This is a genomic window from Pseudomonas sp. GW456-12-1-14-TSB6, assembly GCF_059424205.1.
The window spans coordinates 1-45,090 of record NZ_JBWKZE010000043.1; the positions used below are offsets into that span (position 1 = coordinate 1).

Here is a 45,090-nt window from a genome sequence, read left to right on the forward strand (position 1 = left end):
GCGCAAGAAGTTGCGCAGTACTGCGCAACTTCTTGCGCACTTGGCTGGAGGCCTTTAAACACATGGCCTCCAGCGGAATCGGTGAGCATTTTTACGAAACAAGTGCGCAACTTCTTGCGCAGTATGGCCAATCGCCGCTTTTCACGCGGATCGGGCAATTGCAGTGAGGCATTCCTCAATCGAACGTTGCTGGGTTTCGGCATACAGGCCCAACTCATCAATGGTCGAACGCCCCAGGGCCAACTCGAACGCCTGTCGATTGGAATGCTCGCCATAGTGCGTCTGCGCCGCGTCCCCCAGGTTCGACTGAAAAATCCCTGCCGCACTGACTGGCAGGAAATCTTCGTACACCAGCGGTTCGGCTTTCACATAGCCGTCGCGTAATAACCCTTGCAGCGAAGCATCAGCGGGACGACTCGCCGCCAGCCCTTTGTCTGTCAGGAAATACCGAAAGTACGCCAGTTCCTGCTCGCGCATGCCCTCGAGGCTGTCAGGGAATTCGCTGAAGTGCCGGGCCATCAGCGAGTTGTAGCGTGAGGCGTTGGCTTCGTTGGGGAAATCGCCCAATTCATCGCGCGCCGCGTTCAGCAGGCGGTCGTACAGCGCACGGCCCTTGGGAGTCAGCGCTGCGCCACGTTGTTCGATTTCGCCGAAGCGGGCGCTGTGGCTGCCGCGGGTTTGCGTCTGGTCGGTGAAGGCAATCGGTTCGTCCAGCGCCTTGAAACTGGTCTGACGCAACAGGATCGGATGCTGCCGGCGCGGCGGGCCTTCGATCACCGCTTTGGGCGTGATGCCGTGCAGTGGCATCTGCGCCTGAACGATGTCGATGTCCAGTGTGCGCGGGGTCAGGTGGTTGATGTGCGGGCCCTTGAACGCGACGACATCGGCGATCAGGCGATGCTGGGCGCTGAGCGTCTGGTATTGCGCGGCGGTGACGGTGGCGCTGTGGTGCCAGCGAAAAGTCTCCAGCGCTTGCAGGACAAATTCCCCGGCCTCGGACTCATTCAGGCCGCCAGCAGATTCAGCCTGTTCGATCAGCCTTAGCGCCGATGGCGTAAAGATCGAACGCTTATCCAGCACCAATTGCGCGAAGGCCCGCAGCTCGGGGTCTTCAATCAATTCCAGTCGCAACAACGAAGTGAACACCCGGAACGGGCTGACCTGCAGCGCATCTTCATGCACCGCCCGGAACGCCGTGGAATGCACTGGCACCCCGGCAGGGGTCAGGTCGTAATAGCCCACCGGTTGCATGCCCATCACTGCGAACAAACGGGCGAGGGTGGCGAGTTCGGTGGCGGTGCCGACGCGGATGGCGCCGTGGCGCTCCATGTCCAGCCGTTCGATTTCGCCGGTGCGGTGCAGTTGACTGGCGACTTGCGGCTCGCGTGCCAGCACGTCGCGGTTGGTCTGTTCTACCAGTTCCATCAACGCGCCGTACAGCGGCACTTCTTGGCGGTACATGTCGGACATCGCTTTGGAGAAGCGCTGACGGATCAGGTCGGGGCTGACGAAAGGCTGCACGGTCATGAAAAAAATTCCTGGCACGGTCACGTAAAGGATGTCGGAAAAGATCGCAGCCTTCGCCGACGCGGGCAAACGAAGAATCCTACGAACTTCATTCTGCCAACGACTGACCGTTTACCTGTCCTGGCGCGAGTTTTCCCCCAGAAACTCCCGATACAGACGTGCCGTGTTCGACGGTTGTTCGACCATCGGCATATGGCCGACACCATCCCAGACATCGACCCGCAGATTGCTGATGCCTTTGCTCCACACCGGCACGCTGCTGACGTCGATCAGCCGGTCCTTGCGGCCCCAGAGCAACAGCGCCGGGCATTTGATGTCCGGCAGTTTCGGCTCCATCGGCGGGCTGGCGCGAAAATCCCGGAAGATCTCTTCCAGTTCGTCGCGGCATTGTTCGTAGCGCTGGGCGATCGCGTCGAGCACCAGACCGGGCACCCACGGTGGCGAGGCCATGGTCATAGCATAGAAGCGTCGGAATTCTTCCCGGGAATTGATCAGAAACGGATTGTGCCCACGGGCCAGATGACGCTCCATGTCGCTGGGCTCGGGCGCGGTGACGCCCGCCGGGTCGATCAGCGCCACCGAAGCGATGCGATCCGGGTAGGTGGCCGCCAGCCACGCGGCGATGTAGCCGCCCATGGAGTTGCCGATCACATGGACTTTCTCGACGCCGCAAACGTCGAGCAACTGGATCATGCGCTTGGCCTGCACCGGAATGTCGTAGCCACCGCCGGCCTTGAAGCCGGTTTCACCATGACCGGCGAGGTCCGGGATGATCACCCGATACTGCCCGACAAAATGCCGGGCGAAGCGCAGCCACAGGTTTTTTTCAGCGCTGTAGCCGTGCAGCATCAAAATGCTGCTCGACGCTTCATAAGGCCCGCCTTGCCAGGTCGACACGGTCATTTCGGCAATCGGCACTTCAATCTTGTGCAACCGGTACAGCCTGGCCTCCAGGGCCGCGCTCAGATCGTAGAGCCAGTGGCCGACCGCCGGGTAGCTCAACCAGCTCCAGGCCACGAAAACCGCGAGGGCGACAAACAGCAAAAGCATCGTGGGTCTTCCTTGTTCAAGACAGAATGTGGTCGGCCGGTTTCAGCGCCCGGGTCAACCGGTGATAGCTGAAACTGAAGCCGGGGAACATCGCGATCACATGACCGCTTTTGCTTTGATACCAACTGTGGCAGCCGCCAGTTTTCCAGACCGTGCGCTCCATCTCCCGGTGAATCATCTGAGTGTAGGTACGTTCTGCTTCGGGGCGAACCTCGATGCTGCGCAGACCATTGGCCTGCAAGGTGCGGATGCAGTCGAGGATGTAGTTCATCTGCGATTCGATGATGAACAGCGCCGAGGTGTGGCCGATACCGGTGTTCGGCCCGGTGACGATAAACAGGTTGGGGAAGTCCGGCAGACTGGTGCCGAGGTAAGCGCGTGGATATTGCGCCCAGACGTCGCGCAGTTGCACAGCGTTTTTTCCGCTGACCGGGTAGGAAATCACGCCGTCGGTGGCGTCGTAACCGGTCGACCAGACGATCAGATCGACGTCGATGTGCTGGCCATCGGTGGTGACGATGCCGGTTTCGTCGAGGCTGGCGATGCCTTGCTCGCGGCTGTGCAACGTGACGTTGGGCCGGGTCAGTGCCGGGTAGTAGGTGCTGGAGAGCAGCACCCGTTTGCAGCCGATGGTGAAGTCCGGTGTCAGTTTTTTCCGCAACTCGGGGTCAGTCACCTGGCGTTTGAGAAACTTCAGGGCGTGTCGCTGCACCATGTGAATCGCTGGTTTCGAGTATTTGAAAGCGATGACCCGGGTTTCGAATTGCCAGTAGATCATCCAGCGCAGCAGTTTGTAGGCCGGTTTCAGACCCAGCAGCCAGCGCTGGAATCGCCCGAACGTACGATCAGCCCGGGGCAGCACCCAATGCGCTGTGCGCTGAAACACATGCAATTGGGCGACCTTCGGTGCAATGGCCGGAATCACCTGTGCCGCACTGGCACCGCTGCCGACAATCGCCACGCGTTTACCGTGATAGTCGTAGCTGTGATCCCAATTGTTTGTATGAAAGGTCTTGCCCTGAAAGCGATCCTGGCCGGGAAAGTGTGGGATAACCGGCTGGCTCAGCGGCCCGGTGGCATTGATCAGGAACTGCGCATAAAAAATGCCTTTGGTTCCGGTGTATACGGCCCAGCGTTTGTCGTTGTCGTTCCATTCGACGCGCTCGACATTGGCCTCCAGTTCTACCCGATCACCGAGGCCGAAGCGCTCCACCACATGGTCGGTGTAGCGGTGCAGTTCGGCCTGTTCGGCGAACATCTGCGTCCAGCGGTAAGGCGCAAACGATAGGGAATACAGCGGCGACGGCACATCCACCGCCGCGCCGGGGTAGGTGTTCTGGCACCAGGTGCCGCCGAAGAAGTCGCGGCGCTCCAGCAAGCGAAAGTCGTCGATACCGGCCTTGAGCAGGTTGACCGCCGCGCACTGGCCGCCAAAACCGCTGCCGATGATCAACACTTGATAGGTCTGCATGGGCCTCCTTTTTAGAGTCTTTTTTCCATTTTCTTCCTTTCATGTATAGCCAATCATTTGCTCGCCGTGTGGTGCTGATGACGGGGTATTCGGCCCGCTGGCCGGTGATGGCTATTTGACGTTGCCCTGATAGACTCCCAATACATCGGGTCTGCGGTCTGCGCAGTGCCGTCGAGTGGTCGAGGCCCCTATGGGAAGAACGGGAGGAAAGGGACTTTCACTGGCCAGGAGGCTCTATACATCGCGAATCCTCGGGCTGGTTCTGGGGCTTTTGTGCGTGAGCGTCGCGATGTATCCACTCGATCCGCCGGCCTGGGTCTGGGCGGTGATGCTGTTCAACGGCCTGGTCTGGCCGCACCTCGCGTATCAATGGGCGCGCCGGGCGAAGGTTCCGTACCACGCCGAACACCGTAATTTGTTGATCGACGCCTTTCTCGGTGGCTTCTGGGTCGCCGCCATGCACTTCAATCCCTTGCCCAGTGCCACGACCATTTCGATGATGGCGATGAACAACGTCGCTATCGGTGGTGCTCGTTTTCTATTGGCCGGAGCGGCGGCGCAGTTGCTCGGCGTCGGCGTCGGGCTGGTGGTGTTTGCCCCCGCGCTCGTCCCGATGACCACGCCGGCACAGCTCTATGCCTGTCTGCCGTTGTTGATGCTGTATCCGCTGGCGCTGGGCTGGATCTGCTTTCGCCAGGCCTACACCCTCGGCTTGCATAAACGCGAATTGCTGGCCCTGAGCCGCACCGACAGCCTCACCGGTCTGCTCAATCACGGCGCCTGGAAGGATCAACTGGAAGTCGAATTCGAACGCTGCAAACGCCAGCAGACAGGTGCGGCGATTGCGCTGATCGACATCGACCACTTCAAGGCGATCAACGACACCTACGGCCACGTGGCCGGCGATATCGTCCTGCGCCAGCTGAGCAAGATGCTCAAGCAGAACCTGCGTATGGCCGATGTGGCGGGGCGCTACGGCGGTGACGAATTTTGCGTGATCCTGCCGGACTTGCCGCTGTTCAATGCGGTGCAGGCGATGGAAGCCTTGCGTGAGCGTTTTTCCTTTCTGGTGTACGAACAGAACCCGGCGCTGAAAGTCAGCCTGAGCATCGGTCTGGCGGCACTCGATCCGGCCCAAGGCGACGCGACGCGCTGGCTCGATGACGCCGACCAGGCGCTGTACGAAGCCAAGGCTGGCGGGCGTAACCGGGTGATTTGCTGCAGCGACGACAAGCCGCGGCGCGAGGTATTCGATTCGGTTTGAACGGATCGGGTGTCGCATCCGGGATGGAGCCTTGGGGCGATGTCAGGTACGGTTCAGTACCCGACACGAAACAAGGATTGATTCATGACGTTCAATTTCCGTCGTTCTCTGCTGGCCGGTCTGTCCCTCACTTTTGCAGCCTCCGGTGTCTTTGCCGAACCGCACAAACAAGTGCTGGCCGATGCCGAGCAATACAAGCCAGAAGCCCTGAAATTGCTCGAGCGCCTGGTCAATATCGACTCCGGTTCCGGCTATGAACCGGGGCTCAAGCAAGTCAGCGAAATCGCCATCGACGAGCTGAAAAAGCTCGGCGCCACCATCGAGCTGGTGCCCAATACGCCGGAAAAAACCAACCACGTGCTCGCCACGCTCAAAGGCACCGGCAAGGCGAAAATCCTGCTGATGGCGCACATGGACACGGTGTTCAAGGAAGGCTCCGCCGCCGAGCGACCGTTTCACATCAAGGACGGCCGCGCCTACGGGCCGGGTGTGATGGACGACAAGGGCGGGATCGTCGCCGGCATCTACGCGCTGAAAATTCTGAAGAACCTCGACTTCAAGGACTACGCGCAAATCACCTTCCTGCTCGATGCCAGCGAAGAAACCGGCTCGGACGTCGCCACCGACCTGATCAAGAAAACCGCCAAACTCCACGACGTCACCCTCAACCTTGAACCGGGCCGTCCGGCCGATGGTCTGGTGGTGTGGCGCAAGGGCAGCGCCACGGCGCTGGTCGAGGTCAAGGGCAAGGCGGCCCACGCCGGCGTCGCGCCGGAACTGGGGCGCAACGCGGCGATGGAGGCGGCGCATCAGATCCTGCAACTCGGCAAGCTCGGCGACGAGGCCAAGAAAACCACCATCAACTTCACCGTGCTCAAGGCCGGCGACCGCACCAACGTGATCCCGGATCAGGCCACGGCCAAGGCTGACGTACGGGCGGCGGTGCCGGAAGAATTTGACCGGATCGAGAAGGATCTGGCGCGGGTGTCGCAGGACAAGTTGATCCCCGATACCGAAGTGAAGACCTCGCTGCAACGCGGCTTGCCACCGATGCCGCAGACGGCGGAGTCGGATCGTTTGATGGCGATGGCGCAAGGGATTTACGGCGAAATCGGCCGCAAGTTGACCGAAGAAGGCAGCGGCGGGGCGGCGGATGCGAGCCTGTCGGCCGGGGTAGGGACGCCGACGCTGGATGGGTTCGGGATTGTTGGCGGCAACATTCATACGCCGGAGGAATACGCGGAGGTGGAGAGCGTGGCGCCGCGGATTTATCTGTTGTCGCGGATGATTATGGAGTTGGCGAAACGGTAACAGCCGCCTGATCGTTCCCACGCTCTGCGTGGGAATGCCTCAACGGACGCTCCGCGTTCGGCTCTGGAAGGGACGCAGAGCGTCCCGGGCTGCATTCCCACGCGGAGCGTGGGAACGATCGACGATCAGGTGCACCGTTTTGTGGTCGTGCGCGATCTGGCGGACACCTTTTCCAGTCTCGACCTCAAGGGCATTTCCGATTGTGATCTGACGCGCATTACCAGCGCAGTGCATCTTCTGATGCGGGAGGGCTGCGCCATTCTGAACGTGATTCAGACGCGGGCATTACAGCGGGAGGAAGGCTTCAAGACAGCGGTCTAGCGGTTTCGCGGCGGGCGCCATGCGAGTGGACTCGTGATGGCGTCGGGCCGCTCTGCCTCTTTGTAGCGTGGTGCGAGGTTACTCTTTGACGCTCATGTATTCCTTGGCCCAGAGGATGTATTCCTCAGGCTGGGTGTAGGTGTGGGTCAGTTCGGTGGCGCTCAGGTCGGAAGCCTGGGTGAAGATCTGGCGCTGTTCGCGAAGGCTGTCGTAAGTCGCTTTGATCGCCGCGAAGTAGGCACCGTGGCCGTCGATGGTCACGCGCACACCCAGTTCGGCCAAGCGTTTGTCGTCGCGCAGCGCCGGGTTGCCGTAGGTCACCAGCATCAGCGGGACGGTCAGGTGTTCGGCGATCTGCTCGAGCTGGTCGAAGTCCTGGATACCCACCATGCAGATACCGTCGGCACCGGCGGCCTGGTACTGCTTGGTGCGGCTGATGATTTCCTGGTTCGGCAGGATGCCGGCGTTGGTCCGGGCGATGATCGCCATTTCCGAATCGACCCGGGCTTCCAGTGCCGCGCGGATCTTGCCGACGCCTTCTGCGACGGTGATCAGGTCGGTGGATTTGCGGCCGAATTGTGCTGGCAGCAGGGTGTCTTCGATGGTCAGCGCGGCGACGCCGGCGCGTTCCAGTTCAACGATGGTGCGCATCACGTTGAGGGCGTTGCCGTAGCCGTGGTCGGCGTCGGCGATCACCGGTAATTGGGCGACGCGGCCGATGCGGGTGGCCTGCTCAGCGAATTCGCTGAGGGTGATCAGGGCAAAGTCCGGAGCGCCCAGCACCTGCAATGAGGCGACCGAGCCGCCGAGAATCCCTACTTCAAAACCCAGGTCAGCGGCGATGCGGGCAGACATCGGATCGAACACCGAGGCGGTGTGATAGCAGGTGTCGGAAGCCAGCAGCTGACGGAAGTTACGGCGCAAATCTTGATGAGAAAGCCTGGTCATACGAGTTCCACCAATACAAAGGAATGGAAAGGCTTGAGCAAAGGTGTCAACGCCGAAGGTGAAAAGGCTATCACGCCAATGGGTCAAGGATCATGACGAATTAACGAGGACGTTAACCAGGAAAAACCTGTTCAGGCGCTTTCTCTCCAGGAATCTGAGCTCAGGCCGCCACCGCCTGCTGCTGTCGATTGGGCAACGGCACCGCCCGCACCGAGTTGCCCGGTTGCAATTGCAGGCGTTTGGCGGTCAGGCGGTCGATCACCAGACTACTGCCGACCCGGCGTCCCGCCGCGACGGTGATGCGGCAGTTTTCCAGGCGCCGATTGTGGATCAGCCACAGCGGCGCCTGATCGTCCGGCGTGCCGATGCTCAGGGTCAGTTCCAGGCTGTCGCGCACCGTGCGGATGCTTCGGATCGGCGCCTCGATCACCGGGCCGCCGTCAAATATGTCGATATAGCCTTTATGGGCAAAACCCTCGGCCTGGAGGATTTTCAGCGCCGGCTCGGTGTTGGGGTGGGCCTGGCCGATCACGGCCTGGGCCTGTTCGGTGAGCAGGCAGGTGTACAGCGGCTGGCGCGGCATCAGTTCGGCGATGAAGGCCTTGTTGCCGAGCCCGGACAGATGGTCGGCGTGGCTGAAGTCCATCTGGAAGAAGTGCCGGCCCAGACTGTCCCAGAACGGCGAACGGCCTTGTTCGTCGGCACTGCCGCGCAGTTCGGCGATCATTTTTTCGCCGAACAGGTGCGGGAATTCGGCAACAAACAGCAAACGCCCCAGCGACAGCAGACGTCCATTGCTGCCGTGGCGCTGGTCGTGGCGCAGGAACAGCGAGCACAGTTCCGATTGGCCGGTCAGTTCATTGTTGAGGAACAGCGTCGGAATCTGCCGCTGAATACCCAGGTCCGGCGCCGAACTGACGGTCAGCCCGACCCGATAGTTGTACCACGGCTCGCGCAGGCCGACGGCCCCGGCCAGGGCGCTGACGCCGACCACGCGCTGTTCGTCGTCTTCAAGCACGAACAGGTAATCGGCATCGGCCCGCTCGACCTGCTCGGCGAACGCCCGTTGTGCCCAGCGCACCCGGTGGGCCAGGCGATCTTCGTTGGCGGGCAGGGTGGTGAACCCCGGCCCGGCCTGTTGCACCAGCGTCATCAACGCTGGCAGGTCGCTGACTTGAACCGGACGGACAATCATGCTGCAACTCCTTTTGCGCGCCTGCTCGGGCACTGTCGTTGGGTAGGGGCGCGATTCACAGGGCGATTACCCGGATCGTGTGGCCAGCGCTGACATTCAACGCCGCACTGATCGCCGGCGTAAGCGCCAAGGGCTGACCGGGCTGGAAATCCAGCTCGGCAACCACTGCCCGAAAGCCATGCAGAGCATCGTTGCTCACCAGATAGCGTCCGCGAGCATCGATCAGGGGTTCTTCCTCAACCGTAACTGTCTGGCTCTGCGCGATCGAACGGATGTTGGCGGTGCGTGCATACAAGGTCGGGCCGGCATCGAACAGGTCGATGTAGCTGTTGGTTTCAAAACCTTCGCGCTCGAGGATGTCGAAGGCTTCCTGGCCGTCCGGGTGAATGCGGCCGATGCAGTCCTGCGCCGCTTGCGGCAGCATTGGCACGTAGATCGGGTATTGCGGCATCAGCTCGGCGAGAAACGTACGGCTCTGCAAGCCGCACAGGCGTTCGGCCTCGACGTAGGGCAGGTCGAAGAAATGTTTGCCCAGCGCATCCCAGAACGGTGAATGCCCTTGCTCGTCGCTGTAACCGACGATTTCGGTGATCACCGCTTCGGCAAAACGTGGCGCGTGGGCGGCGATGAACAGCAGGCGTGCCCGCGACAGCAATTCGGAAAACGGCGTGCGCACCAGCGCCGCGTCGATGTGAAAACCGCGCAGTAGCGTATGCCCGCTCAGGTCGTGACACAGCGACAGCGCCGGCACGCCGTGCTCGATATTCAGCTCCCGCGAGGCGCTGGTGAAGTGGCGGTTGCGCAGGCTGTAGAACGGCTCGTTGAAACCTGCGGTGGCGAGAATTTCCGAACAGCCAACCAGTCGATGGCTGTCGATGTCTTCCAGCACGAAGAAGTAATTCTCCGGGCCTTGAGCCGCCGCATCGCTGTCGAACGAGGCGCAGGACGCGGCGATTTTTTCGCCCAGGCGTTCGCTGTCGTCCGGCAGGGATGTGACGCCCACCAGGCTGTCGCGCGCCAATTGTTGCAATTGAGGCAGGTCGTTTGGCTCGACTGGACGTAAGACCAGCATGGATGCACTCCTGTATCAAAAGGTTCGGCCCATTCGCCGAACCTGACTATCACTGTCGGTTTCCACGCGTTAAAGCGGCGGTCGCCTGATTTGTTGTCAGACGCCGCTCTTTTTCTTGTCAGCCATTGCTCGGGTCAGGCAGCGCGGTACTGGCGCCGAGCTTGTTCAGGAAGAACAGGTACACCAGACCCAGTGCGATCCAGATCAGGCCGAGTTTTTGTGCATCGACGCCCATGTTGTACATGATGGCCGCGACGATGATGAAGCCGATCACCGGGCAGATCAGGTGACGGATCACCTGGCCGGATTTCTGCCGGCGCCAGTAGTAATTGATCACGGTCAGGTGCAGCAGCATGAAGCCGCTCAGGGCGCCGAAGTTGACCAGCGAGGTCAGGGTGTCCACCGAATTGATGAACAGGTAGCAGATCACCAGCGACAGCACGGCCACCAGATAAATGCTCAGGTACGGCGTGTTGTGTTTCGGGTGCACCTTGGCCAGCACTTTCGGCAACTTGCCGTCGCGGGCCATGCCGAACAGCAGGCGCGAGACCGCCGCTTGCGAAGTGATTGCCACCGCCACGCCCCAGGCCAGGGCCGTGGCCACGCCGGTCAAGGTCGCGAGCCAGCTGCCGGCAGCGATTTCGGCGATTTCATAGAACGCAGTGTCGGCGGACTTGAAGCCCATGCCCGCTGCCAGATCGGTAGCGATCCAGGTTTGCGCGACGAAAATCACACCCATCACCACCAGCGTGATCAACGCCGCTTTGCCGACGCTGCGGCCCGGATCGCCCTTGATCTCTTCGGCGAGGGTGGAGATCGCATCGAAGCCGAGGAACGACAGCACCGCAATCGACACCGCTTGCATCAGCAGGGCGAAGTTGAAGGTTTCCGGGTGATACAGCGGCGCGAGGGTCAACTGGCCGTTGCCGCCACCGTTGTGCAGGGCGTTCCAGGCGTAGAACAGGAAAATCCCCAGTACCACCAGTTGCGCCAGCAGAAACAGGATGTTCATGCGAGCAGTGAAGGTGATGCCGCGCAGGTTGACGAAGGTCGCGCTGACCAGGAACGCCAGAATGAAGCCGACTTTCGGGATGTCCGGGTACAGATGGTTGAGCGCCATCGCCGCGTAGACGTAAAGCAGCGGCGGAATCAGCAGGTAATCGAGCAGCATCAGCCAGCCGGCGATGAAGCCGACGTGTTGATTCAGACCCCGTTGCGCGTAGGAATACACCGATCCGGCAATCGGAAAGGCTCGGGCCATGCTGCCGTAGCTGAGCGCGGTGAAAACCATCGCCACCATGCCGATGATGTACGCCAGAGGCACCATCCCCGGTGCCTCGGCGTTGACGTAGCCATACACGCCGAACGGGGCGATGGGGATCATGAAGATCATCCCGTACACCACCAGGTCGGTCAGTGTCAGGCTACGTTTCAACTCCTGTTTGTAGCCGAACTCTTCTATTTCCATGAAGCGCAACTCCTTGTCAGCCAATCGGTCGTTTTAGTTGTTATATCGGTCCGTCGTTTACAGCATCAGCAGTGGTTACAACATTTTTTACAGCAGTGGTGCCAGATAATTCGCCCAGCGAGAAACCGCTTCCGGGCTGCGCAGCAGGTCGTTGCGCACTTCGATCAACACCGAATCGAGGCCCCGGGCGTCGCCGTGCACCGGCACGGTCATGTCGCCCAGCGGGTCGATCCTGTACGGCTGGTTGCCGGCGACTTTCAGCGGATGTCGCTCCAGACCGTCGAGCATCCGTTGGGCATAGGCCCGGGCCTGACCGAACAGTACGCCGACTTCCAGCTCCCGCGGCTGGCCGTAATACACCGGGGTGAAACTGTGAATCCCTACCACCCGCACCGGTCGACCTTCGGCCAGACGTGCATCGATCAGTTGTTGCAGGCGCGTGTGAAACGGCTTGAACAGGCACTGGCGACGGTATTCGCGGGTGGCCTCGTCGAGCTCGCGGTTGCCCGGCACCTGGTAGATCTCGCTCTGCGCCGGGATGCTGTCGGGCGCATGCCGGGGGCGATTGAGGTCGATCAGCAGGCGCGAATAGTTGGCGCTCAACAGCGTGGCCCCCAATTGCTCCGACAGTTGCTCGGCCAGCGCCAGGGCTCCAATGTCCCAGGCGATGTGTTCGCGCGCGGCCGTGTCATCCAGGCCCAGGTTGTTCAGGGCCTCGGGGATGTAGCGGCTGGCGTGTTCGCACACCAGAATCAGCGGGTGCGTCGAATCTTCACGGCTCAGGTTGTAGACCGGTCGGGTGTACAACCCAAGCTCAACGGATTCAGTACAGGCGTGCATAGTGCTCACAAAGATCAGCGGGCGAGAGCTGTTCCGTCAGCGCCAGTTCCTCGGTTTTAAGGGCGAAAAAAGTATCGAGCAACGCGCTTGGCAGCGCTTCGACCAGCGCTTCACTGCGACGCAGGCAATCCAGTGCCTGGGCCAGGGAGGCGGGCAGGGCAACGATGCCCCGGGCCTTGCGTTGTTCGTCGTTGAGTGAATCGGGGATTTCATCGGTGATCGCGTTCAGCGCCAGACGCTGCTCGATGCCCAGGCGTCCGGCGATCAGCAGCGCAGCCATTGCCAGATGCGGTGAGGCGGTGGCGTCCATGGCGCGGAATTCCAGGTTGTATTGCTTCGCCACGGGCTTGTTGCCCACGCTCACGGTCGGGCAGATGCGCAGCGCCGCTTCGCGATTCTGCTGGCCCAGACAGGCGTAGGACGCGCTCCAGTGATGCGGTTGCAAACGCTCATACGACACCGGCGTCGGTGCAGTGAACGCGCACAGTGCCGGCAAGTAATGCAGCACACCCGCCGCCCAATGCTGGCCGAGGGTCGACAGGCCATTGCTGGTGCCGGCGTCGTAGAACATCGGCTGACCGGCCAGATCGAGCAGGCTGACGTGCAGGTGCACGCCATTGCACACCGCGTCGGCAGCGGTCTTCGGCGCAAAGCTCAGATCCAGGCCCATCTGCCGGGCGATTTCGCGGGTGATCTCGCGCACGTTGACCGCGCGATCGGCTGCCGCCACGCCGAGGGTCGGGCGGCAGGTGATTTCGTATTGGTGCTTGCCGTATTCGGGCAGGAACATTTCCGGCTCGACGCCACCGGCGCGCAACGCGCTGAGCAGCCAGCCGCCGAATTCGGCGCCCTGGCGCTGGGCTTCGAGCGAGAACGCCAGATGTTCGGCAAACCCGGCGTGCAGGTTGAATTCGTGTTCGAACGCGGCGTTGATCTGCAGGCCAAGCTCATCGCGGTAGCGCTCGACCTCGTTGCGCAACAGCGTGCGCGGGCACGCCGCCCATGGCCGGCCATCAGTCTCGCGGATGTCGGCGTGGATGAAATCCAGCGCCGGCGCTGCGGCGTCCGGGCCGTTGCCGACGGTGACGCGACTGGTCAGATCGGGAATCAGCCGCAGATCACCATAAGCGCCCCACGGACTGGTCGAAGCGATGATGTCCTGCGGCGTCAGCGCGCTGTTGGCCGGCACCCAGCCACAACCGGCGGCCTGATAGTGCTCCAGCTCATCGCTGGGAAACGAGCGGCCACGGGTGACGCCGATCAGGTCGGTGGTGACGATGGTGGTCATCGGCAACGGCGACAGGCGCTCGCTCATGGCTGCATCTCCTGCAACCGGCCGAGCACGGTGTCGGTGTCGGTGATCCAGCAGTAGCCCTTGATCGCGTTCAGGCAGGCGTCGTGACGTGCTTCGGTCCAGGTCGCGCAGGCGTCCGCCACCAGGGTGACGAGGTAGCCACGGTCGGCGGCGTCGCGCACGGCCATGTCCACGCATTGGTCGGTGACGATCCCGGCGATGATCAGGTGACGGGTTTGCAGATTGCGCAGCACGTAGTCGATGTTGGTCGAGTTGAAGACGCCGGAAGAGGTCTTCGGCAGCACGATTTCGTTTTCCACCGGGCTCAGTTCGGCGATCACCTGTGCCTGCGGGCTGCCCTTGGGCAGGTGCATGTCCGACAGTTTGTGATCCAGCGAGCGGTCACGGCCATCGGCGGTGAGGCTTTCGATCAGGGTGTGCAGCACGTTCTGCCGAGCGTCGCGGAAGGCCTTGAGCAGACGGACTTGATTGGGCACCACTTGCGAGCGCGTGCGGTTGAGGAAGTACGCGGCGTCCGGGCCTTCGAGGTGCGGGTCGAACTGCGGCTCGAGCCAGGCGCGCTGCATGTCCACCAGCAACAGGGCGGAGTGGTCGGTGACAAACGGCAGGTCCCGTGGCGAGCGATGGGGAAGGCTGAACATCCTTATTTATCCTCCAGCAAGTGGGTGTCGAAGTCGTTGCGCAGGGCATCGATGCCTTCCAGGCGATCGGCCAGGTCCGGGCTGCGCAGGGTCAGGCAGGCAATCAGCGCTTCAACCTGAGCCAGCGCCGGGACCATCGTGTCGAACGGCGAAGCCGACTCCACCGGGGCGCTGATGATCATGTCGGCCAGTTCGCGCAGCGGTGAGGCATAGATGTCGGTGAACAGCACGACGCGAGCGTTGTTGTTTTTCGCGGCGCTGGCCACGCGCAAGGCCTGGGTCTGGTAACGGCGATAGTCGAACACCAGCACCACATCCTGACGTTGCAGGTCGAACAGGCGGTCGGGCAGTTGCGCGTTGTCCTCCAGCGCAAAGCAACCGGGGCGCAGCAAGCGCAAATGATTGAGCAGGTAAGTCGCCATCAGACTGCTGAAGCGTCCACCGAAACAGTAGATCTGATGCCGGGTGTCGAGCAGCCAGTCGGCGAGAATGCGCACGTCTTCCGGCTGGGTCAGGGCCTGGGTTTCGGCCAGTAAATTGTGGCTGTGAGCCAGATAGTGACTCCAGGCGTCGTCCTTGTTCTGATGCGAGCGCGGCTGCAACAGGGTACGCGGCGAGCGCAGGCGATGGTCCATGTCGCTGAGCAGGGCGTCCTGGAAGTCGGCGTAACCACCGAAGCCGAGTTTTTTCACCAGCCGCACGATGGTCGGATCGCTGACGCCGGCATGTTCGGCCAGGCGCGCCATCGGGCCAAGTCCGTTGCGTGGATACTGATCGAGCAAGGCGCGAACGACTTTGCGCTCCGACGGCGTCAGGTCAAGGCCGGGGTCGGTGATCAGGTCTCTTAAAGGGGGCATCCGGGCTCCTGCTGGATGGGGTGTTGAATTCGCTTCACAATCCGTTAAAACAGTATTTATGTAACTGGCGCTACATGTCTAGCGAATTTTTCGGCGTTTAGACCAGGCCCCAAAATGGGGCGCAATGCCCGTAACGCAAGGGCTACACGGATGTCGATCAGTCTTGTAGTCCATTGCCCATCGTGGTGTCAGACATTGCCGCTTTCAAATGCTTAAGGCATCAATCGACTTGTCCGGAGCCTCCCGGTTTACGGCACAATTGCCGCTCTATCCGCGATTTCGCCGATGACCGTCCTGTCTTCCAGCCGAGTGACTCCCCGTGCAGACCACCCGTTTGACATTGATCTGCCATGCCAGAACCGTCGCACAAAAATTGGCGTGTTTTCCTACGAACGAACCTGTTGAAGAAACGGCGCTGGCGTCCTGCTCGCTGGCTTTGCGTTTCGACACAGCATCGCGTCTGATTTGCGGCCCGGAGCTGCGCACCCGCCAGACGGCGGCGTGGTTCGGCCATGATGCACGCATCGACGAGGCCCTGCGCGATTGCGACTGGGGACGCTGGCAGGGTCAGTCAATCAAGGAATTGCAACGAAACGAACCCGAGGCATTGCAAGCCTGGCTCGAGGATCCCCACGCCGCCCCCCATGGCGGTGAGTCGGTGGCGCAGTTGCGTGAGCGGGTCGCCGCGTGGCTGGTTGCACTGCAAACCATACCGGGGCACGTGGTGGCGGTTACCCATCCGTTCGTGATTCGTGCTGCCTTGATGCAGGTCGTGCAGGGTGAGGCGTTTCACAGCCTGGATGTCGAGCCGCTGGCGGCGGTCGATCTGCGATTTGCCGGGCGCTGGCGGCTACGCTTGTCCGGCATGAGCCTGGAAGGAGCAGAGTAATGAAGCGATTGCTGGTGATCGGCATCGGTGCCGGTAACCCGGACTACATCACGATGCAGGCGGTGAAGGCGCTGAATCGGGTGGACGTGTTTTTCCTGATGGACAAGGGCCAGAGCAAGGACAAGCTGATCGACCTGCGGCGAGAAATCTGCGAACGCTACATCACCGATCGTACCTACCGTTTCGCCGAAGCCCACAGCCCTGAGCGCGAGCGTGGCGATGTGGACTACAGCGCCAGCGTCGATGATCTGAACCGCGCCAAGCAGCAAACCTTCGAACGGCTGATCAATGACGAATTGTCTGACGGGCAGTGCGGCGGTTTTCTGGTGTGGGGCGACCCGGCGTTGTACGACAGCACCATTCGCATCCTGCAGGCGATTCTGGCCTCGGGGCGATGTGCGTTTGAATTCGAGGTCATTCCCGGCATCACCAGCGTTCAGGCCTTGGCGGCGCAACACAAGGTGCCGTTGAACACCATCGGCCGCTCGATTGAGATCACCACCGGCCGACGCCTGGCGGCGGGGCAGGTGAGTGACACGGACAGTCTGGTGGTGATGCTCGACGCGGAAGATTCCTACCACCAGGTGGCGGATCGGGAGACCGAGATTTACTGGGGCGCCTACCTCGGCACGCCGGATGAAATCCTTATCCATGGCAAGCTCAGCGACGTTGCCGATGAGATCGAGCGGGTGCGCAAAGCTGCGCGGGCCGAGCATGGCTGGATCATGGACACCTATCTGTTGCGCAAGCCTTGATCTCACGCCCAAAGCGCTCGCGATACACCGACGGCGGCACCCCGACCACGCTGCGAAACGCCACACGAAAGCTTTCCACCGAGCGATAACCGCAGCGCAAGGCGATCTGCTCGGTGTTCTGCGGCGTGCTTTCCAGCAATTCCCGGGCTCGGGCCAGACGTTCGTGTTGCAACCAGGCCTTGGGTGACTGGCCGCTGGCTTCGCTGAATTTGCGCAGGAAGGTGCGTTCGCTCATCGCCGCTTCGCTGGCCAGATCGCGCACTTCCAGCGGTTCGTGCAGGCGCTCGCGGGCCCACTGCATCACGCGCGACAGATCGCTGCGCGGCGTCGGGCTGACCGGCGTCGGAATGAATTGCGCCTGACCGCCGGTACGCTGTGGCGACATCACCAGCCGTCGCGCCACCGAGTTGGCGATCTGGGTGCCGAAGTCCCGCGCCACCAGATGCAGGCAGGCGTCGATCCCGGCTGCGCTGCCGGCCGAGGTAATCAATTGGCCGGAATCCACGTAAAGCACATCCGGATCGACATCGATGGCCGGAAAGCGCTCGGCCAGCTCCGAGGTGTAGCGCCAGTGAGTGGTGGCGCCGTGACCGTCGAGCAGGCCGCTGGCCGCCAGAACAAACACGCCTGAGCAGATCGACAGCAACCGGGCGCCGCGTGAATGGGCATCACGCAATGCTTCAAGCAAGGCTTCCGGCACCGGCGCATTTCGGTCGCGCCAGCCGGGAATGATGATGGTCCGCGCATCCGCCAACAATTCCAGACCACCGTCCGCCAGCACCTGAATCCCGCCCATCGCGCGCATCGGCCCTTGATCGACCGCCGCAATGCAGTGCGCGTACCAAGGGAAATCGAACTCCGGCCGGGCCAGGCCGAAGATCTCCACGGCGATGCCGAACTCGAATGTGCAGAGGCCGTCGTAGGCCAGAATCGCGACCAATCCAGGTGAATCAGGCATTTGGCGGAAAATTCCCGGTGAGTGTCTTGTGCGCCACTGTAGCGGCAAGCGGCGCCTCGATAAAGTCTGTTCATCCCCACCGACAACGGAGTGATTCAACATGCCCAGCCTGGTTCGCGAGATTCCTGCAGCGCCTTCGGCCATTGCCCTGATGCATTTCAGCAACCGTCTGACCTTCGAAACCGATTGTTCCGATGTCTTCAGCAGCCAGCAGGCCGGCGAAGTCGACTTTGTGCTGGTGGACGTGCGCGGGCCGCTGGCCTTCGAGCGTGGACATGTGCCAGGGGCGATCAACATTCCCGGGCGTTTGCTGACGGCGGAAGGGCTGGTGGACTACCCAAAAAACACGCTTTTCGTGGTTTATTGCGCCGGCCCTCACTGCAATGGTGCCAATAAGGCCGCGGTGAAGCTGGCGGCGTTGGGCTATCCGGTCAAAGAGATGATCGGCGGGGTGACCGGGTGGCTGGATGAAGGCTTTCAGTTGAGTGTCGCGACACCACGCGTCGCCACCGCGCCGATCGCCTGCGATTGCTGATAGCCGGAGGGTTGCCGCTTCGGCGGCACTTTTGTCGGCTTTGTCCTACAACCCTCGCACCGCTCCGGCGCACACTTTTCCCACGTGATGGCACTCGCCGATTTTCTGTAAGTATTTGTCGCTTAAAAACAATTTGCCCCGTGCGCGCCGCCATAGACTGCCGGCCACTTCGGTTTTTTTGCGCTGTACAGCCCAAGGCCGAACCTGACAATCGAAAGCTGCCAATAAAAGCCTCCGCACACGGGAGTAATAAATGAAAAAGCTGGTTATGTTCGGTGCCCTGGCACTGTCGATGTTGTCCCTGACCGCCGTGGCCGAAGACGCCAAGCCGATCCGTATCGGTATCGAAGCCGGTTACCCGCCATTCTCGATGAAAACCCCTGACGGCAAACTGGCCGGTTTCGACGTGGACATCGGCGACGCGCTGTGTGAGCAGATGAAAGTCAAATGCACCTGGGTCGAGCAGGAGTTCGACGGCCTGATCCCGGCGTTGAAAGTGAAGAAGATCGACGCGATCCTGTCCTCGATGACCATCACTGACGACCGCAAGAAAAACGTCGATTTCACCATCAAGTACTACCACACCCCGGCGCGCTTCGTGATGAAGGCCGGTTCCGGCGTGAAAGACCCGCTGGTCGAGCTCAAAGGCAAGAAAGTCGGCGTGCTGCGTGCCAGTACCCACGACCGTTACGCCACCGAAGTGCTGGTGCCGGCCGGGATCGAGCTGGTGCGTTACGGCTCGCAGCAGGAAGCCAACCTGGACATGGTGTCCGGTCGTATCGACGCGATGCTGGCCGACTCGGTCAACCTGAGCGACGGTTTCCTGAAAACCGACGCCGGCAAAGGCTTCGAATTCGTCGGCCCGACCTACGAAGACGCCAAGTACTTCGGCGGTGGCGCCGGTATTGCGGTGCGTAAAGGCGATACCGAGCTGGCGGAGAAATTCAACGCCGCCATCAACGAAATCCGCGCCAACGGCAAGTACAAGCAAGTGCAGGACAAGTACTTCGACTTTGACGTGTACGGCCATTAATACGCCGTAGAAAAAAGTGGCCCCGTTGACGCGGTGGCCACTTTTTTTTCGCCCGTGATTTATCCTGTCAGCACATTTTCAATGCAGTCATTGCCCCGGCAACGACCACAGAATTCCCGGAGTTCCCCATGCAACGCATCGACCATCTTCTGCCCTGGAGCCACCTGGGCAGCGAACGTTCTCTGAGCGTGTTCCGTTACGGCGCCGGCCCGCGCAAGGTCTACATCCAGGCCAGCCTGCACGCCGATGAACTGCCGGGCATGCGCACCGCGTGGGAACTGAAAAAACGCCTGGCCGAGCTGGAGAGCAACGGCCAGTTGCAAGGCGTGATCGAACTGGTGCCGGTGGCCAACCCGATCGGCCTCGATCAGCACCTGCAAGGCAGTCACATGGGGCGTTTCGAGCTGGGCAGCGGCAAGAATTTCAACCGCTCCTTCGTCGAACTCAGCGCGCCGGTGGCCGAGCGCATCGGGCATCAGTTGGGCAGCGATGCCGAAGCCAATATCACGTTGATCCGCCAGACCATGGGTCAGGTGCTCGATGAATTGCCAGCCCCGGCTTCGCAACTGGAAGCGTTGCACCGACTGTTGCTGCGCCACGCCTGCGAGGCCGATATCACCCTCGATCTGCATTGCGATTTCGACGCGGCGATTCATATCTACGCCTTGCCGCAACACTGGCCACAGTGGAAATCCCTCGCCGCACGCCTGAAGGCTGGCGTGGCGCTGTTGTGTGAAGACTCCGGCGGCAGTTCGTTCGATGAATCCTGCTCGTCGCCGTGGTTGCGCCTGGCCCGGGCCTTCCCGAACGCGGCGATTCCGCCGGCCAACCTCGCCACCACCCTGGAACTGGGCAGCATGGGCGACACCCGCGTCGATCAGGCTCAGGCCAATTGCGAGGCGATCCTGGGCTTTCTCGCCGAGCAGGGTTTCATCAGCGGCGAATGGCCGAAAGCGCCGGACGAATGCTGCGAAGGCATGCCGTTCGAAGGCACCGAATACCTGTTCGCCCCGCACCACGGCGTGGTGAGTTTCCTGCGCGATGCCGGTGAGTGGGTCGAGCGTGGCGGTGCGCTGTTCGAAGTGGTCGATCCGCTGAACGACCGCGTGACCACCGTTCGCGCCGGCACCAGCGGCGTGTTGTTCGCCATCGATCGCGGACGCTACACCCAGCCGGGGATCTGGCAGGCGAAAGTGGCGGGGCGTGAGCCGATTCGAGTCGGGAAGCTGATCAACGACTGACACCCCATCCTCCGGATCACAGTGTTAGGCTCTGCCCCGAACCCTGCACTGTGTGAAGGAAGGCTTATGTTGAAGGTGTTTGCGCTGTTGACGCTGCTGGCGTCCACTGCCGTTCAGGCTCAGACCTCGCTGCAAAACGATCTGCCGCTCAACTACCTGGCCCAGGTGCACCCGGACGCTGAACAGCGTCCGCTGGTGATTTTCCTGCATGGCTATGGCAGCAATGAAGCAGACTTGATCGGTATGAAATTTCAACTGCCCCAGCAGTACAACTACCTGTCGGTGCAGGCACCGATGGCGTTGGGAGAAGGGCGTTTCCAGTGGTTTCGCAAGAAAGGCGAAGGTGCCTACAACGGCGAGACTGATGATCTGAAGGCCAGCAGCCAGAAACTGCGAGCCTTTATCGCCGCTGCGGCGCAGAAATATCACGCGCAACCGGAGAAGGTGTACCTGATCGGTTTCAGCCAGGGCGCGATGATGACCTACGAGGTCGGGTTGCGGCAGCCTGCGGCGGTGGGTGGCATCGCGGCGTTGAGCGGGCGGGTGTTGCCGGTGCTCAAGAGCGAGCTGAAGTCGGAGCAACAGCATCCGCCGCTGGAAATCTTCATCGGCCACGGCACGGCGGATGACCGGGTGCCGTACAGCGGTGGCACCGAAGCCGATGCGTTGTTGCAGAAGCTGTCGTACAAAACGCAATTTCATGCCTATCCCGGCGTCGGCCACAGCATCAGCGCGGCCGAGCTTCGGGATTTGAACGACTGGTTGCAGCAACTCAACCCGTGAAGATCATTTTTCCTTGAGGATGGTTTTCACCAGCGCCTCGTGACCGCTCTTGTCGCTGGCCCGGGAAATCACCTGGACCAGCGCCATGCGCGTGCCGGAACCGGCCAGCAACGTGGTGTTGAGGGTCTGGCCGCCGCCCTGGGTGGCGGTGCTGTCGACTTGGCGCAGGCCCAGGCCGTTGCCTTTCTGGGTCAGGCTCTTTTCGCTGAGCTTGTTGAAGTCCGGCAGGGCCTTGCGCTGGGCGTCGATGAAGTCGGACACCGTGCCGTCGAGGAACGCACTGTCGTTGTCCTTGACGTTGTTGCCTTCGGGAATCTGGTTTTCGGCGGCGATGACCACGGTCTTTGTCGTCTGGTTGGTGTACATCGTGCCTTTGGCACCGGTCGGGCCGGCGGGCAGAGGGTCGGCGACAAAGCCCTTGGGAAGGACAAAACTGAATTTGCCGTCGAGCATCGAGACCTTCTCGGTGACAGCCTTCTCTTTGGCCTTGGCCGCTTGAGCATTGATGGCGCCGAAACCGGCCACCGCCGCCAACAACAGGACGGCGGCTTTCTTGCAAAGCAATGACATTCGAATCTCCGAGGGATGGGTCGCGCTTGGGCGGCGATCATCCCATGGAGGGTGCCTGGCACTCCAGCGCGGTTTGTCCGGTCGGGTTCAGTTCGGCGATGGCGCCGGCGTCGGTTTGGCCAACAGCTGCCGAGTGACGCCCAGCATCGCCACCGAAACGGCCACGGCCACCACGAAACCACCGAAACCCAGATTGGGAACCGTCAGAGCCAGCACCAGACAAAACGCCGAAAACGAATACATCCCCGTCGCCGTCGCCTGCAACAACGCGGCGGTAAACGTCGGGCCACGGGTCTGCTGGGAGAACACCGCCATCACGCTGCCCAACACCGGGAACACCGCGAGCAGACCGCTCCAGCGTTCGCCGACGGTGCTGGCCAGCATTGTCACCACCAGCGTTAGCGCGGCCCCGGCGATCATCCGCCAGACCAGCTTGTCCGACTTCGGCGCCGGGCCGCTGACCACCGGTTGCACCTTGGGGAACAGGTACGGCGCGGCAAGAAGGGCTGTTGCAGCGGCGGCAATCGAGAAAGGCAACGAGGCCGGAATCAGCGACAGAATCAGCGCCAGCACGGCCCAGACCGATAAAGAAACTATCAATGCCAGCGGCCAGTTCGCCCGCTGCGCCACCTGCGCATAAGTGACACAAAACGCGATCATCGCAAACATGGCCGACAGCGCCGCGACCGCCGATTGCGCGGCAAACGCCGGCCCTTGCTCGATGGCGAGGAAAAACAGGATCGGCCCGACCACCACCGGCAATCCCGACAGCCACCCGGCGACGCTGGGGCCCCAGCGCTTGCCCGCGAGGGAAATCAGCAGCAGGAAACCGGGAATCAGCAGCAGTTTGAGGATCAGCACGCAGGTGTCTCCGTCGGGTCAATGAGGGCCACGTTAGCATTGTGGTTCACGGATTGCTGCATATGCATGCAAAACATGTATACAAAAACATGGGTGCGATTGCCGACTATGCTTTGGGTATCAGGGTTTACCGGAGTCGATGCCGCAATGAGCAGTACACCGAAGTTGTTGCGTGGATGCTGCGGGATCGGCTTGTGGGCCTTGTTGCTGACACCCACCTGGGCCAGTTGGCAAGACGTGGTGCCCGGTGCGCAAATCATTGGCACCGGCGATTTCAGCATTTTCGGTTTCGACGTTTACAACGCCCGGTTGTGGAGCGCCGCGCGTCCATTGGCCGATGGTCAGCCCTTCGCCCTGGAGCTGATCTACCGGCGCAGCGTGTCCCGCGAAGATTTGGTCAAGGCCAGCGTCGACGAGATCAAACGCCTGGCAGGCGCCTCCATCAGTCCTGCGCAACTGGCGGTGTGGCAGGCCCAGATGCAGCAATCGTTCGTCGACGTGCAGGCCGGCACGCGGATCACGGGGGTGTATCTGCCGGGGCAGGGCGCGCGGTTCTTTGTTGGCCAACAGTTGCAGCACGAAATCAACGACCCGTTGTTCGCCCAGGCTTTTTTCAACATCTGGCTGGATCCACGCACACGCAATCCCGAACTGCGCCGGCAATTGCTGGGTACTGCCCAACCCTGAACGCAGCACATCGGCGCTTGGGCCTGCCGACTGAAACGTCTAAGCTGCGCCTTTCGACTTGTTTCTGGATGTGTTTGTGAAGTTCAGCTTGCCCAAAATCGCCACGGCGCCGTTCTGCCCGCCGGAAGTGGCCGGAAGTGTCCCGGTCGATCCCAACGCCTCGTTCTTCAAACGCGTGCTGCGCTTTGCCGGCCCCGGTTTGCTGGTGTCGATCGGCTACATGGATCCGGGCAACTGGGCCACCGCCATCGAGGCCGGTTCGCGTTTCGGTTACAGCTTGCTGTTCGTGGTGTTGCTGGCGAGTCTGGCGGGCATGGTCGTGCAATGCCTGTGCTCGCGGCTGGGCATCGCCACCGGGCGCGATCTGGCGCAGCTTTCCCGCGAACGCTACAGCACTCCGACGGCGCGGCTGCAATGGGTGCTGGCGGAAATCTCGATCATCGCCACTGACCTGGCAGAAGTGCTTGGTTGCGCACTGGCGTTTCACTTGTTGCTGGGTTGTTCGCTGACGTTCGGCATCGCGCTGACCGCATTCGATACGCTGCTGGTGTTGGCCCTGCAAAACCGCGGTTTCCGCCGGCTGGAGGCGATCATGCTGGTGCTGGTGGGCACCATCGGCGCGTGTTTCTTCGTCGAGCTGCTGCTGATCAAACCGTACTGGCCGGACGTCGCCCAAGGCTTCAAACCCTCACTGTCGGCGATCAGCGATGCCGCGCCGTTGTACCTGGCCATCGGCATCCTCGGTGCCACGGTGATGCCGCACAACCTGTACCTGCACACCTCGATCGTGCAGACACGGCTGATCGGCAAGGATCTGGCCAGCAAGCAGGACGCGGTGAAACTGGCGCGCATCGACACCATCGGTTCACTGGCGCTGGCGTTATTGGTCAACGCGGCGATCCTGATTCTCGCGGCGGCAGCCTTTCATCAGTCCGGGCACACCGACGTGGTCGACATCCAGGACGCCTATCACTTGCTCGATCCGCTGGTGGGCGGCGCGCTGGCCAGTGTGCTGTTCGGCGTGGCGCTGCTGGCTTCGGGGCAGAGTTCGACCTTCACCGGCACCATCGCCGGGCAAGTGATCATGGAAGGCTATCTGAAACTGCGAATCCCTTGCTGGCAGCGACGCCTGATTACCCGTGGGCTGGCGCTGATTCCGGCGTTCATCGGCGTGTGGCTGATGGGCGACGGCGCGGTGGGCAAGTTGCTGGTGCTGAGCCAGGTAGTGCTGAGCCTGCAATTGCCGTTTGCGCTGTATCCGCTGATTCGCATGACCAACGACAAACGGCTGATGGGGCCGTTTGTGAACCGGTTGCCGACCAAGGTTCTCGCGTGGGGATTGTTTGTGGTGATCAGCGGGGCGAATGCCTGGTTGATTCTGCAACTGGCCGCGTAGCCGGTGTGATCGGCCCGACACTCCGCGCTCCAATGGGACGCAGAGCGTCCCGGGCTGCATTCCCACGCGGAGCGTGGGAACGATCATGCGTGAAGCGTGGGGCGATCATTACGATCATGAGCCAAACGCTTCGACTACAAAATCAATGAACACCCGGGTCTTGGCCGGCAGCAAGGTACGGCTGGGGTAGTACAGCGAAATCGCGCCGGCATCGCATTGCCAGTCGGGTAACAGCCGCACCAGTTCACCGCGTTCGATCTGCGCGCTGACATCGGGCAGCACCAGCATCGTCACGCCCAAGCCCAGCAGCGCAGCCTTGCGCATGGCCATCGGATCATTCAGCACGATGTTCGGGTTGAGCAGGGCGCTGGCCTGTTCGCCGGCTTCGTTGTGCATCTGCCATTGGCGCAGGCGCCCGGTGCGCAGGCCGCGCATGACGATGCCGTGGTGATCGGCGAGATCGGCCGGATGTCGCGGCAGTGTGCGGCCCGCCAGATACGCCGGCGACGCCACCGCCAGCACTTCGGCGGACGACAATGGCCGGGCGACCACGCCGGGCGTCAGTTCGAACCCGCCGCCAATCGCCACGTCATAACCCTCGGCGATCAGATCCACCTGACGATTCTCGAAGTGCCATTCCGGGCGAATCAGCGGATAGCGCGCCAGAAACTCCGGCAGCAGCGGCAGCATGTGATCGATGCCGAACGTCGGAGGCAGGCTGATCTTGAGCACGCCCGCCGGCTCGCCGCGCTCGGTCGCCACCGTCGCAATCGCTGCCTGCAAGGCGTCGAGGTTGCCGCCGATGCTCGCCAGAAAACCTTCACCAGCCTCGGTCAGCGACAGCTTGCGGGTCGAGCGTTGAAACAGCCGTACGCCGAGGTTGCGTTCAAGAATCGCCACGTTGCGACTGACCGCCGCCGGAGTCAGCGCCAGCAACCGCGCAGCAGCAGAGAAGCTGCCGGTCTCGGCGCTGCGAACGAAGGATTCGAGATTGGCGAGGGTTTCCATGGATTTCGACCTGATAGTGATACTTGAAGATCATTCAAGGCATTACCGGCTAATCAAGTGGGAATGGCAAGCGCAAGATTCGTTTCGAGTCTTACCCCACTTTGAGGAGAACACCATGAGCACTATCGGAATCATCGGCGCTGGCGCCATCGGTTCAGCGTTTGCCAAAGCCTTGTCGCGTCAGGGCATCCCGTTGGTCATCGCCAACAGTCGCGGGCCGGAGACCCTGGCTGAACTGGTCGCAGAACTCGGCCCGACTGCCCGTGCCGTTACCCGTGAAGAAGCGGCGGCCCAGGACATCGTGCTGGTCGCGGTGAACTGGTCGAAACTGCCGATGGCACTGGCCGGGCTGCCGGACTTTGGCGGGCGGATCGTCATCGACGCCAACAACTCGATTGAAGCGCCATCGTTCAAACCGGTGGACTTGCAGGGTCGACCTTCCAGCGAAGTGTTCGCCGAGTGGGTGCCGGGTGCGCGGGTGGTCAAAGCGTTCAACCATTTGCTGGCACGCTTGCTGGAAGCGGATCCGGCGTCGGAGGGTGGCAAGCGCGTGTTGTTCCTGTCCGGGGATGATGCGCAGGCCAAGGCGGAAGTGGGTGCGCTGATCGATCAGCTCGGCTTCTTCGGTATCGATCTGGGCGAATTGAGCGTGGGCGCGCGGCTGGTGCAGTTCCCGGGCGGGCCGTTGCCGGTGCTGAATCTGGTGAAGTTCGCCTGACGTCCGGGCAAAAAAATACCCGGTGCGACGTGAGTCGTACCGGGTTTGTTGCCAACGGGCAGTGGATGTCGTGGATCCGCCGCCCGCTGTTGAACCTCTTTTGCGCTTAAGCGCGTTCCAGTGCCAGGGCCACGCCCTGACCGCCGCCGATGCACAGGGTCGCCAGACCCTTTTTCGCATCACGCTTGATCATTTCGTGCAGCAAGGTCACCAGCACACGGCAGCCCGACGCACCGATCGGGTGACCGAGGGCAATGGCGCCGCCGTTGACGTTGACCTTGTCCAGATCCCATTGCAGATCCTTGGCCACCGCCAGGGACTGTGCGGCGAAGGCTTCGTTGGCTTCGATCAGGTCGAGTTGGCCGATGCTCCAGCCGGCCTTGTCCAGGCAGCGGCGAGTGGCGGAAACCGGGCCGATGCCCATGATCGCCGGGTCGACGCCGGCGTTGGCGTAGGCGGCGATTTTCGCCAGCACCGGCAGGCCCAGGGCCTTGGCTTTTTCGGCGCTCATCAGGATCACGGCAGCCGCGCCGTCGTTCAGCGAAGAAGCGTTGCCGGCGGTGACGCTGCCGTCCTTCTTGAAGGCCGGACGCAGTTTGGCCAGGGATTCGGCGGTGGTGTCGCCGCGTGGCTGCTCGTCGACCTTGAACGCCACCGGATCGCCTTTGCGCTGCGGGATCAGGATCGGGGTGATTTCATCGACAAAACGACCGGCCTCGATGGCGGCGGCGGCTTTCTGTTGCGACGCGGCAGCGAAGGCGTCTTGCTGTTCGCGGCTGATCTCGTATTTCTCGACCAGATTCTCGGCGGTGATGCCCATGTGGTAATCGTTGAACGCATCCCACAGGCCATCGCTGATCATGGTGTCGACGATTTGTGCGTGACCCATCCGCAGACCGGTGCGCGCGCCCGGCATTACATAGTTGGCCAAGCTCATGTTTTCCTGGCCACCGGCGATGATCACGTCCGCGTCGCCGCAACGGATCGCCTGAGCGCCGAGGTGCAGGGCCTTGAGGCCCGAGCCACAGACCTTGTTCAGGGTCATGGCCGGTACGGCGTGGGGCAGACCGGCCTTGATCGCCGACTGGCGCGCCGGGTTCTGGCCGGCGCCGGCGGTCAGCACTTGGCCCATGATCACTTCATCGACCTGGGCACCGTCCAGACCGGTCTGCTCAAGCAACTGGCGGATGACCGCTGCGCCCAGATCCACGGCGGAGACGCTGGCCAGCGATCCCTGGAAACTGCCGATCGCGGTACGCGTGGCGGCAACAATGACGACGTCTTGCATTTTCGAATTCCTCACTCGGCAGCGAACTGCATTTCTGGTACGTGATCCGGGACGATCAGCTTACCAGCGGTTTTGGCGACGATTTCCTCGACGCTGACGCCAGGTGCGCGTTCCTTGAGGACAAAAGCGCCATTTTCGATTTCCAGGTAGGCCAGGTCAGTCAGGACGCGCTTGATGCACCCGGCGCCGGTCAGCGGCAGGCTGCACTGGCTCAGCAACTTGGACTCACCGTCCTTGGACGCGTGGGTCATGATGACGATGATGTTGTCGGCGCTGGCTACGAGGTCCATCGCGCCGCCCATGCCCTTGACCAGTTTGCCGGGGATCATCCACGAGGCGATGTTGCCTTGTACGTCGACTTCGAAGGCGCCGAGCACGGTCAGGTCGACGTGGCCGCCGCGGATCATCGCAAAGGACTCGGCGGAGTTGAAGATCGACGCGCCGATACGGGCGGTCACGGTTTGTTTACCGGCGTTGATCATGTCGGCGTCGATGGTGTCTTCAGTCGGGAAAGGGCCCATGCCGAGCAGGCCGTTTTCCGATTGCAGCATGACTTCCATGCCTTCGGGGATGTAGTTGGCGACCAGGGTCGGGATGCCGATACCGAGGTTCACGTAGTAGCCGTCCTGCATTTCGCGGGCGACGCGTTGAGCCATTTGTTCGCGGGTAAGTGCCATGTTCTTGTTCTCCGTCAGCCTGGATTATTTGCGGATGGTGCGTTGTTCGATGCGTTTTTCGAACGTGCCGCAAATGACCCGGTCGACGTAGATGCCGGGCGTGTGGATGTGTGCCGGATCCAGCTCGCCGGGTTCGACGATTTCTTCTACTTCGACCACGGTGATCTTGCCGGCGGTGGCGGCCAGCGGGTTGAAGTTCTGGGCGGTGTGGCGATAGATGACGTTGCCGAAGTGGTCGGCTTTCCAGCCTTTGACGATGGCGAAGTCGCCGGTGATGGATTCTTCCATCAGGTACTTGCGACCGTGGAATTCACGCACTTCCTTGCCTTCGGCGACCGGGGTGCCGACGCCAGTGGCGGTGAAGAACGCCGGAATGCCGGCACCGCCTGCGCGCATTTTCTCGGCGAGGGTGCCTTGCGGGGTCAGGACGACTTCGATGTCGCCTTTGAGCAGTTGCTCTTCGAACAGTTTGTTTTCGCCGACGTAGGAGGCGACCACCTTGCTGATCTGGCGGTCGGTCAGCAGCACGCCGAGGCCGAAGCCATCCACGCCGCAGTTGTTGGAGACGACGGTGAGGTCGCGGGTGCCCTTGCGCTTGATCTCGGCGATCAGGTTTTCCGGAATGCCGCACAGGCCGAAGCCGCCGGCGATCACGGTCATGCCGTCTTCAAGACCTGCCATGGCTTCCTCGTAGGAATACACGCGCTTGTCGAAACCTGCCATATGCACCTCTTTTATTGTTTGTCGGGCGGCTGGCTAGCCGAATGACTGGAGTGTCGCGCTCAAGGATATATTTGTTAAGTTGATTTTTAAGGTTGATTGATTGATAAAGCTCAATAATTGGCTTCGTTGATCTTTCCCATGCTCCGCGTGGGAACGCCTCCGGGGACGCTCTGCGTCCCAGTGACGCGGAGCGTCACGGGCTGCGTTACCACGCAGACGGTTCGACGCCTCGACGTGGGAACGATCAAGACTCTGATAGGGAAGCATAGCGTTCATGACCATCAAGCAGATCCGCGCCTTTCTCGCCGTCGCCCAGAGCCTGAGCTTCGCCGTGGCCTGCGAGCGCCTGCACCTGTCGCAATCGGCGTTGAGCCTGACCATCAAGGCGCTGGAAGAAGGCCTGGGCGGGCGCCTGTTCAGTCGCAACACGCGCAATGTGGCGCTGACCCCGGAAGGGGAATCGCTGCTGCCGCTGGCCCGGCGCCTGATCGCCGACTGGGACAACGCCGAGGACGAGATGCGCCAGCGCTTCAGCCTGCAACGCGGGCGGGTGACGCTGGCGGCGATGCCGTCGTTTGCCGGCAATCTGCTGCCGCCGATCCTCAAGACCTTCCGCGCGCGGTATCCGAACGTCAACGTCACGGTCAACGACGTGATCAACGAGCAAGTGCTGGAAATGGTCCGTGATCGTCAGGTCGAACTCGGCGTGGCCTTCGAGCCGATGCAGAACACCTCGCTGACGTTCACGCCGCTTTACCGCGATCGCTTCGTCGCCGTGGTGCCGCAGGATTCGCCGCTGGCGAACCGTAGCGACATTGATTGGCAGACCTTGCTGCAGGAGCCGTTCATCACCCTGCAACGACCGTCCACGGTGCGGGTGATGCTGGAGGAACACTTGCAGGCTCGAGGCATGAAACTGCCGGTGGAATTTGAAAGCCATCAACTGGCGACGGTCGGGCGGATGGTGGCGAGCGGGCTGGGCGTCAGTGCGGTGCCGGCCTTGTGTGCCGGGCAGATGCGCGAGTTGGGCGCGCATTGCCTGACCTTGCACGAGCCGGTGGTGGAGCGGGCGATTGGCGTGTTGACTGATTCCGGGAATGAATTGTCGGCGGCGGCGCAGGCGTTGTTCGACATCCTTAAGGCTGAGCATTGAGGCGTTGTGCCAGTAGCGGCAGCAACTGTTCGCACGACGCTTCAATCTTCAAATCCAGCAACTCATCCGCCCGCGTCTTCCCCAGATTGATCGCAATCAGCGGCTTGCCCCGATCCGCAATCACCCGGCACAGGCGAAACGCCGAATACGCCATCAGCGACGAACCGACCACCAGCATCCCGGCGGCATTTTCCGCCAGCGCCATGGCCCGCGCCGCCGTCGGCTGTGCCACGTTCTCGCCAAAAAACACCACGTCCGGTTTCATCCGCTCGCCTGCGCAATGCGGGCAATGCGGCACCTGAAAGCGCGCCTCGAAGGCCGGATCGAGCAGAGTATCGCCGTCCGGTGCCTGCACGGCATCGACGCCCGCCAGATACGGGTTCTGCGTTTCCATCAGTTGCTGAATCGAGTCCCGCTCGCTGCGCTGGCCGCAATCCAGACACAGCACCCAGTGCAGGCTGCCGTGCAGTTCGATGACATCGCGACTGCCGGCCTGATCGTGCAGGGTGTCGACGTTCTGGGTAATCAGGCCGCCGATCCGGCCGTGGCTTTGCAGACTGGCCAGCGCCTCATGGGCAGCGTTCGGCCGTGCCTGGCGCACCCGTGGCCAGCCGAGCATGGCCCGGGCCCAGTAGCGCCGGCGCGATTGCGGGGCGGCGAGGAATTCCTGGTACATCATCGGCTGCCGGCCACGGCGTACGCCGTCGCTGTCGCGGTAGTCCGGAATGCCCGACGGCGTACTGATGCCGGCGCCGGTCAGCACAATGAAGTCGCCATCGGCAATGATTTGTTGCAGAGAGTCGAGCGGGTCGGGGAGGGGACGGTCGAGCATGATCAGCGCTCCGCAGGCTGTAAGTGCCTTGCAGGTTAGCACCGACGGACGCCTCTTTTCAGAGGCGTCCGCTGCCCGAGGTTACTTGCGCGCCTCCAGAATCAGGTTGAACGGCGTCTGCGTCGCCCGCCGGAAGTGTTTGAAGCCCGCTTCGGTAAACACTTTGCGCAAGCGCGACTCGCCCGCCTGCGCACCGAGGCCGAGTCCCACTTCCTGGGATAGCGAATTTGGCGTGCAGATGAACGTTGACGCGGCATAGAACAAGCGCCCGACCGGCGTGATGTTTTCGTCCAGGGTGTCGTTGGCAAACGGCTCGACCAGCAGCACCGTGCCGTCGTCTTTCAATGATTCAAACGCATGCTTTGCCGCACCGACCGGGTCGCCCATGTCGTGCAGGCAGTCGAAATAGCAGATCAGGTCATAGTCATCGCCGGGATAGCTTTTCGCCGTGCCCTGGAAGAACCGCGCGCGACTGCTGACGCCGCCTTCTTCGGCCCGTTGAGTGGCGACGGTGATCGAAGGTGCGTGATAGTCGAAGCCGACGAACCGCGAGTTGGGATAGGCCTGGGCCATGATCACCGTGGACGCACCGTGACCACAGCCGATGTCGGCGACCTTGGCGCCTTCTTCGAGTTTGGCCACCACGCCGTCCAGCGCCGGCAGCCACTCGGCGATCAAATGCCCCTTGTATCCGGGGCGGAAGAAGCGCTCGGTGCCGGTGAACATGCACGGATGGTGATCGCCCCAGGGCAGGGCGCCGTTGCCGCGCATGGCTTTGACCAGTTTGTCTTTGTCATGGAAAAACGACGCCACCACGCCCAAGCCGCCGGCCACGTACACCGGCGAATCCTCCTTGGCCAGGGCCAGCGCCTGTTCTTCCGGCAGACGAAATTTGCCGTCGTGGTGTTCCATGTAGCCGGACGCCGCGTGGGCGCTCAGCCATTCGCGCACCAGTCGCGGGTTGCAGGTGGTTTTTGCAGCGAGGGTTTCGGGGCTGATCGGCTGGCTGTCGGCCATTGCCCGATAGAGGCCGAGTTCTTCGCCGACAATGACATTGGCCAGCATCGCCGCGCCGCCCATGTCGTTGACCAGTTTGCCCATGAATTCATTGAGTCTGGCCTCGTCCATTTCATGTGCTCCTTTGACAGGATCACAGTCCGGTGGCGTTGGGGGTCGAGGCATTCACCACCGGGCGGTGGTCGTGGAAACGGGCAGGGCGACACTGCTGTCCTGCGTCCCCCTCGACTGGGTACTGATTGAGTCTAGCCGCTGTTGGCGGCGGCGGGAGCGGGCTGTGTGGATTTCGGGGTTGTGTATCGCGACGGTGTCTGTATCCCACTGTGTACAGACCCGCCGCCGATACAAAACCCGCCACTTCCCGCGCATTGCCCACACAGCCGCGATACACCCGCCGGTTTTACTGAACCTGTCAGTCGCCACGCCCGGCGGCTCCTCAGCAGAGATCTTGCCCATGCAGATTCCCCACCCCACCTTGCAGGCCAGTGTCGGGCTCGGCCTGCGTCGCGGCCTGATGAAAGACCTGCAGGCCGCGCGCACCGGCGATTTCGACTTTCTCGAAGTGGCGCCGGAAAACTGGATCGGCGTCGGCGGTGCCCATGGCGCCGCGTTGCGCGAGCTGGCCGAGCGCTATCCGTTGTCCTGCCACGGGTTGTCGTTGTCGCTCGGCGGTTCGGCGCCGCTGGACGTGGGCTTTCTCCGGGAAGTGCGAACCTTTCTCGATCAGCACAAGGTGCCGCTGTACAGCGAACACCTGAGCTATTGCAGCGACGACGGTCACCTCTACGACCTGCTGCCGCTGCCGTTCACCGAAGAAGCGGTGCACCACGTCGCCGCGCGGATTCGCCAGGCCCAGGACATTCTCGGCAGGCGGCTGGCGGTGGAAAACGTTTCCTACTACGCCGCGCCCCGGCAGGACATGGACGAAGTGACCTTCACCAACGCCGTGCTGCGCGAGGCCGATTGCGACCTGCTTCTCGACGTGAACAACGTTTACGTCAACTCGATCAACCACGGTTTCGACCCGCAGACGTTCCTGGCCGCCATCGAGCCGGGCCGGGTGGTCGGGATGCACGTGGCTGGGCACTTTGACGAGTCCGACACGCTGAAGATCGACACCCATGGCGCCTCGGTCAAACCGGTGGTCTGGTCGTTGCTGGCCGACGCTTATGCCCGATTCGGCGCGCAGCCGACCTTGCTGGAGCGGGATTTCAATTTCCCCGCGTTCTCTGAACTGGTGGCCGAGCTGCAGACCATTCGCCGTCTGCAAATCGAAGGAGGCCCGCGTGGATAATCTTCTGCGGCAACAACAGGCGTTGACCCGCTACCTGCGCGATCCAGAGCATGAAGCGCCGCCCGCCGACATGAACGCGGCACGGGTCAATGTCTATCGCGATCTTGTGTTCAACAACGTCTCGCAACTGCTGGGCAGCACGTTTCCTGTGCTGATCCGGATCATCGGCCAGGAACGCTGGCGCACATTGATTCGTGGCTTCCTGCGGGACTACCGGGCGCAGACGCCGAAATTCGGCGAGATCGCCGAGGAGTTTGTCGGTTACCTGGCGTCGGAGCCCGCTGTATTGAGCGCGGGTGACTGGCCGGCGTTTCTGGTGGAACTGGCGCATTACGAATGGGTGGAAATGGTATTGCAGCAGTCTGACGCTGAACCCTTGCCTGCGAGCAATCCGGCGCACTTGTTGGAGCGGCCGTTGCAGGTCTCGGCGCTGGCCTGGGCATTGGCGTACACCTGGCCGGTGCAGATGCTCGGGCCGGATCATCAACCGGCCACGCCGCCGGCCCAGCCGACGCTGTTGCTGGTGCGGCGCACGACGGACTGGAGTGTGAAGTTTTCCGAGTTGAGCCCATTGGCGTGGCGGCTGTTGCAGCGGATCGACGAGTTCCCGTTGCTGAGCGGTCGCGAGCAGTTGCAAGGGTTGGCGATGGAGGCGGGATTGCCCGGAACTGCGTCGTTCATGGACAGCGGACTGGCGTTGCTGCGCCAGATGCATGAGGACGGTGTGATCGGCATTGTCTGAAATCAGTCGTCAGCAGCCAGCCAGCGTGGAGGATCAGGATGAAGGCGGTAGAAGCGACGCAGTTGTGCCATGTCCTTCTCGAACCAGTCACCCAGCCATTGTTTGTATTGCCGCTGAGCCGACGTTTGGACAGAGGGTTGCCCGAGGCAGTCATACACCGCCTGCGCGGCTTGCATGCCGGTCATCAAGGCCTTGAGCACGCCATGGGAAGACGCCGGGTCAAGCTGACTGGCCGCGTCGCCGACCACGAAGTAGCCGCCACCGGCTGCTGCGGTGCTGATGCGCCACGTCACATCGGCGCCGTGGATGGCGCCTTGCGTGGGCAAATGTTGCAGCGGTTCCGGCACGGTTGGGTGGCCAAGGTTTGGCGCTTCGAATGCCAGATGCGTCCAGTGCGTCAATTGCGCCTGTACCCTGGCGATCCACGTCCATCCAGCAGGGCCCGCCGACAAGTGCGGTGCGTGTTGGTAAGCGAGTGGACAACCCCGGACGTAACCGTAGCGGGCAATCAGGCGTGGCGAACAGCGGCGGACGGTCAATCCCAGCTGTCGATGCAGCCAGGCTGACGCACCGCTGGCATCGATCACATAGGCGGCGTGCAACGGGCCTGAATCGGTTCGCACACCGGTCACGCGGTTCTTTTCGCTGAGGACGGCGAGTGCGCGACACGGCTGACGCACCATCACTCCCAGCGCTGCGGCGTGCTGCAATAACGTCGTGTCCAGCGTTTCACGGGGAATCTGAAAGCCTTGCCATGGACCCTTGTCGTCACTACCGAAACCGTTGAAACGCAACGGCTCGTTCCATTGCACCCAGTACCCGTTGAAGCGCAACGCATCCTGCGCACACAGTTGCCCGGCGACGCCCAGTTGCTGCAAAACAGGTTCAATGCCAGGATGCAGGCTTTCACCGGGGCGAAATCGCGGGAAGTCATGACGCTCGATCAATGCCACGTGCAGACCGCGTTGTGCGCAACCGATCGCTGCCGCCGATCCCGCCGGACCGCCGCCGACCACCACGACATCAAAGGGCTTCAAGGGCGAGCTGCCACGTGGTGTTTTCGTGTTTGACCAGTATCGTTTCGGCGCTGACAAACAGTCGTACCAGTTGCTTGACCTGCACATCCCTCCATCTGAAGTCTTCGACAGGGATGCTTTCGGTGCCACGTTTGTATATCAGGAAGCGAAAGACCCAACCGCGTAACACGATGCCGACCTGCTGTTGCGCCGAATCAAGTTCCGGGTCGGGGCGCTGCACACGGATGAAGGACAGCAACGGCCACGTATTACGCAAGGTCATGTCGGTTCCCGCACCGAGTACGTTGTACACGCGGTACATCGAGAGCACCCGGTCTTGATATTCCTGCTGGGTTATTGCGCCGGTCTGTTGCAGGGAGAATCTGTTTTCAAGGGCGACTTGTGTGTAATCGCTGTATTCGTAGGCGCGATAGCGGACGAACATCCGACCCTGATTCTGGATCAGTTGCGGGGGTGGCTGGTTGTCCCAGGCGACGTTGCCGGTTCCGGTTTCCGCATCGGTCAACGGGATGATGGTGGGCAGGCTGGAGCGTGGTTCGTATATGCGAGCGGAATCGGGTGCCAGGCCTGGCCAGAAAGAGCCCAATGCTGCGCAGATTCTTGCATCCTCGGGAAAAGGGCTGGCCATCTGGTAACCGGCGAGACGGTTGATCCAGCTGCCGTCCGGGCTCTGCTCGCGAACCTGGCCCACCCCCCACCCGGGGGCGAAAAGCCCGGCTTCGCCGTCCGGCAATGTAGAAGGGCGATCAATACCGGGAAGGTGTGTGCCTGCCAACGGCGTTGAGCCAAGCTTGTGCGGCAAGCCGACTATCGCGGTGACTCCTCGATCCTCCGGGGAGAACGGTTGACCCTTGAGGGCCAGGTTGGGGCAATAGCGCACATTCGATAACGCCTGCAGTCGGGCATGCCAGATGTTCGGGTCGGTAAAGGCTGGCACCTGGCTGGCCCAGTGCATCAGGCGGCGCGGGTGGCAAAACGGAAAGAAATCCGGGGGGGCAATGATCGAATAGGCAGGTATCGACTGCAGATGCCCCAGCGACGTGCAGTGCGCACTGATACAACCGTCGGCCGTGCCGTCCCGATGGTGCAGGGCGCGATAGCCGCCTTGCCTCACCAGCTCGGCGACACCCTCGCGGTGGTTCAGATCTTCGATCGTGCCATCGTCGTGGAGCATTGACCGACCGTGGATCATGCCTCCCGAGTCCCTGGGCATCGTGAATGACAACAACTGGCCCCGGTAATGGGCCTGCTCGGCGAGCCTGGGTCTGGGCCGGGGCAACAGTAGACTCGACCCCGATCCGCGCTCCACCTCCAGCGTTGCCAGACCATCGGTGATGACAAATGGGTATTGGGAAATATCCGGTTCTTGCCAGCCGGTGTCGCTGTGACGCAGATGGATGTGGCGAATCTTTTCATTGATATGAAAAGCTTTGAATTTCACCTCCAGATCCAGTCCCGCAAGGCATTCCTTGCCATCGAACAGCTTGTGCATCGGCACCCAGAATTTCAGTGCGGGATCGACGTCTGGCTGAGCATCCATCGGGCCGAACTGTTCGTGATTTCCTTGGCGTTGCACGGCGATATAGGCGCTGTAATGCACCGGCATTATGCGAATGCCATAGGCGTCATTCTCAACGAAGGGCAAGAATGAGCGCAGATCGGGGGAGTACAGTTCGCTGCTATTGCCTACACGGGCAATGCCTGTACGCGAATAACACAGATCGGCGTGCTCACCATGCACCGTGTCGGCGGCGCAACGGTATTCGCTGGCAAACACTGCCACGGCCAGCGGTTCGCCCTGGACTTGTCGCTGTAAATCCTTGGGCGTGGGCGGCTGGACGCCGAAGACATAGTTCAGCACCGCCTCGATTTCGGCTGGGGTTGGATACGTTTGCAGGGGCTGACCGCCCGCGTCGCGCGTGACCCGTGGTGACGCCAATGCATGAAAGAGCAGGCTCTGAGCGGGCCGGGAAGGTTCGATCGCTCGATTGCCGGCCGGGCAAAAGTCCTCGAAACCGGGAACAGTCCGGTCGATACGCAGCGGTTTGAGCAGTTCGGCCTTGAGCGGTACCGCAAGAATGTCCAGACCATGGGCCAGCAACAGCGAGTGCCAGCCACCCGGCGCGAGCCGCCGGCATGCCTGGTTGACAGTTTCGAGCAGAGACATGGATCACCACGCAACGGCTGAGCGAGGTGTCATCCCACAATAATTCTGCCCGGCCGGCTACTGTCAGATCTGACAGTAGCGACCGCTGGCGCTCAGCTCAGTGGCAATTTCAGCTCCGCACACAATCCGCCACCTTCACGATTGCTCAGCGTCAGCGAACCGCCCAGCGCCAGCGCCAGTTGCTGGGCGATCGCCAGCCCCAGCCCGGTGCCGCCGGTGCTGCGGTTGCGTGAGTTCTCCACGCGGTAGAACGGCTCCATCACCTGGGCCAGCTCTTCTTCGGCGATGCCCGGGCCGCGATCCATGACCTTGATCGAGAGGCCGTTCCTGTCGCGTTGAATCAGCAGTTCGGCAGCGCCGGCGAACTTCAACGCGTTGTCGGTCAGGTTGACCAGCACCCGGCGCAAGGCGTGGGGGCGGGTGTCGATGACCGCCTCACTCTTGCCGCTCAACTGCACTTGCTTGCCCATGTCCTGATAGTCGAACACCAGGCTGTCGAGGAACGAATCCAGGTTGGTGCGCCGGCTTTCCTCGGTCGAGCCGTGGATGCTGCGGGCATAGGCCACGCCTTCGCGCACCAGATGTTCCATCTCGCCGAGGTCGTTCCACAGTTTGTCTTTCTCGGCCGAATCGTCCATGAACTCCGCCCGCAGCTTCATGCGGGTGATCGGGGTTTGCAGGTCGTGGGAGATCGCCGCCAGCAGTTGCATGCGCTCTTTCAGGTACGCGGCGATGCGCGCCTGCATCGAGTTGAAGGCGCGGGCGGCGTAGGCCACTTCGTTCGGGCCTTTTTCGTCGAGGTTGATCGGGTGAGCGTTGGGGTCGAGGGTTTCCACGGCGTTGGCGAGGCGGGTGAGGGGGCGGATGGCGATGCGCACCGCCAGCCAGGTGCAGGCGAGCATCAGCGCCAGTTGCCCGAGCAACACCACCGGCAGCCACGGTGACAGCGGCACCATCGACGGGCGCACATCGATGGTCACCGGGCTGCCGTCGCTCAGGCGCAGGTGGCCCTGAAAGTGTTTTTTCGGGCCGGGAATATCGGTGAACGTCAGCGGATAGGCCTCGCCAATTGCATCGGTAATCGAGGTGACGGCAATCGGCACGTCCTGCGGATCCAGCGGTGTGCCCGGTTCGCCTTCGCTCAGCAGATAGCCGTAATTCTTGCGAGCCAGGCGTTTGAGCCACATCGGGCGCTCTTCGGCGGGCAGTCGGTCGAGGATGGCAATCGAGGTCGAAACGTCGGTTTCGAGGTTGCCGAGCATGGTGTTCTTCGCGCTTTCGTAGCGCTCGTAATATTGCGCACCGAACGACAGCGCCTGAGCGAGGATCAGGCCGATCAGGAAAATCAGCGACAAGCGGGAGGCGAGGGTGCGCGGCCAGCGCAGGGCGAGATTCATGCGGGGGCTCCGAGGACTTCGACCGGCAGCGAGAACACATAGCCTTCGCTGCGCACGGTCTTGATGTAGGCCGGTTCACGGGCGTCATCCAGCAGGCGCTGGCGCAGACGGCTGACCAGCAGATCGATGGAACGGTCGAACAGATCGGCGTCGCGGCCCTGGGTCAGATTCAGCAATTGATCGCGGCTCAACACCCGTTGCGGATGGTCGAGGAACACGCGCAATAGACGGTATTCCGCGCCACTCAGCGCGACCATGGTGCCGTCCTTGTCCAGCAGATGCCGGGCGGAGGTGTCGAGCTGCCAGCGGCCGAACGCCAGCAGCCGGCCACTTTCGGTGACCACCAGATTCGGCGGCAGCATTCGCGTGCGGCGCAGCACGGCGTTGATCCGCGCCAGCAGCTCGCGGGCGGCGAAGGGTTTGGTCAGGTAGTCATCGGCGCCCATTTCCAGGCCGAGGATGCGGTCGGTTTCATCATTGCGCGCGGTGAGCATCAGGATCGGCGTGGCCTTGTGTTTGCCCGAGCGCAATTCGCGGCACAGCAGCAGGCCGTCGTCGCCGGGCATCATGATATCGAGCACGATCAGGTCGACGGTGTTGGCTTCCAGAAAACTGCGCATCTGCCGGCCATCGGCAACTACTGTGGTGCGCAGGCCGTTCTTCTTCAGGTAATTGCCGACCAGTTCGCGAATCTCGCGGTCGTCGTCGACGATCAGGATGTGATCGACATGTTCCATGGGGCCAAACCTCAATCAAAGGGGATTGCCGGGCAGTCTATCGAGCCTGCGCGAGGCCGCCTGCCTGCCTTTGTATTGCAGTGTATCCAGCGCTGTGACGGATACACACCGACGCAAAAAGCGGATTTTTACAGGGTTTTGTATCGCTGTGTATCCCGGGCGGGCGCGGATACGTAGCGATTTATACACGGCATTTGCCGACACATGCGCGATACCTCGCGAGCTTTAAATGAGCTCCATCGAGGCACACACAGAACGCCTCGGCCCAATCAACGATTCAACCATTGAAGCCCCGAGGAAAACGCCATGAACGCCAAGACCAAATCGATCGCTGCCGCTTGCCTGTTTGCCGCTCTGAACATCTGCACCCTGTCGGCCCGCGCCGAAGCCGATGTCACTCCGCAAACCTACTCCTACGGCAGCCACCTGGACATCCAGAAAGTGGTGTCGCTGAAACAGGACAACTCGATGACCTGCGGCATCGTCGACGCCCGCCTGACCTACCTCGACTCGGCCGGCAAGACCCAGGTGCTCGACTACCGCAAATTCGCCGACGGCTGCAACGAAGACAACTGATTACCCACCTCTATAAAAGGAACATCGCCATGAACAACGTATCGCGCTATCTGACCGCTGTTGCCTTCTCCCTCGCCGGCGTCGCGGCCCACGCCAACGCTGCCGTCGAACAGAACAGCTGTGGCAGCAGCACCTGCTTCCAACTGGCCCCGGTGGCCAAGCCGGGCAGCGACGGCCTGATCGCCGCCGACGGCGCCAGCCGCACACCACAAGGCCAAACACTGGCTGCCGACGGCTCCAGCCGCACGCCACAGGGCCAGACATTGGCTGCCGACGGCTCCAGCCGTACGCCACAGGGCCAGACATTGGCTGCCGACGGCTCCAGCCGTACGCCGCAAGGCCAGACGCTGGCCGAGAACGGTGCCAGCCGCACGCCGCAAAGCCAATGGCTGGACAGCCAGACGGTTTGAGGATTGAAGGGGGCTGCCCGTAACGGGCGCCCCCCGAACCACTCAACAGACCACCCCTCATTCAAAAGGTGAACCTCATGTTTCTCATCGCTTTCCTGGGCGGTCTGTTGACTGTCCTCAGCCCGTGCATCCTGCCGGTGGTGCCGTTTCTGTTCGCCGGTGCCGACCGCACCCGTTCTTCGATCCTGCTGACCCTCGGCGGCATGGCCCTGACCTTTGCCCTGATCTCCAGCCTGGCGGTGGTCAGCAGCGAGTGGGTGATCGAGGCCAGCAACACCGGTCGCCACATTGCGCTGGCGGTGATGGTGCTGTTTGCGCTGTCGCTGATTTCCGCGCGCATCGGTGACTGGCTGGCCCGGCCCTTCGTACTGCTGGGCAATCGCCTCGACCCCGACGCCCGGAAAAAGACCGGGCCCATGGCGTCGATCATGATCGGTGTCGCCACCGGTCTGCTGTGGGCGCCGTGCGCCGGGCCGATCCTCGGCGTGATCCTCACCGGTGCCATGCTGCAAGGCGCCAACGCCCAGACCAGCCTGTTGCTGCTGGCCTACGGCGCAGGCAGTGCGTTGTCGCTGGGAACGCTGATCTTCGCCGGTCGCGGCCTGGTCAACCGACTGAAACCGTCGATTCCTTTCACTGGCTGGTTCCGCCGCGGCGCGGGTGTTGCGGTGCTGGCGACGGCGGCGGTGATCGCCACCGGTACCGACAACGTGCTGCTGGCCAATACCTCGTCCCAAGGCGTGGCATCGGTCGAGAAAAGCGTGCTGGAGAACGTGCCGAAAGTCGTGGACTACTTCGTCAGCAAAGTCCGTGCAGACTCGACTGAAGACGAGGCGGGCAAAGGCGCGATGCCGTCGCTGTCCGGTGCGGTGCAATGGCTGAACTCGCCGGAACTGACCGCTGAGTCCCTGCGCGGCAAAGTGGTGCTGGTGGACTTCTGGACGTATGACTGCATCAACTGCCAGCACACCCTGCCGTACGTCAAAGAGTGGGAGAAGAAGTACGGCAAGGACGGCCTGGTGGTGATCGGTGTGCACACCCCGGAATACGGCTATGAGCGGATCATCGACAACGTCAAGGATCAGGTGAAGAAGCTCGGCATCACCTACCCGGTAGCCATCGACAACAACTACGCGATCTGGCGCAACTTCGATAACCAGTACTGGCCGGCGCATTATCTGGTCGACGCCAAGGGGCAGGTGCGTTACACCCACTTTGGCGAAGGCAGTTATCAGGCGCAGGAGCAGATGATTCAGCAACTGCTCAAAGAGGCCAAGGCGCCGGCTGCGTAAACCGCAAAACTCAATGGCTCACAGGTCGCGCACCATGAGCCATTGTTCGTTGCCCCAGGCGTGAAAACGCTCCAGCACCGTCCAGCCGCGTTTGGCGTAATAGTCCTGTTTGCTCTGGGTGTGCAGATAGAAACGCGGCAGGCCCCGTTTTCTCGCCTCCTCAGCAATTCCCTCGATCAGCCTTTCTGCCAGACCCTGGTCGCGTGATTCGGGGCTGACCAGCACACAGGCCAGCCACGGCCCCAGATCCGGTCGAAGGGCCAGATCCGCCCGAGCCAGTGCCGCACCGCCCAGCAGTCGATCTCCGTCCAGCGCAATCAGGCAACGCCAGTCGCCATTGGTCTGGCCCTCGGCAAATTCGCGCTGCCATTCGGCCAAAGGTTGCTCGGCATATTCGTAGTGAAACTGGCGGTGGATCCACGCCGCGTAAGTGTCGCTGTGCTGCAGGTGATCGGCGAGCCATTCGAAGCGCAAGGACATGATCGAATTCCGTTCCGGTGAGGGCCTGCATGAGAGCCGATCAGCCGGCGCGTTGGCAACCCCCCGACAGTGTTTCGGGGCCTTTACAAAATCCCGCCATTCATCGGCCAATGCCCGGTTTTACGGGCTCTCCGGACGATTGGCAGGGACGCCGGACAGCGCCCGCGCGATAGTGGGCGAGCAGGGCCGCCAACGGCTCTGACATCCATAAAAAGAATGCGAGGTTGCCATGCCGAAGTTCGTGATTGAACGCGAGATTCCAGGAGCCGGAAAGCTATCGGAGCAAGAACTCAAGGCCGTATCGCAAACGTCCTGCAACGTGCTGCGTGAACTCGGGCCAGAGGTGCAGTGGCTGCAGAGTTATGTGACTGCCGACAAGATCTATTGCGTGTACATCGCACCCAACGAGGAACTGGTGCGCGAACACGCAAAGCGTGGGGGATTTCCGGCCAACAGCGTGTCCCGGGTGACGAGCATCATCGACCCGACGACCGCCGATTGACCCCTCTGCCGTGGAGCCCCCATTCATGAGTACCCCCATTGATCTCACTGCCCTGAAGGAACGCCAGAAAGTCGCCTGGGCCAGTGGCGACTACGCCGTGATCGGCACCACGCTGCAGATCGTCGGCGAAACCCTCGCCGAAGCCTGCGACCTGCGTTGCGATGAAGAAGTGCTGGATGTCGCCGCCGGCAACGGCAATGCCACGCTGGCGGCGGCACGCCGGGGTTGTCTGGTGACGTCCACCGACTATGTCGCGGCGTTGCTGGAACGCGGCCAGGACCGGGCGCGCGCCGAGCATCTGGAGGTGACCTTTCAGGTCGCCGATGCCGAAGCGCTGCCGTTTGCCGATTCCAGTTTCGATGCGGTGCTGTCGACCTTCGGCGTGATGTTCGCCCCGGATCAGGCGAAAGCGGCCAAGGAGCTGGCGCGGGTCTGTCGCCGGGGCGGACGGATCGGCCTGGCCAACTGGACGCCGGAAGGCTTCGTCGGCCAGATGTTCAAGACCCTCGGTCGCTACCTGCCACCGCCACCCGTTGCGCAACCGCCCTCGAACTGGGGCGCGGAAGCCTGGCTGCATTCGCATTTCGACGATCGCCAGTTTCAGTTGCAGGTGACTCGGCGCCACTTCAACTTCCGCTATCGCTCGGCGGCGCATTTCATTGATGTGTTTCGCCACTGGTACGGGCCGGTACACAAGGCGTTCGCGGCGTTGCCGCCGGAGAGTGGGCAGGCGTTGGAGACGGATCTGACGCTACTGATCGACGGGCTGAACCGGGCGGGGGCGGAATCGATGGTGGTGCCGAGCGAGTATCTGGAGGTGGTCATCACTAAACGCTGAGCGTCATGCAAAACAACTGCGGGAGCGAGCCTGCTCGATCCCGCAGGGATTGCGACAGGGCTTCTATTTCAGATGCGCACTGTCAAACCACTCCAGCGCGGTGCGCCAGATGCAGATGCCGAGGAAGTATGCCGACGCCAGCAACCACAAGCCCATCACCAGCGGGTTGATCACCGGGTGATTCAGCACCAGCGACAGGCTGCACAACAGCCAGATCGCCGTCACCGCAATGTTGATCGGCATGAACCGGCGTACCCGGAACGGGTGGAGGAACTTCATGCGGGTCACGGTCAGCAGCGCCAGGCCAATCACCGTCAGGAAGGTGAGCCACGGCCCCGGATCGATGATGTACAGACACAAGGCAACCACGTTCCAGGCGGCGGGGAAACCGACGAAATAGTTGTCCTTGCTCTTCATGTTGACGTTGCAGAAGCAGAACAGCGACGACACCAGAATCAGCGACACGGTCAGCAGCAGGGTGTAGTCGGGCAGGGGAATGTAGCGATAGATGAACAGCGCCGGGATGAACACGTAGGTCAGGTAGTCGATCACCAGATCGAGGATCGATCCGTCGAAACTCGGCAACACCGACTGCACGTTGACCTTGCGCGCCAGCGCTCCGTCGAGGCCGTCGACGATCAGCGCCACGCCCAGCCACATCAGGCAGTGGATCGGCTGGTTTTCCAGCAGGGCAAGGGTGGCCAGGAAGGCGGTGACCACGCCGGTCGCGGTGAAACCATGGGCGCCCCAGGCCTTGAGCCTGGCGATGTGGACGGTCGATATCACGAAGGCGTTCTCCAGAAAATGCAGCAAGCCGCGTAAACCCTCGGGCAGCAAGGGCGGCGACCAACCGGGTCGGGGTTGCAGCTATCGACCGGTCGGGCCGGGTCAAGGTTCACCCATTCGTGAAGATTAGCTGGCCGGGGAAAAATTTCTCTGGAGAATCACTCGCCCCAGGGCCACGTCAGCCAAACGGTGCTGGCGCAACGCATCAGGAGGGCTATCGTTGCCTGACGCAGTCATACCCCTTTGCCTGAGGACGACGTCATGAACACCAGCGATCTGCTCGAACAACTGCTGCGAGGCCAGGCCTCGGCGGGACAACCAGGTGGCGCGTCGGCCGGCGGGGGAGCGGGTGGGCTTGGCGGGTTGCTCGGCGGTCTGCTGGGCGGCGGCAGTGGCGGCGGTTCTGCTGCCGGAGGGCTGGGTGGCCT

The 45,090-nt window shown here is 62.0% G+C and carries 45 protein-coding genes and 2 pseudogenes; 21 read left to right on the top strand and 26 right to left on the bottom strand.

All coding sequences use genetic code 11. From position 1 onward, the window contains the following. Positions 1-141: 141 nt before the first annotated feature. From hglS to AC07Y2_RS26700, 3 genes are all read right to left on the bottom strand, one after another. Positions 142-1,527 (bottom strand): 2-oxoadipate dioxygenase/decarboxylase HglS, encoded by a 1,386-nt coding sequence (hglS, locus tag AC07Y2_RS26690; protein ID WP_103387104.1) that lies wholly within the window; start codon positions 1,525-1,527, stop codon positions 142-144. Between the two features lie 111 nt (positions 1,528-1,638). After that, positions 1,639-2,577 (bottom strand): alpha/beta fold hydrolase, encoded by a 939-nt coding sequence (locus tag AC07Y2_RS26695; protein ID WP_039767801.1) that lies wholly within the window; start codon positions 2,575-2,577, stop codon positions 1,639-1,641. Positions 2,578-2,593: 16 nt separating this feature from the next. Beyond that, the gene (locus AC07Y2_RS26700; RefSeq protein WP_103387105.1) at positions 2,594-4,048 is read right to left on the bottom strand and encodes a flavin-containing monooxygenase; all 1,455 of its coding nucleotides are present in this window, start codon (positions 4,046-4,048) and stop codon (positions 2,594-2,596) included. A gap of 190 nt (positions 4,049-4,238) precedes the next feature. On the opposite strand from AC07Y2_RS26700, the gene AC07Y2_RS26705 reads away from it, so the two are divergent. From AC07Y2_RS26705 to AC07Y2_RS26715, 3 genes and pseudogenes are all read left to right on the top strand, one after another. After that, positions 4,239-5,312 (top strand): diguanylate cyclase, encoded by a 1,074-nt coding sequence (locus AC07Y2_RS26705; protein WP_103387106.1) that lies wholly within the window; start codon positions 4,239-4,241, stop codon positions 5,310-5,312. An 84-nt stretch (positions 5,313-5,396) separates the two neighbouring features. Continuing rightward, on the top strand, positions 5,397-6,623 hold the full coding sequence (locus AC07Y2_RS26710; RefSeq protein WP_103387107.1) for a M20/M25/M40 family metallo-hydrolase: 1,227 nt from the start codon (positions 5,397-5,399) through the stop codon (positions 6,621-6,623). Positions 6,624-6,752: 129 nt separating this feature from the next. Then, positions 6,753-6,944 (top strand): annotated as a pseudogene (locus tag AC07Y2_RS26715) (hypothetical protein); the annotation flags it as partial. Positions 6,945-7,022: 78 nt separating this feature from the next. Here the strand turns inward: AC07Y2_RS26715 and AC07Y2_RS26720 are convergent. The 8 genes from AC07Y2_RS26720 to AC07Y2_RS26755 form a co-directional block, all read right to left on the bottom strand. Beyond that, a complete protein-coding gene (locus AC07Y2_RS26720) occupies positions 7,023-7,892 on the bottom strand; it encodes an isocitrate lyase/PEP mutase family protein (RefSeq protein ID WP_007956238.1) in 870 nt (289 codons plus the stop codon). A gap of 160 nt (positions 7,893-8,052) precedes the next feature. Further along, on the bottom strand, positions 8,053-9,087 hold the full coding sequence (astA, locus tag AC07Y2_RS26725; RefSeq protein ID WP_074687779.1) for an arginine N-succinyltransferase: 1,035 nt from the start codon (positions 9,085-9,087) through the stop codon (positions 8,053-8,055). Positions 9,088-9,142: 55 nt separating this feature from the next. After that, positions 9,143-10,159: an arginine N-succinyltransferase gene (locus AC07Y2_RS26730; protein ID WP_085648832.1), complete on the bottom strand. Its 1,017-nt coding sequence runs from the start codon at positions 10,157-10,159 to the stop codon at positions 9,143-9,145. A 118-nt stretch (positions 10,160-10,277) separates the two neighbouring features. Further along, the gene (locus AC07Y2_RS26735) at positions 10,278-11,627 is read right to left on the bottom strand and encodes an APC family permease (protein WP_085686274.1); all 1,350 of its coding nucleotides are present in this window, start codon (positions 11,625-11,627) and stop codon (positions 10,278-10,280) included. A gap of 87 nt (positions 11,628-11,714) precedes the next feature. Next, positions 11,715-12,467: an N-formylglutamate amidohydrolase gene (locus AC07Y2_RS26740; RefSeq protein ID WP_103387108.1), complete on the bottom strand. Its 753-nt coding sequence runs from the start codon at positions 12,465-12,467 to the stop codon at positions 11,715-11,717. Beyond that, a complete protein-coding gene (locus tag AC07Y2_RS26745; RefSeq protein WP_103387109.1) occupies positions 12,451-13,782 on the bottom strand; it encodes a type I glutamate--ammonia ligase in 1,332 nt (443 codons plus the stop codon). The genes AC07Y2_RS26740 and AC07Y2_RS26745 overlap by 17 nt, the downstream gene beginning before the upstream one ends. After that, complete coding sequence (locus AC07Y2_RS26750) at positions 13,779-14,423, bottom strand: cysteine hydrolase family protein (protein WP_103387110.1); 645 nt, start codon at positions 14,421-14,423, stop codon at positions 13,779-13,781. Before AC07Y2_RS26750 ends, AC07Y2_RS26745 begins: the two co-directional genes overlap by 4 nt. Positions 14,424-14,425: 2 nt before the next feature. Then, complete coding sequence (locus tag AC07Y2_RS26755) at positions 14,426-15,280, bottom strand: MurR/RpiR family transcriptional regulator (protein ID WP_039767812.1); 855 nt, start codon at positions 15,278-15,280, stop codon at positions 14,426-14,428. A gap of 319 nt (positions 15,281-15,599) precedes the next feature. Here AC07Y2_RS26755 and AC07Y2_RS26760 point away from each other — a divergent pair, with 319 nt between their 5' ends. Further along, entirely contained in the window at positions 15,600-16,169 is a 570-nt protein-coding gene (locus tag AC07Y2_RS26760) for a histidine phosphatase family protein (RefSeq protein WP_103387111.1), read from the top strand. Then, positions 16,169-16,924: a precorrin-6A synthase (deacetylating) gene (cobF, locus tag AC07Y2_RS26765; RefSeq protein WP_103387112.1), complete on the top strand. Its 756-nt coding sequence runs from the start codon at positions 16,169-16,171 to the stop codon at positions 16,922-16,924. Before AC07Y2_RS26760 ends, cobF begins: the two co-directional genes overlap by 1 nt. On the opposite strand, the gene ftrA is transcribed toward cobF, so the two are convergent. After that, positions 16,893-17,882, bottom strand: a complete 990-nt coding sequence (gene ftrA, locus AC07Y2_RS26770) for a transcriptional regulator FtrA (RefSeq protein ID WP_103387113.1) — start codon at positions 17,880-17,882, stop codon at positions 16,893-16,895. The two genes, cobF and ftrA, sit on opposite strands and share 32 nt — an antisense overlap. 100 nt (positions 17,883-17,982) lie before the next feature. Here ftrA and AC07Y2_RS26775 point away from each other — a divergent pair, with 100 nt between their 5' ends. The 4 genes from AC07Y2_RS26775 to AC07Y2_RS26790 all read left to right on the top strand — a co-directional run bounded on the left by AC07Y2_RS26775 (position 17,983) and on the right by AC07Y2_RS26790 (position 21,474). Next, positions 17,983-18,417 carry a rhodanese-like domain-containing protein gene (locus AC07Y2_RS26775; RefSeq protein ID WP_039767816.1) on the top strand — a complete coding sequence of 145 codons (435 nt, stop codon included), beginning with the start codon at positions 17,983-17,985 and terminating at the stop codon, positions 18,415-18,417. A 253-nt stretch (positions 18,418-18,670) separates the two neighbouring features. Continuing rightward, a complete protein-coding gene (locus AC07Y2_RS26780) occupies positions 18,671-19,450 on the top strand; it encodes an ABC transporter substrate-binding protein (protein ID WP_039767817.1) in 780 nt (259 codons plus the stop codon). Between the two features lie 128 nt (positions 19,451-19,578). Then, positions 19,579-20,691 carry a succinylglutamate desuccinylase/aspartoacylase family protein gene (locus AC07Y2_RS26785; protein ID WP_103387114.1) on the top strand — a complete coding sequence of 371 codons (1,113 nt, stop codon included), beginning with the start codon at positions 19,579-19,581 and terminating at the stop codon, positions 20,689-20,691. 66 nt (positions 20,692-20,757) lie between these two features. Continuing rightward, positions 20,758-21,474 carry an alpha/beta hydrolase gene (locus AC07Y2_RS26790; RefSeq protein ID WP_103387115.1) on the top strand — a complete coding sequence of 239 codons (717 nt, stop codon included), beginning with the start codon at positions 20,758-20,760 and terminating at the stop codon, positions 21,472-21,474. 3 nt (positions 21,475-21,477) lie between these two features. Here the strand turns inward: AC07Y2_RS26790 and AC07Y2_RS26795 are convergent, their stop codons facing one another. Then, positions 21,478-22,044 (bottom strand): DcrB/PsbP domain-containing protein, encoded by a 567-nt coding sequence (locus tag AC07Y2_RS26795; protein ID WP_064595309.1) that lies wholly within the window; start codon positions 22,042-22,044, stop codon positions 21,478-21,480. Positions 22,045-22,131: 87 nt separating this feature from the next. After that, positions 22,132-22,905 carry a hypothetical protein gene (locus AC07Y2_RS26800; protein WP_103387116.1) on the bottom strand — a complete coding sequence of 258 codons (774 nt, stop codon included), beginning with the start codon at positions 22,903-22,905 and terminating at the stop codon, positions 22,132-22,134. A gap of 147 nt (positions 22,906-23,052) precedes the next feature. Here AC07Y2_RS26800 and AC07Y2_RS26805 point away from each other — a divergent pair, with 147 nt between their 5' ends. After that, on the top strand, positions 23,053-23,592 hold the full coding sequence (locus AC07Y2_RS26805) for a chalcone isomerase family protein (RefSeq protein ID WP_039767821.1): 540 nt from the start codon (positions 23,053-23,055) through the stop codon (positions 23,590-23,592). 76 nt (positions 23,593-23,668) lie between these two features. After that, the gene (locus tag AC07Y2_RS26810; protein ID WP_103387129.1) at positions 23,669-24,988 is read left to right on the top strand and encodes an Nramp family divalent metal transporter; all 1,320 of its coding nucleotides are present in this window, start codon (positions 23,669-23,671) and stop codon (positions 24,986-24,988) included. Positions 24,989-25,102: 114 nt separating this feature from the next. On the opposite strand, the gene AC07Y2_RS26815 is transcribed toward AC07Y2_RS26810, so the two are convergent. Next, positions 25,103-25,996 carry a LysR family transcriptional regulator gene (locus tag AC07Y2_RS26815; protein ID WP_103387117.1) on the bottom strand — a complete coding sequence of 298 codons (894 nt, stop codon included), beginning with the start codon at positions 25,994-25,996 and terminating at the stop codon, positions 25,103-25,105. 115 nt (positions 25,997-26,111) lie between these two features. On the opposite strand from AC07Y2_RS26815, the gene AC07Y2_RS26820 reads away from it, so the two are divergent. After that, positions 26,112-26,714 (top strand): NADPH-dependent F420 reductase, encoded by a 603-nt coding sequence (locus AC07Y2_RS26820; protein ID WP_074687792.1) that lies wholly within the window; start codon positions 26,112-26,114, stop codon positions 26,712-26,714. Positions 26,715-26,820: 106 nt separating this feature from the next. Here the strand turns inward: AC07Y2_RS26820 and AC07Y2_RS26825 are convergent, their stop codons facing one another. Genes AC07Y2_RS26825 through AC07Y2_RS26835 form a run of 3 tightly spaced genes read right to left on the bottom strand, consistent with a single transcriptional unit; the run spans position 26,821 to position 29,402 of the window. Continuing rightward, positions 26,821-28,002 (bottom strand): acetyl-CoA C-acetyltransferase, encoded by a 1,182-nt coding sequence (locus AC07Y2_RS26825; protein WP_039767824.1) that lies wholly within the window; start codon positions 28,000-28,002, stop codon positions 26,821-26,823. An 11-nt stretch (positions 28,003-28,013) separates the two neighbouring features. Beyond that, positions 28,014-28,679, bottom strand: coding sequence for a CoA transferase subunit B (locus AC07Y2_RS26830; RefSeq protein WP_039767826.1), 666 nt, complete (start codon positions 28,677-28,679; stop codon positions 28,014-28,016). 24 nt (positions 28,680-28,703) lie between these two features. Next, on the bottom strand, positions 28,704-29,402 hold the full coding sequence (locus AC07Y2_RS26835; protein ID WP_007956274.1) for a CoA transferase subunit A: 699 nt from the start codon (positions 29,400-29,402) through the stop codon (positions 28,704-28,706). Between the two features lie 274 nt (positions 29,403-29,676). Between AC07Y2_RS26835 and AC07Y2_RS26840 the strand changes: the two genes are divergently transcribed. Further along, a complete protein-coding gene (locus AC07Y2_RS26840) occupies positions 29,677-30,555 on the top strand; it encodes a LysR family transcriptional regulator (protein ID WP_103387118.1) in 879 nt (292 codons plus the stop codon). On the opposite strand, the gene AC07Y2_RS26845 is transcribed toward AC07Y2_RS26840, so the two are convergent. Together AC07Y2_RS26845 and AC07Y2_RS26850 are read right to left on the bottom strand one after the other, a co-directional pair. Next, complete coding sequence (locus tag AC07Y2_RS26845; protein WP_103387119.1) at positions 30,539-31,387, bottom strand: NAD-dependent protein deacetylase; 849 nt, start codon at positions 31,385-31,387, stop codon at positions 30,539-30,541. The genes AC07Y2_RS26840 and AC07Y2_RS26845 overlap by 17 nt on opposite strands. An 81-nt stretch (positions 31,388-31,468) precedes the next feature. Beyond that, entirely contained in the window at positions 31,469-32,515 is a 1,047-nt protein-coding gene (locus AC07Y2_RS26850; RefSeq protein WP_103387120.1) for a class I SAM-dependent methyltransferase, read from the bottom strand. Between the two features lie 343 nt (positions 32,516-32,858). On the opposite strand from AC07Y2_RS26850, the gene AC07Y2_RS26855 reads away from it, so the two are divergent. Together AC07Y2_RS26855 and AC07Y2_RS26860 are read left to right on the top strand one after the other, a co-directional pair. Further along, positions 32,859-33,698, top strand: coding sequence for an HvfB family MNIO-type RiPP peptide maturase (locus tag AC07Y2_RS26855; protein ID WP_103387122.1), 840 nt, complete (start codon positions 32,859-32,861; stop codon positions 33,696-33,698). Beyond that, on the top strand, positions 33,691-34,440 hold the full coding sequence (locus AC07Y2_RS26860; protein ID WP_074687796.1) for an HvfC family RiPP maturation protein: 750 nt from the start codon (positions 33,691-33,693) through the stop codon (positions 34,438-34,440). Before AC07Y2_RS26855 ends, AC07Y2_RS26860 begins: the two co-directional genes overlap by 8 nt. A gap of 2 nt (positions 34,441-34,442) precedes the next feature. On the opposite strand, the gene AC07Y2_RS26865 is transcribed toward AC07Y2_RS26860, so the two are convergent. From AC07Y2_RS26865 to AC07Y2_RS26880, 4 genes are all read right to left on the bottom strand, one after another. Further along, complete coding sequence (locus AC07Y2_RS26865; RefSeq protein ID WP_103387123.1) at positions 34,443-35,477, bottom strand: NAD(P)/FAD-dependent oxidoreductase; 1,035 nt, start codon at positions 35,475-35,477, stop codon at positions 34,443-34,445. Continuing rightward, positions 35,464-37,644 (bottom strand): hypothetical protein, encoded by a 2,181-nt coding sequence (locus AC07Y2_RS26870; RefSeq protein WP_103387124.1) that lies wholly within the window; start codon positions 37,642-37,644, stop codon positions 35,464-35,466. The genes AC07Y2_RS26865 and AC07Y2_RS26870 overlap by 14 nt, the downstream gene beginning before the upstream one ends. Positions 37,645-37,736: 92 nt before the next feature. Beyond that, positions 37,737-39,041 carry an ATP-binding protein gene (locus tag AC07Y2_RS26875; protein ID WP_103387125.1) on the bottom strand — a complete coding sequence of 435 codons (1,305 nt, stop codon included), beginning with the start codon at positions 39,039-39,041 and terminating at the stop codon, positions 37,737-37,739. Continuing rightward, positions 39,038-39,778 (bottom strand): response regulator, encoded by a 741-nt coding sequence (locus tag AC07Y2_RS26880; RefSeq protein ID WP_011333526.1) that lies wholly within the window; start codon positions 39,776-39,778, stop codon positions 39,038-39,040. Before AC07Y2_RS26880 ends, AC07Y2_RS26875 begins: the two co-directional genes overlap by 4 nt. A gap of 306 nt (positions 39,779-40,084) precedes the next feature. Between AC07Y2_RS26880 and AC07Y2_RS26885 the strand changes: the two genes are divergently transcribed. The 3 genes from AC07Y2_RS26885 to AC07Y2_RS26895 all read left to right on the top strand — a co-directional run bounded on the left by AC07Y2_RS26885 (position 40,085) and on the right by AC07Y2_RS26895 (position 42,056). Further along, entirely contained in the window at positions 40,085-40,354 is a 270-nt protein-coding gene (locus tag AC07Y2_RS26885; RefSeq protein ID WP_039767844.1) for a DUF2790 domain-containing protein, read from the top strand. 29 nt (positions 40,355-40,383) lie between these two features. Continuing rightward, on the top strand, positions 40,384-40,764 hold the full coding sequence (locus AC07Y2_RS26890; protein WP_103387126.1) for a hypothetical protein: 381 nt from the start codon (positions 40,384-40,386) through the stop codon (positions 40,762-40,764). Between the two features lie 77 nt (positions 40,765-40,841). Next, positions 40,842-42,056 carry a cytochrome c biogenesis protein DipZ gene (locus AC07Y2_RS26895; protein WP_085648853.1) on the top strand — a complete coding sequence of 405 codons (1,215 nt, stop codon included), beginning with the start codon at positions 40,842-40,844 and terminating at the stop codon, positions 42,054-42,056. Between the two features lie 18 nt (positions 42,057-42,074). Here AC07Y2_RS26895 and AC07Y2_RS26900 read toward each other — a convergent pair whose 3' ends face one another. Next, on the bottom strand, positions 42,075-42,536 hold the full coding sequence (locus AC07Y2_RS26900; RefSeq protein ID WP_103387127.1) for a GNAT family N-acetyltransferase: 462 nt from the start codon (positions 42,534-42,536) through the stop codon (positions 42,075-42,077). A 229-nt stretch (positions 42,537-42,765) separates the two neighbouring features. Here AC07Y2_RS26900 and AC07Y2_RS26905 point away from each other — a divergent pair, with 229 nt between their 5' ends. Both AC07Y2_RS26905 and AC07Y2_RS26910 read left to right on the top strand, forming a co-directional pair. Beyond that, positions 42,766-43,038, top strand: a complete 273-nt coding sequence (locus AC07Y2_RS26905) for a DUF4242 domain-containing protein (protein WP_007957179.1) — start codon at positions 42,766-42,768, stop codon at positions 43,036-43,038. Between the two features lie 25 nt (positions 43,039-43,063). Next, complete coding sequence (locus AC07Y2_RS26910; protein WP_103387128.1) at positions 43,064-43,876, top strand: class I SAM-dependent methyltransferase; 813 nt, start codon at positions 43,064-43,066, stop codon at positions 43,874-43,876. Between the two features lie 63 nt (positions 43,877-43,939). Here AC07Y2_RS26910 and pcsA read toward each other — a convergent pair whose 3' ends face one another. Further along, complete coding sequence (gene pcsA / locus AC07Y2_RS26915; RefSeq protein WP_039767868.1) at positions 43,940-44,662, bottom strand: phosphatidylcholine synthase; 723 nt, start codon at positions 44,660-44,662, stop codon at positions 43,940-43,942. Between the two features lie 261 nt (positions 44,663-44,923). Here pcsA and AC07Y2_RS26920 point away from each other — a divergent pair. Continuing rightward, positions 44,924-45,090: pseudogene (locus AC07Y2_RS26920) on the top strand (DUF533 domain-containing protein); the annotation flags it as partial.

What these genes read in the sequence shown, in the direction of transcription:
- hglS (WP_103387104.1), bottom strand. Translation starts at nt 1,527, where the DNA reads ATGACCGTGCAGCCTTTCGTCAGCCCCGACCTGATCCGTCAGCGCTTC.
- AC07Y2_RS26695 (WP_039767801.1), bottom strand. Translation starts at nt 2,577, where the DNA reads ATGCTTTTGCTGTTTGTCGCCCTCGCGGTTTTCGTGGCCTGGAGCTGG.
- AC07Y2_RS26700 (WP_103387105.1), bottom strand. Translation starts at nt 4,048, where the DNA reads ATGCAGACCTATCAAGTGTTGATCATCGGCAGCGGTTTTGGCGGCCAG.
- AC07Y2_RS26705 (WP_103387106.1), top strand. Translation starts at nt 4,239, where the DNA reads ATGGGAAGAACGGGAGGAAAGGGACTTTCACTGGCCAGGAGGCTCTAT.
- AC07Y2_RS26710 (WP_103387107.1), top strand. Translation starts at nt 5,397, where the DNA reads ATGACGTTCAATTTCCGTCGTTCTCTGCTGGCCGGTCTGTCCCTCACT.
- AC07Y2_RS26720 (WP_007956238.1), bottom strand. Translation starts at nt 7,892, where the DNA reads ATGACCAGGCTTTCTCATCAAGATTTGCGCCGTAACTTCCGTCAGCTG.
- astA (WP_074687779.1), bottom strand. Translation starts at nt 9,087, where the DNA reads ATGATTGTCCGTCCGGTTCAAGTCAGCGACCTGCCAGCGTTGATGACG.
- AC07Y2_RS26730 (WP_085648832.1), bottom strand. Translation starts at nt 10,159, where the DNA reads ATGCTGGTCTTACGTCCAGTCGAGCCAAACGACCTGCCTCAATTGCAA.
- AC07Y2_RS26735 (WP_085686274.1), bottom strand. Translation starts at nt 11,627, where the DNA reads ATGGAAATAGAAGAGTTCGGCTACAAACAGGAGTTGAAACGTAGCCTG.
- AC07Y2_RS26740 (WP_103387108.1), bottom strand. Translation starts at nt 12,467, where the DNA reads ATGCACGCCTGTACTGAATCCGTTGAGCTTGGGTTGTACACCCGACCG.
- AC07Y2_RS26745 (WP_103387109.1), bottom strand. Translation starts at nt 13,782, where the DNA reads ATGAGCGAGCGCCTGTCGCCGTTGCCGATGACCACCATCGTCACCACC.
- AC07Y2_RS26750 (WP_103387110.1), bottom strand. Translation starts at nt 14,423, where the DNA reads ATGTTCAGCCTTCCCCATCGCTCGCCACGGGACCTGCCGTTTGTCACC.
- AC07Y2_RS26755 (WP_039767812.1), bottom strand. Translation starts at nt 15,280, where the DNA reads ATGCCCCCTTTAAGAGACCTGATCACCGACCCCGGCCTTGACCTGACG.
- cobF (WP_103387112.1), top strand. Translation starts at nt 16,169, where the DNA reads ATGAAGCGATTGCTGGTGATCGGCATCGGTGCCGGTAACCCGGACTAC.
- ftrA (WP_103387113.1), bottom strand. Translation starts at nt 17,882, where the DNA reads ATGCCTGATTCACCTGGATTGGTCGCGATTCTGGCCTACGACGGCCTC.
- AC07Y2_RS26775 (WP_039767816.1), top strand. Translation starts at nt 17,983, where the DNA reads ATGCCCAGCCTGGTTCGCGAGATTCCTGCAGCGCCTTCGGCCATTGCC.
- AC07Y2_RS26780 (WP_039767817.1), top strand. Translation starts at nt 18,671, where the DNA reads ATGAAAAAGCTGGTTATGTTCGGTGCCCTGGCACTGTCGATGTTGTCC.
- AC07Y2_RS26785 (WP_103387114.1), top strand. Translation starts at nt 19,579, where the DNA reads ATGCAACGCATCGACCATCTTCTGCCCTGGAGCCACCTGGGCAGCGAA.
- AC07Y2_RS26790 (WP_103387115.1), top strand. Translation starts at nt 20,758, where the DNA reads ATGTTGAAGGTGTTTGCGCTGTTGACGCTGCTGGCGTCCACTGCCGTT.
- AC07Y2_RS26795 (WP_064595309.1), bottom strand. Translation starts at nt 22,044, where the DNA reads ATGTCATTGCTTTGCAAGAAAGCCGCCGTCCTGTTGTTGGCGGCGGTG.
- AC07Y2_RS26805 (WP_039767821.1), top strand. Translation starts at nt 23,053, where the DNA reads ATGAGCAGTACACCGAAGTTGTTGCGTGGATGCTGCGGGATCGGCTTG.
- AC07Y2_RS26815 (WP_103387117.1), bottom strand. Translation starts at nt 25,996, where the DNA reads ATGGAAACCCTCGCCAATCTCGAATCCTTCGTTCGCAGCGCCGAGACC.
- AC07Y2_RS26820 (WP_074687792.1), top strand. Translation starts at nt 26,112, where the DNA reads ATGAGCACTATCGGAATCATCGGCGCTGGCGCCATCGGTTCAGCGTTT.
- AC07Y2_RS26825 (WP_039767824.1), bottom strand. Translation starts at nt 28,002, where the DNA reads ATGCAAGACGTCGTCATTGTTGCCGCCACGCGTACCGCGATCGGCAGT.
- AC07Y2_RS26830 (WP_039767826.1), bottom strand. Translation starts at nt 28,679, where the DNA reads ATGGCACTTACCCGCGAACAAATGGCTCAACGCGTCGCCCGCGAAATG.
- AC07Y2_RS26835 (WP_007956274.1), bottom strand. Translation starts at nt 29,402, where the DNA reads ATGGCAGGTTTCGACAAGCGCGTGTATTCCTACGAGGAAGCCATGGCA.
- AC07Y2_RS26840 (WP_103387118.1), top strand. Translation starts at nt 29,677, where the DNA reads ATGACCATCAAGCAGATCCGCGCCTTTCTCGCCGTCGCCCAGAGCCTG.
- AC07Y2_RS26845 (WP_103387119.1), bottom strand. Translation starts at nt 31,387, where the DNA reads ATGCTCGACCGTCCCCTCCCCGACCCGCTCGACTCTCTGCAACAAATC.
- AC07Y2_RS26850 (WP_103387120.1), bottom strand. Translation starts at nt 32,515, where the DNA reads ATGGACGAGGCCAGACTCAATGAATTCATGGGCAAACTGGTCAACGAC.
- AC07Y2_RS26855 (WP_103387122.1), top strand. Translation starts at nt 32,859, where the DNA reads ATGCAGATTCCCCACCCCACCTTGCAGGCCAGTGTCGGGCTCGGCCTG.
- AC07Y2_RS26870 (WP_103387124.1), bottom strand. Translation starts at nt 37,644, where the DNA reads ATGTCTCTGCTCGAAACTGTCAACCAGGCATGCCGGCGGCTCGCGCCG.
- AC07Y2_RS26875 (WP_103387125.1), bottom strand. Translation starts at nt 39,041, where the DNA reads ATGAATCTCGCCCTGCGCTGGCCGCGCACCCTCGCCTCCCGCTTGTCG.
- AC07Y2_RS26880 (WP_011333526.1), bottom strand. Translation starts at nt 39,778, where the DNA reads ATGGAACATGTCGATCACATCCTGATCGTCGACGACGACCGCGAGATT.
- AC07Y2_RS26885 (WP_039767844.1), top strand. Translation starts at nt 40,085, where the DNA reads ATGAACGCCAAGACCAAATCGATCGCTGCCGCTTGCCTGTTTGCCGCT.
- AC07Y2_RS26890 (WP_103387126.1), top strand. Translation starts at nt 40,384, where the DNA reads ATGAACAACGTATCGCGCTATCTGACCGCTGTTGCCTTCTCCCTCGCC.
- AC07Y2_RS26895 (WP_085648853.1), top strand. Translation starts at nt 40,842, where the DNA reads ATGTTTCTCATCGCTTTCCTGGGCGGTCTGTTGACTGTCCTCAGCCCG.
- AC07Y2_RS26900 (WP_103387127.1), bottom strand. Translation starts at nt 42,536, where the DNA reads ATGTCCTTGCGCTTCGAATGGCTCGCCGATCACCTGCAGCACAGCGAC.
- AC07Y2_RS26905 (WP_007957179.1), top strand. Translation starts at nt 42,766, where the DNA reads ATGCCGAAGTTCGTGATTGAACGCGAGATTCCAGGAGCCGGAAAGCTA.
- AC07Y2_RS26910 (WP_103387128.1), top strand. Translation starts at nt 43,064, where the DNA reads ATGAGTACCCCCATTGATCTCACTGCCCTGAAGGAACGCCAGAAAGTC.